At 71.2% G+C, this 47,755-nt stretch carries 47 protein-coding genes; 24 read left to right on the forward strand and 23 right to left on the reverse strand.

The features are described 5' to 3' along the window. Positions 1 to 23: 23 nt before the first annotated feature. The 6 genes from ACFWGZ_RS10960 to ACFWGZ_RS10985 all read right to left on the reverse strand — a co-directional run bounded on the left by ACFWGZ_RS10960 (position 24) and on the right by ACFWGZ_RS10985 (position 6,218). Complete coding sequence (locus tag ACFWGZ_RS10960; protein ID WP_382451303.1) at positions 24 to 560, reverse strand: cysteine dioxygenase; 537 nt, start codon at positions 558 to 560, stop codon at positions 24 to 26. Positions 561 to 582: 22 nt separating this feature from the next. After that, the gene (locus ACFWGZ_RS10965) at positions 583 to 1,578 is read right to left on the reverse strand and encodes a YeiH family protein (RefSeq protein ID WP_382451304.1); all 996 of its coding nucleotides are present in this window, start codon (positions 1,576 to 1,578) and stop codon (positions 583 to 585) included. Positions 1,579 to 1,647: 69 nt separating this feature from the next. Continuing rightward, positions 1,648 to 2,553: a LysR family transcriptional regulator gene (locus ACFWGZ_RS10970; RefSeq protein ID WP_382451305.1), complete on the reverse strand. Its 906-nt coding sequence runs from the start codon at positions 2,551 to 2,553 to the stop codon at positions 1,648 to 1,650. A 16-nt stretch (positions 2,554 to 2,569) separates the two neighbouring features. Then, positions 2,570 to 3,211 (reverse strand): hypothetical protein, encoded by a 642-nt coding sequence (locus ACFWGZ_RS10975; protein ID WP_382451306.1) that lies wholly within the window; start codon positions 3,209 to 3,211, stop codon positions 2,570 to 2,572. A 67-nt stretch (positions 3,212 to 3,278) separates the two neighbouring features. Further along, positions 3,279 to 5,003 carry a S8 family serine peptidase gene (locus tag ACFWGZ_RS10980; RefSeq protein ID WP_382451307.1) on the reverse strand — a complete coding sequence of 575 codons (1,725 nt, stop codon included), beginning with the start codon at positions 5,001 to 5,003 and terminating at the stop codon, positions 3,279 to 3,281. Between the two features lie 147 nt (positions 5,004 to 5,150). Then, on the reverse strand, positions 5,151 to 6,218 hold the full coding sequence (locus tag ACFWGZ_RS10985; protein WP_382451308.1) for an alpha/beta hydrolase: 1,068 nt from the start codon (positions 6,216 to 6,218) through the stop codon (positions 5,151 to 5,153). A 194-nt stretch (positions 6,219 to 6,412) separates the two neighbouring features. Here ACFWGZ_RS10985 and ACFWGZ_RS10990 point away from each other — a divergent pair, with 194 nt between their 5' ends. After that, positions 6,413 to 11,614, forward strand: a complete 5,202-nt coding sequence (locus tag ACFWGZ_RS10990; protein ID WP_382451309.1) for an AAA domain-containing protein — start codon at positions 6,413 to 6,415, stop codon at positions 11,612 to 11,614. A gap of 6 nt (positions 11,615 to 11,620) precedes the next feature. Here ACFWGZ_RS10990 and ACFWGZ_RS10995 read toward each other — a convergent pair whose 3' ends face one another. Then, positions 11,621 to 12,925, reverse strand: a complete 1,305-nt coding sequence (locus ACFWGZ_RS10995; protein WP_382451310.1) for a cytochrome P450 — start codon at positions 12,923 to 12,925, stop codon at positions 11,621 to 11,623. A 97-nt stretch (positions 12,926 to 13,022) separates the two neighbouring features. Between ACFWGZ_RS10995 and ACFWGZ_RS11000 the strand changes: the two genes are divergently transcribed. After that, complete coding sequence (locus tag ACFWGZ_RS11000) at positions 13,023 to 14,165, forward strand: HEAT repeat domain-containing protein (RefSeq protein ID WP_382451311.1); 1,143 nt, start codon at positions 13,023 to 13,025, stop codon at positions 14,163 to 14,165. Positions 14,166 to 14,213: 48 nt separating this feature from the next. On the opposite strand, the gene ACFWGZ_RS11005 is transcribed toward ACFWGZ_RS11000, so the two are convergent. Further along, entirely contained in the window at positions 14,214 to 14,810 is a 597-nt protein-coding gene (locus ACFWGZ_RS11005) for a phosphoribosylanthranilate isomerase (protein WP_382451312.1), read from the reverse strand. 101 nt (positions 14,811 to 14,911) lie between these two features. On the opposite strand from ACFWGZ_RS11005, the gene ACFWGZ_RS11010 reads away from it, so the two are divergent. Beyond that, positions 14,912 to 15,724 (forward strand): hypothetical protein, encoded by an 813-nt coding sequence (locus ACFWGZ_RS11010; protein WP_382451313.1) that lies wholly within the window; start codon positions 14,912 to 14,914, stop codon positions 15,722 to 15,724. 78 nt (positions 15,725 to 15,802) lie between these two features. Further along, positions 15,803 to 16,654: a hypothetical protein gene (locus tag ACFWGZ_RS11015; protein ID WP_382451314.1), complete on the forward strand. Its 852-nt coding sequence runs from the start codon at positions 15,803 to 15,805 to the stop codon at positions 16,652 to 16,654. Here ACFWGZ_RS11015 and ACFWGZ_RS11020 read toward each other — a convergent pair whose 3' ends face one another. Further along, positions 16,655 to 17,479 (reverse strand): class II glutamine amidotransferase, encoded by an 825-nt coding sequence (locus ACFWGZ_RS11020; protein WP_382451315.1) that lies wholly within the window; start codon positions 17,477 to 17,479, stop codon positions 16,655 to 16,657. 96 nt (positions 17,480 to 17,575) lie between these two features. Between ACFWGZ_RS11020 and ACFWGZ_RS11025 the strand changes: the two genes are divergently transcribed. Beyond that, complete coding sequence (locus ACFWGZ_RS11025; protein WP_382451316.1) at positions 17,576 to 18,340, forward strand: hypothetical protein; 765 nt, start codon at positions 17,576 to 17,578, stop codon at positions 18,338 to 18,340. A 288-nt stretch (positions 18,341 to 18,628) separates the two neighbouring features. Here ACFWGZ_RS11025 and ACFWGZ_RS11030 read toward each other — a convergent pair whose 3' ends face one another. Then, positions 18,629 to 19,153 (reverse strand): heme-binding protein, encoded by a 525-nt coding sequence (locus tag ACFWGZ_RS11030; protein WP_382451317.1) that lies wholly within the window; start codon positions 19,151 to 19,153, stop codon positions 18,629 to 18,631. 75 nt (positions 19,154 to 19,228) lie between these two features. Here ACFWGZ_RS11030 and ACFWGZ_RS11035 point away from each other — a divergent pair, with 75 nt between their 5' ends. Together ACFWGZ_RS11035 and ACFWGZ_RS11040 are read left to right on the forward strand one after the other, a co-directional pair. Then, positions 19,229 to 20,191, forward strand: a complete 963-nt coding sequence (locus ACFWGZ_RS11035) for a sensor histidine kinase (protein ID WP_382451318.1) — start codon at positions 19,229 to 19,231, stop codon at positions 20,189 to 20,191. Then, positions 20,188 to 20,793: a response regulator gene (locus tag ACFWGZ_RS11040; protein WP_382451319.1), complete on the forward strand. Its 606-nt coding sequence runs from the start codon at positions 20,188 to 20,190 to the stop codon at positions 20,791 to 20,793. The genes ACFWGZ_RS11035 and ACFWGZ_RS11040 overlap by 4 nt, the downstream gene beginning before the upstream one ends. On the opposite strand, the gene ACFWGZ_RS11045 is transcribed toward ACFWGZ_RS11040, so the two are convergent. Together ACFWGZ_RS11045 and ACFWGZ_RS11050 are read right to left on the reverse strand one after the other, a co-directional pair. Next, on the reverse strand, positions 20,790 to 21,353 hold the full coding sequence (locus ACFWGZ_RS11045; RefSeq protein WP_382451320.1) for an ester cyclase: 564 nt from the start codon (positions 21,351 to 21,353) through the stop codon (positions 20,790 to 20,792). The two genes, ACFWGZ_RS11040 and ACFWGZ_RS11045, sit on opposite strands and share 4 nt — an antisense overlap. 9 nt (positions 21,354 to 21,362) lie before the next feature. After that, positions 21,363 to 22,433, reverse strand: a complete 1,071-nt coding sequence (locus ACFWGZ_RS11050) for a hypothetical protein (protein WP_382451321.1) — start codon at positions 22,431 to 22,433, stop codon at positions 21,363 to 21,365. A gap of 78 nt (positions 22,434 to 22,511) precedes the next feature. On the opposite strand from ACFWGZ_RS11050, the gene ACFWGZ_RS11055 reads away from it, so the two are divergent. From ACFWGZ_RS11055 to ACFWGZ_RS11075, 5 genes are all read left to right on the forward strand, one after another. Beyond that, a complete protein-coding gene (locus tag ACFWGZ_RS11055; protein ID WP_382451322.1) occupies positions 22,512 to 23,171 on the forward strand; it encodes a TetR/AcrR family transcriptional regulator in 660 nt (219 codons plus the stop codon). Between the two features lie 25 nt (positions 23,172 to 23,196). Continuing rightward, the gene (locus ACFWGZ_RS11060; RefSeq protein WP_382451323.1) at positions 23,197 to 24,027 is read left to right on the forward strand and encodes a phosphatase PAP2 family protein; all 831 of its coding nucleotides are present in this window, start codon (positions 23,197 to 23,199) and stop codon (positions 24,025 to 24,027) included. Between the two features lie 78 nt (positions 24,028 to 24,105). Then, entirely contained in the window at positions 24,106 to 24,987 is an 882-nt protein-coding gene (gene bla / locus ACFWGZ_RS11065; protein WP_382451324.1) for a class A beta-lactamase, read from the forward strand. Between the two features lie 119 nt (positions 24,988 to 25,106). After that, positions 25,107 to 26,801, forward strand: coding sequence for a cellulase family glycosylhydrolase (locus ACFWGZ_RS11070; protein WP_382451325.1), 1,695 nt, complete (start codon positions 25,107 to 25,109; stop codon positions 26,799 to 26,801). 1 nt (position 26,802) lies between these two features. After that, a complete protein-coding gene (locus tag ACFWGZ_RS11075) occupies positions 26,803 to 27,669 on the forward strand; it encodes an NAD-dependent protein deacetylase (protein WP_382451326.1) in 867 nt (288 codons plus the stop codon). Here the strand turns inward: ACFWGZ_RS11075 and ACFWGZ_RS11080 are convergent. After that, positions 27,658 to 28,014, reverse strand: coding sequence for an RNA-binding S4 domain-containing protein (locus ACFWGZ_RS11080; RefSeq protein ID WP_382451327.1), 357 nt, complete (start codon positions 28,012 to 28,014; stop codon positions 27,658 to 27,660). The two genes, ACFWGZ_RS11075 and ACFWGZ_RS11080, sit on opposite strands and share 12 nt — an antisense overlap. A 39-nt stretch (positions 28,015 to 28,053) precedes the next feature. Then, the gene (locus ACFWGZ_RS11085) at positions 28,054 to 28,629 is read right to left on the reverse strand and encodes a TetR/AcrR family transcriptional regulator (RefSeq protein ID WP_382451328.1); all 576 of its coding nucleotides are present in this window, start codon (positions 28,627 to 28,629) and stop codon (positions 28,054 to 28,056) included. 81 nt (positions 28,630 to 28,710) lie between these two features. On the opposite strand from ACFWGZ_RS11085, the gene ACFWGZ_RS11090 reads away from it, so the two are divergent. After that, on the forward strand, positions 28,711 to 29,673 hold the full coding sequence (locus tag ACFWGZ_RS11090) for an NADP-dependent oxidoreductase (RefSeq protein ID WP_382451329.1): 963 nt from the start codon (positions 28,711 to 28,713) through the stop codon (positions 29,671 to 29,673). Here the strand turns inward: ACFWGZ_RS11090 and ACFWGZ_RS11095 are convergent. Continuing rightward, the gene (locus ACFWGZ_RS11095; protein ID WP_382451330.1) at positions 29,663 to 29,995 is read right to left on the reverse strand and encodes an STAS domain-containing protein; all 333 of its coding nucleotides are present in this window, start codon (positions 29,993 to 29,995) and stop codon (positions 29,663 to 29,665) included. The genes ACFWGZ_RS11090 and ACFWGZ_RS11095 overlap by 11 nt on opposite strands. A gap of 291 nt (positions 29,996 to 30,286) precedes the next feature. On the opposite strand from ACFWGZ_RS11095, the gene ACFWGZ_RS11100 reads away from it, so the two are divergent. From ACFWGZ_RS11100 to ACFWGZ_RS11110, 3 genes are all read left to right on the forward strand, one after another. After that, positions 30,287 to 31,945, forward strand: a complete 1,659-nt coding sequence (locus tag ACFWGZ_RS11100; RefSeq protein ID WP_382451331.1) for a heme peroxidase family protein — start codon at positions 30,287 to 30,289, stop codon at positions 31,943 to 31,945. A gap of 58 nt (positions 31,946 to 32,003) precedes the next feature. After that, positions 32,004 to 32,465 (forward strand): hypothetical protein, encoded by a 462-nt coding sequence (locus tag ACFWGZ_RS11105; protein ID WP_382451332.1) that lies wholly within the window; start codon positions 32,004 to 32,006, stop codon positions 32,463 to 32,465. Between the two features lie 191 nt (positions 32,466 to 32,656). Next, the gene (locus ACFWGZ_RS11110; protein ID WP_382451333.1) at positions 32,657 to 34,057 is read left to right on the forward strand and encodes a serine hydrolase; all 1,401 of its coding nucleotides are present in this window, start codon (positions 32,657 to 32,659) and stop codon (positions 34,055 to 34,057) included. 22 nt (positions 34,058 to 34,079) lie between these two features. Here ACFWGZ_RS11110 and ACFWGZ_RS11115 read toward each other — a convergent pair whose 3' ends face one another. The 4 genes from ACFWGZ_RS11115 to ACFWGZ_RS11130 all read right to left on the reverse strand — a co-directional run bounded on the left by ACFWGZ_RS11115 (position 34,080) and on the right by ACFWGZ_RS11130 (position 35,707). Then, the gene (locus ACFWGZ_RS11115) at positions 34,080 to 34,670 is read right to left on the reverse strand and encodes a nitrile hydratase subunit alpha (RefSeq protein WP_382451334.1); all 591 of its coding nucleotides are present in this window, start codon (positions 34,668 to 34,670) and stop codon (positions 34,080 to 34,082) included. After that, the gene (locus ACFWGZ_RS11120) at positions 34,663 to 34,929 is read right to left on the reverse strand and encodes an SH3-like domain-containing protein (protein ID WP_382451335.1); all 267 of its coding nucleotides are present in this window, start codon (positions 34,927 to 34,929) and stop codon (positions 34,663 to 34,665) included. The genes ACFWGZ_RS11115 and ACFWGZ_RS11120 overlap by 8 nt, the downstream gene beginning before the upstream one ends. Continuing rightward, positions 34,922 to 35,173: a hypothetical protein gene (locus ACFWGZ_RS11125; protein WP_382451336.1), complete on the reverse strand. Its 252-nt coding sequence runs from the start codon at positions 35,171 to 35,173 to the stop codon at positions 34,922 to 34,924. Before ACFWGZ_RS11125 ends, ACFWGZ_RS11120 begins: the two co-directional genes overlap by 8 nt. Before the next feature lie 129 nt (positions 35,174 to 35,302). Then, the gene (locus tag ACFWGZ_RS11130; protein ID WP_382451337.1) at positions 35,303 to 35,707 is read right to left on the reverse strand and encodes a helix-turn-helix domain-containing protein; all 405 of its coding nucleotides are present in this window, start codon (positions 35,705 to 35,707) and stop codon (positions 35,303 to 35,305) included. Positions 35,708 to 35,754: 47 nt separating this feature from the next. Here ACFWGZ_RS11130 and ACFWGZ_RS11135 point away from each other — a divergent pair, with 47 nt between their 5' ends. Both ACFWGZ_RS11135 and ACFWGZ_RS11140 read left to right on the forward strand, forming a co-directional pair. Continuing rightward, the gene (locus ACFWGZ_RS11135) at positions 35,755 to 36,915 is read left to right on the forward strand and encodes an MFS transporter (RefSeq protein WP_382451338.1); all 1,161 of its coding nucleotides are present in this window, start codon (positions 35,755 to 35,757) and stop codon (positions 36,913 to 36,915) included. A gap of 178 nt (positions 36,916 to 37,093) precedes the next feature. Continuing rightward, positions 37,094 to 37,576 (forward strand): hypothetical protein, encoded by a 483-nt coding sequence (locus tag ACFWGZ_RS11140; RefSeq protein ID WP_382451339.1) that lies wholly within the window; start codon positions 37,094 to 37,096, stop codon positions 37,574 to 37,576. Here ACFWGZ_RS11140 and ACFWGZ_RS11145 read toward each other — a convergent pair. Together ACFWGZ_RS11145 and ACFWGZ_RS11150 are read right to left on the reverse strand one after the other, a co-directional pair. Next, positions 37,573 to 37,953 carry an SAM-dependent methyltransferase gene (locus tag ACFWGZ_RS11145; protein WP_382451340.1) on the reverse strand — a complete coding sequence of 127 codons (381 nt, stop codon included), beginning with the start codon at positions 37,951 to 37,953 and terminating at the stop codon, positions 37,573 to 37,575. The genes ACFWGZ_RS11140 and ACFWGZ_RS11145 overlap by 4 nt on opposite strands. A 55-nt stretch (positions 37,954 to 38,008) precedes the next feature. Further along, positions 38,009 to 38,416, reverse strand: a complete 408-nt coding sequence (locus ACFWGZ_RS11150) for a VOC family protein (protein WP_382451341.1) — start codon at positions 38,414 to 38,416, stop codon at positions 38,009 to 38,011. Positions 38,417 to 38,675: 259 nt separating this feature from the next. On the opposite strand from ACFWGZ_RS11150, the gene ACFWGZ_RS11155 reads away from it, so the two are divergent. Continuing rightward, on the forward strand, positions 38,676 to 39,119 hold the full coding sequence (locus ACFWGZ_RS11155) for a DoxX family membrane protein (protein WP_382451342.1): 444 nt from the start codon (positions 38,676 to 38,678) through the stop codon (positions 39,117 to 39,119). A 76-nt stretch (positions 39,120 to 39,195) separates the two neighbouring features. Here ACFWGZ_RS11155 and ACFWGZ_RS11160 read toward each other — a convergent pair whose 3' ends face one another. Together ACFWGZ_RS11160 and ACFWGZ_RS11165 are read right to left on the reverse strand one after the other, a co-directional pair. Next, positions 39,196 to 39,573: a PH domain-containing protein gene (locus ACFWGZ_RS11160; RefSeq protein WP_382451343.1), complete on the reverse strand. Its 378-nt coding sequence runs from the start codon at positions 39,571 to 39,573 to the stop codon at positions 39,196 to 39,198. Further along, positions 39,552 to 40,124: a DUF6886 family protein gene (locus ACFWGZ_RS11165; RefSeq protein WP_382451344.1), complete on the reverse strand. Its 573-nt coding sequence runs from the start codon at positions 40,122 to 40,124 to the stop codon at positions 39,552 to 39,554. The genes ACFWGZ_RS11160 and ACFWGZ_RS11165 overlap by 22 nt, the downstream gene beginning before the upstream one ends. A gap of 18 nt (positions 40,125 to 40,142) precedes the next feature. Between ACFWGZ_RS11165 and ACFWGZ_RS11170 the strand changes: the two genes are divergently transcribed. The 5 genes from ACFWGZ_RS11170 (at position 40,143) to ACFWGZ_RS11190 (ending at position 47,713) form a co-directional block, all read left to right on the forward strand. Then, entirely contained in the window at positions 40,143 to 41,165 is a 1,023-nt protein-coding gene (locus ACFWGZ_RS11170; RefSeq protein ID WP_382451345.1) for a hypothetical protein, read from the forward strand. 672 nt (positions 41,166 to 41,837) lie between these two features. After that, a complete protein-coding gene (locus ACFWGZ_RS11175) occupies positions 41,838 to 42,815 on the forward strand; it encodes an ABC transporter permease (protein WP_382451346.1) in 978 nt (325 codons plus the stop codon). 16 nt (positions 42,816 to 42,831) lie between these two features. Beyond that, complete coding sequence (locus tag ACFWGZ_RS11180; protein WP_382451347.1) at positions 42,832 to 43,809, forward strand: ABC transporter permease; 978 nt, start codon at positions 42,832 to 42,834, stop codon at positions 43,807 to 43,809. Further along, entirely contained in the window at positions 43,809 to 45,938 is a 2,130-nt protein-coding gene (locus ACFWGZ_RS11185) for a dipeptide ABC transporter ATP-binding protein (RefSeq protein WP_382451348.1), read from the forward strand. The genes ACFWGZ_RS11180 and ACFWGZ_RS11185 overlap by 1 nt, the downstream gene beginning before the upstream one ends. A gap of 80 nt (positions 45,939 to 46,018) precedes the next feature. After that, positions 46,019 to 47,713: an ABC transporter substrate-binding protein gene (locus tag ACFWGZ_RS11190; protein ID WP_382451349.1), complete on the forward strand. Its 1,695-nt coding sequence runs from the start codon at positions 46,019 to 46,021 to the stop codon at positions 47,711 to 47,713. Positions 47,714 to 47,755 lie beyond the last annotated feature (42 nt).

The raw sequence follows: 47,755 nt of genomic DNA on the forward strand, positions 1-47,755 counted from the left end.
GGGCGGGACGGTCCCACCGCCGCCTAGAACCGGCTGCCGACGGGCTGGTCGTAGCGCCGCCGGATGCTGGTGCCCAGCACGCCGATGTCCGCGCCGTAGACGTGGATCGAGATCGCGACCGACGTGGAGTTGTTGCACACCTTGTGGATGTCGCCCGGCGGCACGAGGTGGGCCGCCACGCCCTCCGGGGTCTTGGTGACGCGCAACGGGATCAGCCGGTCGCCCTGCAACCGGTAGGTGGTCTCCTCTTCCTCGCCGACGTACGTGCCGACGACGCACCACGACACGTGGTCGTGGATGCAGGTCTCCTGCCCCGGCAACCAGACCAGTCCGACGACGGAGAAGCTGCCGTCGGGTTCGACGTGCAGCACGTGCTGGCGGTAGGAGTCCGGGTCGGGCTCCCGCTGCGCCGCGCTGAGCAGGAACGGGTCGGTGAGGTGCCCGGCGAGCGTCCGCGACACCCGTGCGGCGACGGCCTCGTCGTCACCGCCGCGCGCGATCGCGGCCCGGAGTGAGCCCACCAGAAGCGTGGCCGTGGGGGAGAGCAGGCTGTGCGTCATGAGCGGGGTCCTCCTTCGAGGGTCAGCTGATCAGCACCGTTCCCGTCAGCACGAGGACGGCGATCAGCACCGTGGAGAGCAGGCCCAGCAGCAGCACCGCCGGGCCGGAGCGGAGCAGGGAACGCAGGCGCACGGCCGTGCCGAGCGCGAACATGCCCGCCGCGAGCAGCACGTTGTCCACGAACGTCGCCGTCGTCAGCACGACGTCGGGCAGCAGGCCCGTCGCGCGCACCGCCGCCATCGCGAGGAAGCCGATGACGAACAACGGCACGAGAGGCGGGCGTTGGCCCGTGGCCGGGTACTTGAGCCGTTCGGCGAAGCTCACCGCGGCGAGCATCGGCGCGAGCAGCACCACTCGGGTCAGCTTCACCGCCACGGCGATGGCCAGCGCACCGGAGACCGGCCCGGCGGCGGCCACGACCTGCGCGACCTCGTGCACGCTGCCGCCCGCCCACACCCCGTACCGGGTGGGGGAGAGACTGGTCAGCGAGTACAGCGCGGGCAGGCTGAACATCGCGATCGTGCCGAAGAGCGTGACCAGCCCGAGCGCCTTGGCCACGTCCTCCTCGTCCTGCTCGCGCACGCTGTTCATCGCGGCGACCGCCGAGGCGCCGCAGATCGAGAACCCGGTGGCGATCAGCAACGACAGGCCCTCGCCGACACCGAGCAGCCGCCCGAGCCACCGCGTCACGACGAACGTGACGACCACGGCCACGACGGCGAGCGCCAGGACCTCGTAGCCGAGCTTGAGGACGTCCTGGACCACCAGCTTCAGCCCGAGCAGCACCACGCCGAGCCGCAGCAGCCGGCGTCCGGCGAGCCTGATGCCGGGCGCCGTCGACTTCGGCAGCGTCACCACGTTGGCCACGACGGCGCCGAGCAGCACCGCGACCGTCAACGCGCTGATCGACGGTTGCAGCAGCGAGACGACCACCGCGACCGCGACACCGCAGGCGACCAGGGCGAGTCCGGGCAGCACCGAGTCGGTCGTGCGCGGAGTGGCCCTGGTGATCCCCATGACCGCAACGGTGGGGGTTGGGGCCTATGCGCAGTAGATGGTGGTTTCTTGGGGTCGTATAAGGCGCGCTTATGCCTTCGTGGCCGAGGCGGAGATGAGCGCGTCCACGGTGGCCCGCATGATCGGCAGTTTGATCAGGTCGGGCCACGTGTAGAGGGCCGTGAGCCGTTCCGCCGCCGACTCCACCTCGACCGCCGTCAAGCCCGGGTGCTGCAGGAACGACAACAGCAGGCGGGGGACGAGCGCCACCCCGAGCCCCGCCGTGACGAGGCTCTGGATCGCCAGGTTGTCGTCGGTGGAGCAGGTGATGTCGGGCACGAACCCGGCCGCCGCGCACGCCTGGTGCACGGCCCGCTGGCACCGGACACAACCGGCGATCCAGCGTTCCTGCGCGGCGTCCTCGAGCGAGACGCGACCGCGGCCCGCGAGCCGGTGCCCGACCGGCACGAGCAACGCGAGCGGTTCGCGCAGCAACGGCACCCGCAGCATCCCGTTGACCGCGGGGTCGTCCTGCGGTTCGTCCTGGTAGCTGAAGCTGATCACCAGGTCGACCTCGCCACCCCGGAGCAGGGAGAACGACTCCGGCGGCTCCTGCTCGACCAGTTCCAGGCGCAGAGTGGGCCGTTCCTCGGCCAGGATCGCGGCCGCCGCGGGCACGAGCGCGACGTTGGCGCTGGGGAACGCGCAGATGCGGATGGTGCCGATGTCGTGCGTGGCGATGGCGCTGACCTGCTGGTGGGTCGCGGCCAGCTGGTCGAGCAGGGCCGACCCCCGGTCCGCGAGGATGCGGCCGGCCTCGGTGAGGTGCAGGCCACGGCCCGTGCGCACGAACAACGGCCCGCCCACCTGCCGTTCCAACGCGCGCATCTGCTGGCTCACGGCCGGCTGGCTGCAGTGCAACGCCCGCGCGGCCGCGCTGAACGAACCGGTCCTGGCGACCGTCGCGAAGACCTCGAGCTGCCGGGTGTCGAACATGCCAGCACTGTAGGTGTCATCGACCGGTGACGAGCGAGTCGAGCGTGGAGGACCCGTGCTCGCCGCAGTGCCGGCGCGAGGCGTCGAGCGTGATCGGCTTCTCCGCCTCCGCGGGTCTGCCCACCTGCCCGAAGAGCCTGCGCAGCAGCTCGACCTGCTCGTCGCCACCCGCTCGCAGGAAGTCGCTGCAGCTCGACCGGACGGTCAGCCGGTCGTGCTGCGGCATGAGGTCCATCGGCCCGGACACGAAGAGCAGCGCCACGACGATGGCGAGCCCGAACGCGATGACGGCGCCGCCCGAGGAGCTCTTCTTCGGCGCGAGCCACGTCTGCGCCTGCTCGATGAACGGCTCGGCCGGGGTGAGGTCGGTGTCGATCCAGAACTCGACGCTGTCGCCGCCGGTCACGTCGAACTGGACGTGCCCGGCGGCGAGCATGATGCGCATGATCGCGGTGCGCTCGTAGGAGCCCGTCCAGAACGGTTCGGGCCGCACGAGCACGAGCCGGTCGGGAAGCAGGAACACGACGTCGCGCTCGCCCCTCGCGAGGCGCGCGGTCTGGCCCGGCTGGACGACGGCACCCGCCAGCCGGGCCAGGACGAGGTCGTGCTCGTGCTCGTCGAGGGCCTGTCCGGCCATCGACCACAGGTCGGGTTCCACGTCACTGCTATCGCTGCTGGTGGGGACCTGAGTTAGCCGTGCCGGACGACTTTCGTCCGAATGCCGGTCAGAAAGTCAGCTTCCACGAGTCGACGAAGCCGGTGTCCTGCCGCGCCACGTCCTGGACCCGCAGGTTCCAGGTCCCGTTCGCGACCTCGCTGGAGGCATTGACGGTGTAGCTCGCGATCACGTTGTCGGCCGAGTCGCTGCCGCTCGAGCCCTTCAGCCGGTAGACGCTGCCGTCCGGGGCGACGAGGTCGACGACCAGGTCACCGCGGTAGGTGTGCGGGATGGCGACGTCGACCTTGAGCGTCGCCGGGGCGTTGCCGGTGATGCCCGAGACGGTGATCGGGCTGGTCACGGCCGCGCCGGCGTCCGGGATGGTGACGTCGGCGGTGTTCTCGAACGTGGTGCCGCCGGGAGGCTGCGTGCCGGTGTCGACGGCGGCGAACGCGTCGACGCGGCCCTCGCCGAAGAAGTTGTTCTTGGCCGTGGTGCCGCTGCACCGGCTGTCGGTGCAGCTCAGGTCGTCGGCCTGGACGCCGAGCAGCTGGCGCAGCTGGGCCGGGGTGGCGCCGGGGTTGGCCGACTTGAGCAGCGCCGCCACGCCCGCGACGTGCGGGGAGGCCATCGACGTGCCGGACTTCGACCCGTAGCGGCCGCCGGGGACCGTCGAGTAGACGCTGTCGCCCGGCGCCGCGACGTGGACCTTGTCGGTGCCGTAGTTGGAGAACGACGACTTGCCGTTCGTCGAGGTGATCGACGCGACGCTGACCACGCCGGAGACCTCGGTCGGCACGCTCAGGCATGAGTTGGTGATGTTCCGCTGCACCGGCGTGGAGTCGTTGGGGCTGGAGGTGTCGCGGGTCTTGGCGGCGAGGTTGTAGTTCTCGTTGCCCGCCGCGGCGACGTTGAGCACGCCCTTGCCCTCGGCGTAGGCCACGGCGCGCTTCACACCTTCGAGGATCGCGTCCTGGTCGGCGTTGTCCGGGCAGTTGAACAACCAGGGGTCGGTGTAATAGCTGTTGTTGGTCACCTCGAAGCCGCGGTCGCCGGAGAAGACCATGGCGCAGATGGTGTTCTCGGGGAAGAACAGGCCGGACGGCTTCTCCGCGATGCGCACCGAGGCGATCTTCACGCCGGGAGCGACACCGACCACGCCCCGCCCGTTCTTGGCCGCCGCGATGGTGCCGGCGACGTGCGTGCCGTGCGTGTCCGTGTCCCGCCACGAACCCGTGCGCGTGTCGAGCTTGCCGTAGGCGCACGAAGCCGAGTTGGCGGCGTCGAAGTTGTCCTTGAGGTCGTCGTGCAGGTCGTCGACCCCGGTGTCGAGCACACCGACCGTGACGTTCGGCGACCCCTGGTTGACCGCCCACGCCCGGTCGGCGCCGATCTGCGTCATGTCCGTGCGCACCGGCTCGCTCGTCGCCGGCGTCGCCTGCGAGGGAGCGCCCGGGATGGCCGGGTTGGCCGCGTCGGCGGGAACGTCGCTGGTGCGCGTGGCACCGACCTTCTGCACCCCGCCGACCGCACGCATGTTCGCCGCGAAGTCCGTGGCACCCGAGTGCGCGACGACGACACCGATCGCGTCGTAGGTGCTCCACACCGTGCCGCTGTTGTTCGTGATCGCCTGCGTGACCCCGGCCGTGGCACCCGGTGCCGTGATGACCAGGTAGGCGCGCGTGCCCGCGAGAGGCGCCGCGGCGGCGGGGGACGCCGCCGTCAGGACGCTGGCGCCCACGACCGCGGCGATGGCCGCGGTGCGCAGGCGAGAACGTGAACGCAGAAACACCTTGTTCCTCCAACACTCCCTAGCGGGCGATGCCCGTGCGTGGCGCGCGGGTGCAGGGGCCCGTTGCAAGCATTAGAGGAGGCCGAGGGGCATTCGGGACGCGTTGTCCCAGAAATGCCCCGTTCGGCTCACGTCGAATGTCGCACGTCAGGGGTGTCGTAGCGCTACGAAGTGGTTCATGTCCGCCTGCACGCACGCCTCCTCGGCGTGCTTGCCCGTGCAGCCCGGCGCCCACCCGCTGCCGTCGCCGTAGTCGGCGAGGTGGAACGGGATGCCGTGCGCGGTGAGGTTGGCGGCGGTGACCAGCGTCGTCTCCCGGGCCCGGTTCTCCACCACGGCCTGGACCGGGTTGACGGTGAGGTTGCCGCCGTTGCCGGTGTAGAGCGCGATCGTCATGCCCCGCAGCGACGCGACGTGGTGGGCGGGGCTCTGCGCGTTCCAGACGCCGTCGAACGGCCAGACGGGCGGCCCGAAGACCGCGTCGGCGCCCACGGCCGGCGTGCCGCTGGCCGGGTTGACCAGCGTGGTCGTGATCGCCGCCCGGATCTCGGAGTTGCGCAGGTCGAGACCCCCGGAGAAGCTGCCGAGGGCGCTGAACAGATCGGGCCGGTGCTCGGCGTAGTGGAAGGCACCGAATCCCCCCATCGAGTGACCGACGATCGCGCGGTGGTCCCTGTCCGCGATCGTGGCGAGGTTCGCGTCGACGAACGGGATCACCTGGTCGAGGTGGAAGGTCTCCCAGTTCTGCGGCCCGGCCGCGCCGGGGTTGACCCAGTTCGAGTACCAGCCGCGGCCGCTGCCGTTGGGCTGCACGGTGATCAGGTCCACGCCCTCCGTCGCCCGCTCGACGACGCGCTGGTTCCACGGCGAGTCCGGCCGGTCGGGATGACCGTGGAGGTAGTACTGCACCGGATAGCGCGCGCTCGGGTCGTAGTTGCGCGGAAGGGTGACGACGATCTTGTGCTTGCCGGGTTCCTGGCCCGGCAGGAGCGTCGGGGCCGGGACCTGGTCCGTGGCGACGCTGAAGACGAACGTGCGGTGGGTGTCGTCGACCCAGCGGGGCTGGTCGGTGACGGTAAGGCCGTGGGCGTCGGTCAGTCGTGGCACCGGTGTTTCGGCGGCGCGCACGTACGGGCTCGACAGGACCAGGGCGATGGCCAGGGTGGTCAGCAGGATGGTTCCGCGCTGGGTGGCGGTGCGGAAGCGAGTGGACATGGGCTTGAGCGTGGGGGCGGGGTGCGGGGGTGCCCAGGCCAGGGGACCGGCCATCGGTGGCCGGTCCCCGCGAGCTGCTCGAACGGGTGATTCGTGGCCACCACGGCATAACGGTGTGGTTTCGGCCGTATCGCCGGCGGACCGGTCGTCGATGTGCATCGTGATCAGTTCGGCGGGGCGGAAGGGGAGACACCGTGGCGAACCACGGCACTGCGGCGGAGCAGCGGGGAACAGCCGTTGATCGGGCGGTCCGGCTGTTCCAGTTCCTCGCACGGAGCCAGCAGCTCAAGGCCAACCCGCCGCGCACGACCGACCGGTACGAGTCCGTGCTCTGGCTCGGGCAGCTCCCCGAGCACCCCGCGATCCGCTCGGCGCACGCCGAGCAGGCACCGGAGCCCGGTGCCGCGCTGCTGACGGTCGAACGGGTGGCGCACCAGGACGCTCCGGAGCCCGGTGCGGACCTGCGTCCCTGGCTCGACGGGGAGTGGGACGTCCCCGGCACCGCGCCGGGACTGCGGGAGTCGCTCGGCGAAGGGCCGCAGCGCGTCGCGCTCGCCGACGAGCCCGGGATCACCGCCGCCCACGACGAGTGGCGGGCGGCCTGGTCGGCGTGGGCCGAGCGGGAACTGGCAGACCAGCCGGCGCGTGAGGTGTACGGCGCGCTGTTCGAGGCCTACGTCACCGCGGCGGGCCACACCGAGGAGCTCGAGCTCGTCGTGGGTGCCGGCTGCCTGTCCTGGGCCCAGCCGGGCCACCACGTGGTGAAGAGGCACCTCGTCACCGTGCCGGCGGTGATCCACTTCGACGACGCGAGCGGGAAGCTCACCCTGCAGCAGTCCGAGGCGGCGGAAGGGCTCGGCGTCGAACTGGACATGATCGATCCTGGCCAGGTCGCCAACCCCCCGCACGTGGTGCAGATCCGCAACGAGGCGCGGGAGATCGACACCTGCGTCCTGAACCGCGAGGTCGTGGGCGACGTGCTGCGACGGCTCGTGCACGCGCTCGACGGCGACTCCGCCTACCTCGACGAGGACGAGCCGCAGAAGCCGGGCGGCCACGCGGTCGCGGCGTTCGCACCCGCGGTCGTGCTGCGCAGGCGTTCGCGGCAGGGCATCGTCGACATCCTCGACTCGGTCGCCGCGCAGATCACCGACTCGGGAGTCGTCCCGGACGGACTGCTGCCGCTCGTCGACCCCGACCACCGGCCTGCCTCGGAGCGCTCTCCCGAACCGGGAGCGGTGGTCGAGCTGGACACCGACCCGTTCCTGCCGCTCCCGGTCAACGACCGCCAGCTGCGCGTGCTCACCCAGGTCGACGCGAAGGCCCAGACCCTCGTCCAGGGCCCTCCCGGCACCGGCAAGACCCACACCGTCGCCGCGCTGCTGTCCCACCTGCTCGCCCAGGGCAAGCGGGTCCTCGTCACGGCCCACACCGACCGCGCGCTCAAGGAGGTCCGGGCGAAGCTGCCGGAGTCCATCGCGCCGCTGGCCGTCTCCGTCGTCGGTTCCTCGCGGTCGGACATGGCGGACCTCAAGGTGGCGGTCGAGCGGATCAGCCACGTCTCGAGCGAGTACGACGCCGTCGCCGCGCAGAACACCGTCGAGGAGCACGTCGCGGCGATCGACGAGCTCCGGCGGCTCCGGGCGGGGCTGCACCGCCGCCTCCTCGACGCCCGCGGCGAGGAGGTGACCGCGCACGACGTCATCGGGTACCGCGGCACGCTCGCCGCCATCGCGCAGCGCGTCGAGACCGAGCACGAGACGTTCGGCTGGGTGGCCGATCTCGTCGCGGCCGACGGCGTCGGCCCGTCCCCGGTCGCGGCGGCGGACATCGCCGCCTGGCATCACAGCCTGGTCGACGACGCGCTCCTCGCCGACGAGGCGGAAGCTCGCCTGAGGTTGCTCCCGCTCGCAGACGTGCCGAGCCCGGAGGCGTTCTTCGCGCTGGTGACCGCGGAACGCGAGGCCATCGCGGCGGAGCAGGGCCACGGCGCCCTGACCCGGCACACCGCGTTCGGTGCGGTGCGCGGCCTGGACGAGTCGACGCGGGGCCTGCTCCGCCAGCGGCTCAACGGGTTCGCGCGGGAGGCGGAGGAACTGTCCCGCCGGCGTGAGGAGTGGATGAACGACGCGCTGTCCGACGTCCTCGCCGGCCGTGCGAACCACTGGCGGTCCCGCGGCGACCAGATCGCGCGGCTCATCGCAGCGGCCACTCCTCTCGTGGACCGGCTGGGACCGCTCACCGACGTGCGGGTCGGTCAGGCCGAGATGGGCGCGCTGGTCGCGTTGGCCGGCGCCTTGCGCGCACACCTGGGCGACGGCGGCAAGCTCAAGACGAACCCCGACGGCTCGCCCAAGACGGGCGCGTTCGCCCCGAAGGTCGTGAAGCAGGCGCAGTCCCTCTTCCAGGCCGTCCGGGTCAACGGCGTCGCTCCCACCGCGTCGGACCAGCTCGACGTCTTCCTGATGTGGGCCGAGGCGACAAGGGTGCTGGACGCGCTGGACAGGGCGTGGCCGGACTCGGTGCGGATCCCGGCGGAGGACACGCTGAGCGAACGCTGCCAGTGGCACGTGACGGAGCTCGAACAGCTGCGCCGCGTGCTGCGGCTGGGCGAAGCTCTCGAAGCGGAGGAACGCGGTCTGGCGGGACTCGGCCTTCCCCGTCCGAACTGGACCGACCTCGAAGCCGTCCAGACCTACGCCAGGCTCGTCGACGCGGCGGCGGCATCGGACGCCCGGACGGCGGCCGCCGTGCCGCTGCTCGAGGTCTCGCGCGTCATCGGGACGGTCGCGGAATGGGCGGACGCCGCGCCGTGCGTGCGGGACCTCGCGCAGGCGACCGAGAACCGCGACGCGGAGTCGTACGCGGCCGCGCACCACCGGCTGGCCCGGCTGACCGAGGTCGCGCTGACCGTCGGCCGTCGCGACGAGATCGCCGCGGCGCTGGCGCGCACGGTACCGGGACTGCTCGAAGCCGTGTCGGCACAGCCCCGCGACCCCGCCTGGACGGGCAGGCTGGCCCGCTGGGACGACGCGTGGGCCTGGGCCGTGGCGCGCACCTGGGTCCTCGGCCGCGGTACCGAGGACGTCAACGCCCTGCAGGCCGAGGTGCTGCGGGTGGAGGGCGAGGTGCGGCGCAGGGTCGAGCTGCTCGCCGCCGAACGCGCGTGGGGGCACGCCGTGTCGCCGGAGCGGCTGTCCGGCAGGGCGCGCGCCGACCTGCACCAGTACGCCCAGCTGGTGCGGTTGCTGGGCAAGGGCACCGGTGTCTACGCGAACCAGCGCAGGGCCGACATCAGGGCGGCGATGGACCGGTGCCGCCCCGCGGTGCCGGTGTGGATCATGCCCGTCTACCGGATCGCCGAGCAGTTCCGCATCCAGCCCGACATGTTCGACGTCGTGGTGGTGGACGAGGCCTCGCAGGCCGGCCTGGAAGCGACGTTCCTGCAGTACCTCGCCCCCAAGATCGTGGTCATCGGCGACGACAAGCAGGTGTCGCCGTCCGCGGTCGGGACCGACCAGCAGCAGCTGCGCGACCTCGCCGACCAGTACCTGTGGGACGACCCGCACCGGGCGTCGTGGCAGGAGCCCAAGCGCAGCCTGTTCGACGAGGCGAAGAAGCGCTTCGAGGGCATGATCACGCTCGTCGAGCACCGGCGGTGCGTGCCGGAGATCATCGGTTTCTCGAACCGGATCGCCTACGAGCCCGACGGCGTCCGCCTCGTCCCGGTGCGCCAGTACGGCGCGGACCGCCTCGAGCCGATCAAGCCGGTGTTCGTCGAGAGCGGCTACGAGCGAGGGGTGACCGACAAGGTCAACCCGGCCGAGGCCGACGCGATCGTCGACCAGATCGAGAAGTGCATCGCCGACCAGCGCTACGACGGCCTCACCTTCGGTGTCGTGTCGCTGCTCGGGCGCGCCCAGGCGAAGCGGATCGAGAAGCTCCTGCTGGACCGCATCCCGTCGGAGGAGTGGAAGGCGCGCGACCTGCGGTGCGGCGACTCGGCCGACTTCCAGGGCTCCGAGCGCGACGTGATGTTCCTGTCCATGGTGAAGGCGCCGGAACCCGGCAAGCGCATCATGTCGCTCACCCAGGACCAGTACATCCAGCGGTTCAACGTCGCGGCGTCGCGCGCCAAGGACCAGATGTGGGTCTTCCACTCGCTGCGGCTGTCCGACCTCGGCAACACCGACGACATGCGGTTCCAGCTGCTGGACTACTGCTACGCCACCGCGAAGCCGAAGGACGCCGCGGACGGCGCCCTGCACACGGCCGTGCCGGAGGACCGGCGGGTAGCGCCGTTCGACTCGCTCTTCGAGCAGCGGGTCTTCAACCGCCTCGTCGACCGCGGCTACAGCGTCGTTCCGCAGTTCCCCACCGAGGGCTACCGCCTCGACCTGGTGGTCGTGGGCGCCAAGGCGCGGCTTGCTGTGGAGTGCGACGGCGACGCGTGGCACGGCCCGGACGCCTACGAGCGCGACCTCGCCCGGCAGCGCGATCTCGAGCGTTGCGGCTGGCGGTTCTTCCGCATCCGGGAGTCCGAGTTCTACGCCGACCGCCCCGCGGTCATGGCGCGGCTGTGGGACGCGTTGCACGAGTTGGACATCCACCCGTCGGGCTGGACGCGCGACGAGGAGGACGAGCCGGTCGTCGTGCCGGCCCCACCGGTTGCCGAGGTGGTGCCCGAGGTTCTGCCCGAGCTGGTGGTCGCCGAGCCGGTCGTCGCCGAGTTCGTGGTCGCCGAGCCTGTGGTTGCCGAGCCCGCCGTCGCCGAGTTCGTCGAGCCGGAGCCGGTGGTCGCCGAGCCGATCGCACCCGCGGCCGCCGTCCTGGCACCGGTCGCGGTGGCTGACCCCGTCGTCGAGGCCCGCCCGCCGGGCTCGGGTCCGCTGCTCGCGGAGTACGAGCAGTTCACCGGGTCCGCTGTCCCGGTCCGGGACGCCGGCCGGCAGGACGTGATCAGCGGTCTGCTGCGCATCGTGGCAGCGGAGGGTCCGGTTCTGGGCAGCCGTCTGCACACCGTGTACGTGCGGTCCTCCGGTGCCACCCTGGTCACCAAGCTCGTCGCCGGTGAGCTGAACAAGGCGATCTCCGCCGCGGTGCGCAAGGGTGAGCTCGTCGAGGACAACCCGCTCGGCGAGAGCGGCATCAAGCCGCGCACCTACCGGCTGCCGGACCAGCCCGAGGTGCGCGTGCGCCACCTGGGACCCCGCGCGCTCGACGACGTGCCACCTGCCGAGCTGGCGGCGTTGTTCGCGCACGTGGGTGGTCGCGGTGACGAGGCTTCGCAGCGAGCCGTGCTCGAGCTGCTCGGCCTGAAGCGCCTCACCGACAACGTGAAGAGCCGGTTCGCCGCGATCCAGCCCCTCCTGCGGCAGGAGGAGGACCAGCGGTAGACGGCCTCAACCGCCCAGCGCCGCCGGCAGGCTCTCGAAGCCGCGCAGGATGCGGGTCGGGCGGCGGCGCGCGCCCGGCAGCGGGCGGAGGGCCGGGAAGCGGTCGAAGAGCGTGCGCAGGCCGATCTCGCCCTCCATGCGGGCCAGTTGCGCGCCGAGGCAGTAGTGGCGGCCCGCGCCGAACGAGACGTGGTCGCGGGCGTTGGGGCGGGTGACGTCGAAGGCGCCGGGGTGCTCGAAGACCGACGGGTCGCGGTTGGCGCCCGCGAGCACGGTGGTCACGAGGTGGCCGCGGCGGATCGGGACGCCGGCCACCGTCGTGTCGCGGGCGCACAGGCGGCCGGTCAGCAGGACCGGCGGGTCGTGGCGCAGGACCTCGTCGACGGCGTTGCCCCACAGGTCCGGTTGTACGCGCAGGGTTTCGAGCTGCTCCGGGTTCCCGGCGAGCAGGGAGATGCCGTTGCCGAGGAGGTTGACGGTGGTCTCGAAGCCGGCGGCCAGCACCAGGCCCGCGGTGGCCTTCAGCTCGCGTTCGGTGAGGCCCTCGCCGTCCTCGCGGGCGGTGATCAGGTGGCTGAGCAGGTTGTCGCCGGGGTTGCGGCGCACCGTGTCCAGGTGGTGGCTCAGCCAGGCGTCGAACGTGGTCAGCGTCGTCTCGACGCTGCGGAACACGCGCCAGGAGAGGCCCAGGTCGAGGCTGGGCGCCGCGCCGCCGCCCAGGGCCAGGACCGTCGCGCGTTCCTCTTGCGGCACACCGAGGATCTCGCTGATCACGGTGACCGGGAGCAGGCCGCAGTAGGCCTCGGCCAGGTCGACCGGGCTCGCCGGGTCGAGGGCGTCGAGCAGGTCGTCGGCGATCTGCTGGGTGCGGGCGCGGAGCCGTTCGACGGCCTTGGCGGTGAAGACCCTGGTGACGAGCTTGCGGTAGCGGGTGTGCGCGGGCGGTTCCACGGCCAGCAGGGACGGCGGGCGGACCGGGTGCATCACGTCCGTGTCGGACCAGGCGGCGAGCCTGCCGAGGATGCCGGCGCCGAAGCGCGGGCGGGCCGTCACGAAGGCGTCGTCGGACAAGATCGCCTTCACGACCTCGTGGCGGGTCGTGGTGTGACCGACCCGGGTGGCGGCGAGCGGGCCGCGGGAGCGGATCTCGTCGAACAGGCCGGTCAGGTCGGCGCCGGTGGACGCCTCGACGGTGATGCGGCCCTGCAGGTCGCCGCGCCGTGCCGCCAGGCGCAGCACCGTGCGCGGCAGCGCGTGGCCGATGCCCCACCGCACCGCGGGTTTGACGTGCTGGTCCGCCAGGCTCGTCACGGTTCGCAGCGTGGCCGGTGGGCCGCTCCGCGTCAAGGTCTGGGCCGTTCGGCGGAACCGATCGTCCACTCAGGACCAGGCGATAGGGTGCGCCGCCATGGAGATCCGGGCGCTGCTCGACCGCGTGGACGACGACCGCTTCCGGCGCGAGGCCGAAAACTTCGCCGCAGGACAGGGGATCACGGCGTTCGAGCAGATCGTCGACCTGATGGCGACCGCGGAGGACGGCGAGGTCGTGCGGCAGGCGTGCCGGGTGTTCTCGTTGCTGAAGGCCGGGGACGAGGTCTACGCCGAGGCACTGGGACATCCGCACGAGACGGTCCGGCGCGAGGCCGCGAGCACGTTCCGCGGCGAGCACGCGCTCGTGCACGCCCGCGCGTTGCTGCCCCTGCTGGCGGACGAGAACTTCCAGGTGCGACAGGAAGCGCTGTGGGCGTTCGGCACGATGGGGCCGGACGTGCTGCCGTTGCTGCAGGAAACGCGGCGCACGGCCCGAGGCGCGGTGCGCAGGGGCGCGCTGGCCGGGATCGCCGAGGTCGCGGGCCCGGACGCGTTCTCGCCGCAGGACCGCGGGGTCGTCGAGCGGTTCATCCGCGCCAAGATCGCGGACGAGCGCCGCGACGACGAGGAGATGCACCTCTGCGGTGGCTGGTACGCGTTGCGGACGAACGACCAGGCGGCCGTGCTCGCCGCCTGCGAGGTGCAGGACCCGGTGCCGGTGACCCACGTCCTCGGCGCCCACGCCTGGAACAACGACCACCACGCGTGGGCGAAGGACGACGAGCACGTCGAGTGCGCCAGGGTCTACGTCACCGGCGCGTGGGACGGCTGGACGCTCGTGTTCGGCGAGCCGTTCGCACACGGGACGCGTTCGGTGCCGGAGGTCTGCGCGATGCTGAGCGCGGTGTTCGGCGAGGCGCACCACTACGGCATGAGCTGTGGCGACGGCTGGACGGCGTGGTGCGTGGCGCGGAAGGGCGAGGTCGTCCGCTACTACGACGCGTTCGAGGCCGATGACCAGTTCGGCGAGCTCGCCGTCGAGGACGGCTGGGGCCTGCCGCACGACTGGAGCGAGGAGAACGACGACCTCGAGGACATCTGGGCCACCGACGTCGCGAAGGAGCTGTCGGTCGACCCCACGTGCTTCGAGGGCGTCGTCGAGGGCCACGGCGTGCTCGCGCTGACGCAGTGCGGCCGGATCCACGGTTCCCCCAAGGGTTTCCTGCAGATCGTCACCTGATCACGCCGGGCACCTCGGGGCTTGCCCACCTGCGGAACGAACCGCGTTCTAGGCGCGGGCGGCCGCGACGAACTCGCGCATGCGGCCGTGGTCCTTCACGCCGCGGCTCGACTCGATGCCGCTCGACACGTCCACGCCCCACGGCCGCGCGATGCCGATCGCCCCGGCCACCGTCCCGGGGTCCAGGCCACCGGCCAGCACCCACCTGCCCGACGGGCGGTTCTCGTCGAGCCGGCTGATGTCCCACTGCTCGCCCGAGCCGGCGACGGGGGAGTCGATCAGCAGCAGCTCCTCGCCGAACGCGCCGGTGCGCACGTCGGTGGACGGCCCGAGCGCGGTGGCCCTGACCAGCTGGAACGGCAGGCCTGCCAGCTCGTCGAAGGCTTCCTTCGGATAGTCGCCGTGCAGCTGCAACGCGCGCACGCCGGTCTTCAGGGCCAGCTCACCGGCTTCGGTGGCGCTGATGCCGCGCACGACGGCGACGGTCAGCACGTGGTCCGGCACGGCGGCGACGAGAGCGCCGGCCAGATCGGCGTCGATCTGGCGGGGGCTGGTGGTGAGCACGAAACCGACGGCATCGGCCCCGGTCTCGACCGCTACGGCGACATCGGACTCGGTGCGCAGACCGCACAGCTTCACGAACACGCCGCCCAGTTTAAGGGCCGTGCGTTCGCTCTGCGTCCACCGGAACGATCTTCGCGCCGCCCGCGTCGAACCGCCCGACGCCGCCGGAGGAGGGACTTCCCTTGCACGACGAGCAGTGGCCGCAGTCGGTCGCCGGGTGGGAACTGGTCCGCGACGGCCGCCACGAGACCTACCGCAAGCGCCTGGCCAACGGCATCACGGTCGACGCGCGGTGGGACGGGGAGTCCGGCGAGGTGGAGGCCCGGGCGGATCCGGCCGGCGTCGGGCGCACGCTCGCGAGCAGCCGCAGGGAGTTCCGCGACAAGGAGGCGTTCTTCACCGCCGCGCGGCTCGTCGTCGACATGGCCGCGAACCTGCCGTCGTTCCGGATGGGCGCCGTGACCCACGCCGAGCACGTGCTGACCGGTGAGGTGGCGGGCACCGTCGACGCGATGCCGGGGTCGGGCGGCGTGCCGGAGGCCGAGCTGCGGTTCACGCTCACCGACGGGCGTTCGGTCACGCTCGTCCTCACCGAGGAGCAGGCGGACGACCTCACGTCCAGCATCTACTCGATCAGCAAGCACGTCTGGTCGGAATACCACGAAGATGACACCGCCGAGGACGACGTCGGCGAGGACGAGCGCGAGCCCGTCCCGGACGCCGCCGAGGTGCCGGACGTCAGCGAGGTCGACGCCGGTCCGGACACCCCGCACGAGCTGATGGTGGTGCTGGAACAGAGGTTCGGCGTCACGCGCGACTTCCTGATGGCCCACGTCGACTGGTCGGCCGTCCTCGTCGTCGGCGAGCCCGCCGTCAGCGCGCTGCTCGACCGCGCGGACGAGCTGGCGGACGCGATCGCGCCCGCCTGGTTCCCCGGTGCGGTGGAGAGGCCCGGCGAGGTCTGGGTGGTGCTGCACCGGGCTTTCGCGGGCTAACACCGCACCGGTCCGCGACGATCACCGGGCATGCCTTTTTGGTGGCACTTCAGGTGGTTCCTGCGCAGATGGACGTTCATGGTGCTCCTGACGGTGGCCATCCTGCTGCCGTTGGTCGGAGACCTGGGTGATCTCGGCGAGTCGACGATGGCGTTCATCGGCGGGATGTGGACCCTGCTGTTCGTCATCGGTGTGGCCCAGGCGTGGTCGGCCAAACGGGCGCACGTGCCGCCGCAGCGCACCGAGGAGGCGGCAGACGTGCTGCGGCGCCTGAAGAACGACGAGTACTGCGTGCTGCTGCGGCCGTTCGACCACGAGGGCAAGACGCTCATGCCCCGCAAGCGCTGGACGGGCGTGGTCGCGCGGGTGCAGACGCTCGAGCAGACGATGGCGAAGGCGGTCACGGCGACGTTCGGCATCCCGACCTACGCGATCGTCGACCAGCGCATCAAGTCCGCGCCACCGGGACCCACCTACCTGAGGGCCGCGCACGACGAGTGGCAGAGCGTCGCGCTGAAGCTGCTCGGCGGCGCCAAGGTCATCATGGTGCTGCTGCCGGAGGGACCGGACGACCCGGAGATCCGCGAGGGGTTCGCCTGGGAGGTCGAGCAGATCGCGGACTGGGGCCTGCAGGCGCGGGTGCTGATGGTGCTGCCGCCGCAGCGCAAGGGCTACGGCGTCGTGCACGAGCAGGCGTGCCAGGTGCTCGCGACGCTCGAGGGCCAGCCGAACCCGCTGGTCGTCGACCACTACCAGCAGGTGATGCCGCGCTCGACCGTGCTCGTCAAGGTGTGGCAGGGCGACGGCCTGCTGACGGCGCTGATCCGCCAGCCCGTGTTCTACCACCTGAAGTCGCGGTGGGCGCGGGCCTCGGAGACCACCTACAGCAAGGGCGTCGCCGAGCTCGCCAGGGCGAGCCCGTGGCCGTGATCAGGGCTTGAACGGCAGCAGTTCCTCCTCCACCCCCGTCCTGACCACCACGCACGTCGACTCCGGCACCTCCTGCCACGCCCCGACCAGGTCGCCCAGCGGCTCGGACACGATGAGCCGCGAGTCGTCGGTGAGGTTGTGCAGCGCCGGGTTGTCCGGGTACTGGCGGCGCAGCGTCGACACGTCGGTGCTGTGGAAGAGCGAGCGCGACCTGCCGCGGCTCGAGTAGCGGAACGCCCAGGTGGTCGAGCCGTCCGAGACCGCGACGGTCATCTGCACCGGGTACTCGACGCCCGCGCGCCGGCCCACGTCCTCGACGAACTCGACCATCCGCGCCACCGCGGCGGGCGGGTCCTGCTCCAGGCCGAAGCTGATGGCCAGGTAGAACATGACCTCGGAGTCCGTCGAGCCCTCGAGCAGCGGGAACAGCTCGGGGTCGATCGCCAGCACCAGCTCGCGCCGGACCAGCGGGAACCGGGTGATCAGGCCGTTGTGCATCCACAGCCACGTGCCGTGCCGGAACGGGTGGCAGTTCGACCGCTGCACCGCGCCGCCGGTGGACGCCCTGACGTGCGCGAAGACCCGGTCGACGGTGATCTGCGCGGACAGTTCACGCAGGTTGCGGTCGTTCCACGCCGGTTCGGTGCTCAGGAACAGGCCGGGCGTGGCCGCATTGCCGTACCAGCCGATGCCGAACCCGTCGCCGTTCACCGCCGTCGCGCCGAGACGGGCGTGCTTGGACTGCATGACGAGCGAGTTCTCCGGCGCGTAGAGCAGCTCCTCCAGCAGGACCGGCGAACCGGAATACGCGAGCCACCGGCACATGACGACCTCCTCGAACCCAGTGCTACAGGGGAACACGTAGCAGACGCCGGATGCGAGGTTTGCGGCGACGCGCCCATCTCGGGCAGCATGGCCCAGGTGACGGTCCCTCCCGGCTTACGGCCCCCGCCCGGTGAGCGGCGCGGGAACTTCGAGACGATCGAGGTGCAGGCCCCGGCCGGCCGGCCCCCGGCGGCCCCCGCCCCGGCAGCTCACGCCCGGTCCGACCGCGCCTCGTCCGACCGCGCTTCGTCCGACCGCGCTTCGTCCGGTCATGCCCGGTCCGGCCAGGCCTCGCTCGACCAGGCCCGGTCCGGTCACGCGCGGTCTGACCGCGCTCCGTCCGACCGTGCCCCGTCTGATCACGCCAGGGCCGACCACGCCAGGGCCGACCACGCCCGGCCTGATCGCGTTTCGTCTGGTCATGCCCGGTCTGAGGACGCCTGGTCCGACCGTGCCGGGTCCGGTCGCGCCAGGTCTGACGACACCCGGTCCGACCGCGCCTCGTCCGGGCACGTCCTGTCCGGCTACGTCGCGTCCGGCCACACCCCGGCCGGGCACGCCCCGGTGTCGCGGTCGGCCGCCGAGCCGGTCGAGGCCGCGGCGGAGGAGCGCTCGGACATGGCCGTCATCGGCCCGATCGCGGCCCTCGTGCTCGCGCTGACGGTCTGCACGCTGATCCTCGACCACCCGGCCGCCCGTGCCGTCGCCGCGGGGCTCGCCACGCTCGGACTGGTGGTGGCCGTGGCGCTGATGCTGATGGCCAAGAAGCCGAAGCCCGGCCGCCACGTGGCGCGGCACTCCGTCGACCCCGAGGCGACCGACCGGATCCCGCCGGGCTGGAACACGGTCGACCGCCGCTGACCGCCGCTGCGAGCTTCGCCGCCCACCAGGGCTGCCGAGCCGTGCTGCCGAGCTGCGCCGCCCATCAGGGGTGTCGGCTCGAGATCGTCGACCTGCGCCGCCCGCCAGGGGTGTCGCCCCGAGATCGTCGACCTGCGCAACCCACCAGGGGGCGTTGTCCCGAGGTCGTCGACCGGAGGCCACCTACCGGAGGCCGTCGACCTGGGGCTGCCGATCGGTGCGGCTGACCGCGGTGGCCGCCCACTCGTGCCGCTGACCCGTGAGCGCGCGGTGCCGGCCGGCACCGGCTCACCTCAGGGTCGCCAGGCCCGCCTTCGCGTACTTCTCGTCCAGGTCGCCGCTGGGCGCCCCGCCCACGCCGATGCCCGCCACCGAGGTGCCGTCGACCGCCACCGGCACGCCGCCGCCCAGGAACAGGGTGCCCGGGATGTCCCGCAGCGTCGCGCCCTGGCCCGTGACGCGGCCGGCGAGCTCCGAGGTCGGGGCGTTGAACGACACGGCGGTGAAGGCCTTGCGGCGGGCCGACTCCTCGGTCTGCGGGCCCGCGCCGTCGCCCGCCAGCAGCACCACCAGGTCGCCGCTGCGGTCGACCACGGCGACCGTGACGCGCTGGTTCTCCTTCTCCGCCGCGTCGAGCGTGGCCTGGGCCGCCTTGAGGGCGGCGTCGACGGTCAGCACCTTCTCGGTGCGGGTGGGGGTGCGCTGGTCGGCCGCGGCGTAGCCACCGCCGACGCTCAGCACGACCAGGGTGGCGATTGCGATCTTCTTGAGGTCCATGGTCACCAGACTGCGCCGGGCAGGGGGCTTTGCCATGGTGGTGATGGTGGAACCGGGGTTCAACCCATCGGTTGACCCGCGGGGCCCCGGGGTTCGCCTAGTGTCGCCGTCGTGTGGCTGAACAGGGCGATGCATGCGGGTTTCTACGTGCTGCTGACGGCGTCGGCGGCGCGGTACCTCGCGTACCACGGCGTCGATCTCGTCGTGCTCGGTCTCGCGCTCGCGCTGGGGCTCGTCTACCCCGCCGGGGTGCGGTGGACGCGGGCGTTGCCGGCCGGGCTCGGCGTCTGGCTGGTGCTGGTGTGGCTCGCGCCGAGCTTCGGGTGGTGCGCGATCCCCCTGTTCTTCCAATGCCTGCGCCAGCTGCGGCCGCGGGTCGCGCTGCCGATCGCGGCCGTGCTGACGGCGGCGGTGGTGCTGGCGCAGGTCCGGCTGGCGGCCGCGTTCGACTGGTCGCTGGTGCTCGGCCCGGTGGGGGTGGCGGTGCTGACGGCGGCGGTGTTCTTCGACCGCGCGCGGCTGTTGCGCGAGGCCGGGGTGCTGGAGGAACGCCAGCGCCTCGCGCGCGAGATCCACGACACGCTGGCCCAGGGCTTCTCGAGCATCAACCTGCTGCTCTCGCTCGGCGAGACGGCGAAGGCGGCCGAGGTCGCCAGGGACAACCTCGGCGAGGCGCGGCGGTTCGTGCGCGAGCTGGCGCCGATCCACGGCACGCTCGTCCAGGCTTTGCACCGGCTGGTGCCGCACGTGGAGATCGACGGCGACCCGTACGCGCTCAGCGTGCAGACCGAGGTGGCGCTGCTGCGGGTCGCGCAGGGGGCCGTGGCCAACGTCATCGAGCACTCCGGGGCCGGGCGGGTGGCGATCACGCTGTCCTACCTGGGCGACGCGGTCGCGATGGACGTCGTCGACGACGGCAGGGGGTTCGACCCGGCGGAGGTGAGTCCGGCGGAGGGCCGCGGCTACGGGCTGGCGTCCATCCACGGGCGCATCACCGAGCTGGGCGGCACCGTGTCCGTGGAGAGCGCGCCGGGGGAGGGAACCGCCGTGGCAGTGACGGTGCCGACGCCGTGAGGGTGCTGGTGGTGGACGACCACCCGGTGGTCCGGTTCGGACTCGTCGGGTTGCTCTCGCGCGACTTCGAGGTGATCGAGGCCGCGACGGGCGAGGAGTCGCTGACGAAGGCGTCCGGGGTGCAGGTCGTGCTGATGGACCTGCAGCTGGGCAAGGGGATCGACGGGGTGGAGGCCACCCGGCGGATCCGCGCGCTGGAGAACGGGCCGCACGTCGTGATCCTGACGACCTACGACTCCGACGCCGACATCGTGCGGGCCGTCGAGGCGGGCGCGATCGGCTACCTGCTCAAGGACTGCGACCCGGAGGACCTGTTCGAGGCGGTGCACACGGCCTCGACCGGCCAGACCGTGCTCTCGCCCGACATCGCGCAACGGCTGCTGGGCCAGGTCCGCGACCCGGCCCCGAAGGTCAGCAAGCGCGAGATCCAGATCCTCGAGTGCCTCGCCAGGGGCCTCGCCAACAAGGACATCGGCAACGAGCTGTTCATCAGCCAGTCCACGGTGAAGACGCATCTCGTGCGGATCTTCATGAAGCTGGGGGTGGAGACCCGCACGGCGGCCGTGAAGGCCGCCGTGGAACGCAAGCTGATCCGTCTCTAATCGTCGAGGGAAGGCGGCGTCGTGCGGGTCAGGCGCTCGTCCGGCTTGCCGCCGGACATCGCGAGCATGCCGCGCAGCACCTGCAGCAGCTTGGCGATCCCGCCCGGCTTCCTGCGGTTGATCCCGCCGATCACCTGCTTCAGCACGGAGAGCTGGTCGAAGTAGATCCGCTCGGTGACGAGGTTCTCGTTCTCGTCGAAGATGAAGTAGGCGTTCATCCGCGTGCGGTGGGTGCCGCCGGTCGCCGGGATCTTGCCCAGCGGGCCGAGGTGCGTGCCGATCAGCCAGAACTCGACGATCACCGCGTCCACGCTGTGCCGGAACGAGATCAGCTCGTGGTGCTGGTCGGGGAACGCCACGCGGGTGTCGGTGTAGTACTGCCGCACCGCGGCGTCACCGTCGTGGACGACCATCTGCGCGATGACTTCGTAGTGCGGGTGCGGGAACGTCGACAGCGTCGCGTCCCAGTCGTGCGCCACCTCGTCGGCGAAGTGGTCCAGCACGAGCTTTTCCCGCGCCCGCAGGACTTCCTCGGACGGCAGGACGAAACGGGATGACATCTGCACTCCTCAGTGGACGATGCGGCCGTGGGTGAACGTCGGCGTGGTGCCGGGGTTCGTCCAGGCGCCGGTGAGCTCGCTGGAGGGGAAGAACTGCAGGAACCGCGGGTCGGCCTGGCTGCGGTCGGCGAGCGTCTTCTCCAGCACGATCGAGTTGTACTGGTCGGCGGTGGTCTCGACGGTGTTCGCGTTGAGCACCACCTCCTGCTGCCAGCGCCGCGACCAGGAGGCGAGACCGGGCAGCTTCGAGTGTTCGGGCGTCAGCGCCTCGGCGGCGATCACGTTCTCGCTGCTCACCCAGATGCCGGTGGACGTGTTGACCACCAGGCTCTGGTTGCCGAACACGTGGCCGGGCGTCTTGACGACGGCGACGCCGGGGCCGAGCAGCACCGAGCCGTCGATCGGCAGGAACGCCTCCGCCGGCACGTCCGCGTAGGTCGCCGGCTGGTACCAGGGCTTCTGCAACGGGTGCAGCTCGGCCATCGCGGCCAGCTCGTCGCGCTGCACGACCACCTTGGCGTTCGGGAACAACGCCGCCGTGCTCGACGTGCCGATCCAGCGCCGCAGGTCCTGGGTGTGCAGGTGGTCGAACATCAGGTAGTCGACCTGCTCGGGCGCGATCCCGAGGCGTTCCAGGTGGCCGGGCACGGTGCCGTGGACCTTGACCACGCGTCGTTCGACGACGTCGGGCGTGCGGCTGGAGAGGTCCTCGAAGTACGGCGTGTACCGGCCGTGCTCGTGGTCGCTCGGCTCGAACAGCAGCACGCGCTCGCGGCCGTCCTCCTGCCACCGGATCACCAGCATCCGGTTGGTGATCGACAGGAACGGCGCGATCGCCCGCGACGCCCGGAACAGGCCGAACCGGGTCGGGTAGGGCAGCGTCACCAGGTCGCGCGTGACGATGCCGGCGGGAGTTCCGGTCGTGGCGAACTCCCGGCGGAACGCCTCACCGCGCTCGCGGGCGATCCGCAGTCGCACGCCCGGTCCGCCCTCGGCCGTGAAGATGCCGTCCAGCGTGTCGATCTCGGTCCCGATCGTCGGCAGGTCCGCCGCATCGGTGGTTCCCCACGGGAACTGCATCACTCCTCCAATATACCCACGCTGTGGGTTAATGACCTTAAACCCACGGTGTGGGCATTCGCAAGGCACAATGGCGGCATGACCGAGACCCGGCGCGGCCGTCCGCGCACCCCGCTGCTGTCCCGCGAGTCGATCGTCGCGGCGACGCTCCGGGTGATCGACGCCGAGGGCGTGGCGGGGGTCGGCATGCGGTCCGTGGCCCGCGACCTCGGGGTGGACGCGAAGAGCCTCTACAACCACGTCGACGGCAAGGACGGCCTGCTCAACGCCGTCGCGGAGCAGTTGCTGGGTGGTCTGGAACTGCCCGCGCCGACCGGGGACGCGCGCCGCGACCTGCACGCCATCGCGCACGCCTTCCGCGACCGCGCGCTGGCGCACCCCGCCGCCGCTCCGCTGGTGCTGACCCGCCAGCTGGCGTCGCTTCCGGGGCTGGCGCCGGTCGACGCCGTGCTGGCGGTGCTGCTGGCCGCCGGGGCGGCGCCGGACCAGGCCGTGCACCTGCTGCGGATGCTCCTCGCGACGCTGATCGGCACGCTGCTGCGCGAGGTGTCCGCGGCGCCGGCATTCGGTGACGACGACGGGGCGCGGCGCGAGGTGCTGGAGCGGTCCGGGCTGCCCGCGGTGGTGGCGACGGCGGCCCACCTGGCGCAGTACGACCGCGACGCCGAGTTCGAGTGCGCCGTGGACCTCGCGGTCACGGCGGTGCTGGCGCGAATCGATCTTCGATCGGCGCGTTAGGCCGAACGGCGGCAGACTGCGAGAGGTGAACTTTCGACGGTGGCCCGCGGTCGCGGCGGCGGGGTTCGCCTTCGCCGCGGTCGTGTACGTGCTCGCGGTGCTCACGAGGGCCGGTCAGACCATCGAGAACGCGGCGTTGCGCGGCGCCGACCAGGACGACGTGTCCGGAACGGACGCCGCCTGGAACGCGCTCGGCCAGATCACGGTGTACTCGCTGGCCGCCGCGGTGCTGCTGGTGGCCCTCGTCGGCGTGCTGCGGAAGCGGTGGGACCTCACGGTCGCGGCGGTCGGCGTCGTCGTCGCGGGCCAGCTCGTCGTGCAGGCGCTCAAACGGTTCGTCCTGCCGCGGCCGGCACTCGTCGAGATCACCGGCGACTACGCGCACAACAGCCTCCCGAGTGGACACACGACGATCGCGATGACCGTGCTGTTCGCGGCCGTCATCGTGGTGCCGTGGAAGTGGCGCGGGGTGCTGCTGTTCTTCGTGCTGCCGTGGGCGACGGCGATCGGCCAGTACACGCTCACCGCGAAGTGGCACCGGCTCAGCGACACCCTCGCCGCCGACGGCATCGCGCTCGCGGTCGCCGCGCTCGCTTCCTGGTGGCTGCAGAGGAGAGGAGCACTGCGGCCCTACGACGGACCGCGGCGCGCCGGCCGGGTGGTCCTGGTGGTGTTCTGGTCGCTCGCCGCGGTGGCGCTGCTCGCGCTGGGCCTGGTCCTGTGGGTGTTCCCGCTGGCGCGGGAGGGGCTGGACGCCGACGAGTGGGTGATCTACCTGGGTGCGGGCTCGCTGGCGTCGGCGGGATCCCTGTTCGCCGCACTGGCTTTCCTGGCGTGCTGGCGCAGAGTCCACTGAGGCGTCTCATTTCGGCAACCAGATGATCTCCCGCGCGTCCTGGAATGTGGAGAGGTTTCCGAAGAAGGGGACAAGACGTTGAGTTTCAACCGACGTGCGGTGCTCGCTCTGGGTGCTGGAGCGGCACTGGCCGTGGCCGTGCCCGCCACGGCGCAGGCCTCGCCCATCACCGGCAGGCTGCGTGAGCTCGAACGGCAGCACAACGCGCGCCTCGGCGTGTTCGCGACCGACACCGGAACCGGCCGCACGGTGCTGCACCGGGCGGACGAGCTCTTCCCGATGTGCTCCACGTTCAAGACCATCGCGGCGGCCGCGGTGTTGCGCCGGGACACCGACGGGTCGTTGCTGCGCAAGGTGATCACCTACACGCAGGCCGACGTCGACCGGTCGGGCTACGGCCCGGTCACCGGCAAGCCGGAGAACCTCGCGAACGGCATGACCGTCTCGGCCCTGTGCGAGGCGACCATCACCTACAGCGACAACTGCGCGGCCAACCTGCTGCTCGCCGAGCTCGGCGGCCCCACGGCGATCACCCGGTTCAGCCGGTCGATCGGCGACCCGGTGACGCGCCTCGACCGCTGGGAGCCGGAGCTGAACTCGGCGGAGCCGGGCCGCACGACCGACACGACGTCGCCGCGCGCCATCGGCCAGAGCTACGCCCGTCTCACGCTGGGCCACGCGCTGGACCGCGCCGACGCCACGCAGCTGACGACCTGGTTGCTGGCCAACACGACCGGCGGCAAGCGCATCCGCGCGGGACTGCCGGCGGCGTGGGGCTGGGGCGACAAGACCGGCACCGGCGAGTACGGCACGACCAACGACGTCGGCATCGCGTTCCCGCCGGACCGCGCGCCGATCGTGATCGCGGTGCTGTCGACCCGCGAGGGCGAGCCCGAAGGCGCGGCCGACGAGGTGCTGCTGGCCAAGACGGCGGAGCTGGTCGCGGCGACGTTCAGCTGACGTGACAGGGCGACCCGTCCGAACGGGTCGCCCTGGTGCGTGCGCTCGGCCCTAGCTGGAACGGGCCGGTGCCGTTATGGTCGACGTGAATCTCGTTCACGTTCCCAGAGGCGGCGGCGATGCGGCGAGCGGTTCTCCTGGCGGTCCTGTTCCTCTTCTCGCTGGTGGTCACCCCTGCGAGGGCGGACTTCGACGGCACCGAGCTGCGGGTCTCGGGCGGGGTGTTCCGCGACGAGCACGGCCGCGAGGTGGTGTTGCGCGGCTTCAACGTCTCCGGCACGGCGAAGCTGGCCGAGAACCGCGGCCTGCCGTTCGCGACCGTCGCCGACGCGCGGAAGTCGGCGCAGGCCATGCAGCAGCTGACCGGCGCGAACGCCGTGCGGTTCCTGCTGACGTGGGCCTGGATCGAACCGCGGCGCGGCCAGATCGACCACGCCTACCTCGACGGCGTCACGGCGCAGCTGCGCGCGTTCACCGCTCTGGGCATCCGCGTGTACCTCGACTTCCACCAGGACCTGTACTCGCGGCACCTGTTCAACTCCGACAGCTGGTACACCGGCGACGGCGCTCCCGCGTGGGCGGCGAGCGGCTATCCCAGGGAGTCGTGCGGGATCTGCGTCCACTGGGGCCAGAACATGAAGAACAACAACGCCGTCACCGCCGCCACCTACGACTTCTGGCACAACCGCGGCGGGGTGCAGGACTCGTTCGTCTCCGCGGCGGGCGAAGCGCTCGCGCACGTCAGGGAAGCGTTGCCCGCCACCGAGTTCAAGCTCGTCGTCGGCGTAGACCCGCTCAACGAGCCGTATGCGGGCAAGTACGACAGCGGTCAGACCTCGCAGATGTGGGAGCGCGACCTCCTGATGCCGTTCTACCAGCGGTTCCGGGCGAAGATGGACGAGGCGGGCTGGGCGGCGAAACCCGCGTTCGTCGAGCCGTTGGTCTTCTGGAACCAGAACGTGGACTTCTTCGCCGAACCCGGTGGCCTCGCACTGGTGCCGTCGCTGGGGGAGCGGTTCGTGTTCAACGCGCACTTCTACGACGGCAAGGCGCAGTCCGGCGTCCTCATGCCGGGCAAGGCGGGCGACGGCCAGTACGCGCAGGCGTTCGGCACCATCCGCGAGCGGGCGAGGGCGCTCGGCACCACGGCGATCGTCTCCGAGTTCGGGCACCCGGTCTCCGGCTTCACCTCCGACAAGAACGCGTCCGTGCTCAAGGCGATCTACCAGGGTCTCGACTCGGCGGCGCCGGGTGCGCGCTGGTGGGCGTCGCCGCGCGGCACGGTCGTCTCGGGCAGCCAATGGCACTGGGACACCAATTACGGCCGCCACCGCGAGCTGATGAACGACAACCCGAACAAGGTCAAGACCGAGGGCGACGCCATGAACGACGAGCATTTCTCGGCGGTGAAACTCGACGCGTCCGGAAATGCCGTGCTGAACGTCGAACGCGCGCTCGTCGACCGCGTCTACCCGCAGGCCGTCGCGGGCACCACGCTCGCGTTCACCTACGAGGACCGCGCGCACCAGACCTGGCAGCAGGTCCCGCTGCCGAACGTCCGCGCGCTCGTCGGGTCCGCGCCGTTCGCCGTGCTCGTGTGGGACTCCACCGGTGGCGCCGCGCCGACCGAGGTGCACCTGCCGGAGTCGCTGCGGTCGCCGCTGGTGGTCAGCTCGGTCCCGTCGTCGGTGCAGGGCGGCAAGTTGCTGCTGCACGGCGGCGCCGGACGGCAGTTCGCGCTGGTCACGGCCCCGTCGAACGGCAACGCCGCGGCAGCGGAGGCCGAGCTGCGCCAGTGGTACGTAAGCTGGTGAAGTGCGAACAAGGCCCACTCTGACCTGGTCGAACCCAGGCCCGTCGCTGCCGCGCACCACTTCCCTCGCCGACGTCGTGCCGATCGTCGCGCAGGGCGGGGTGCTGGTGCTCAGCGGCGCCGGCCTCTCCACCGAGTCCGGCATCCCCGACTACCGCGGCGAGGGCGGGTCGCTGCGCAAGCACACCCCGATGACCTACGAGGAGTTCACGACCAGCGAGGCCGGCCGGCAGCGCTACTGGGCGCGCAGCCACGTCGGCTGGCGCACGATCGCCCGTGCCCACCCCAACGCGGGGCACCACGCCGTCGCGCGGCTCTCACCCCGGCTCGCCGGGGTCATCACGCAGAACGTCGACGGCCTGCACCAGGCGGCGGGCTCGGCGGACGTGGTGGAGCTGCACGGCGGCCTCGACCGGGTGGTCTGCCTGGACTGCCGGGTGCTTTCGCCGCGCCTCGACCTGGACCACCGGCTGCGCGAGGCGAACCCGGACTTCGCGGCTACCACCGACGAGATCAACCCCGACGGCGACGTGTTCCTGCCGGAGGACCAGGTGCGCGGCTTCACCGTCGTGCCGTGCGAGCAGTGCGGTGGTGTGCTGAAGCCGGACGTCGTCTTCTTCGGTGAGAACGTGCCGCGGCCACGCGTCGAGGAGTGTTATTCGCTCGTCGACAACGCACGGGCGTTGCTGGTCCTCGGGTCGTCGTTGACGGTCATGTCCGGGCTGCGGTTCGTGCGCCGGGCCGCGGCGGCGGGTCTGCCGGTCGTGATCATCAACCGCGGCGAGACGCGGGGCGACCCGCACGCGTCGCTGCGGGTCGACCTGCCGCTCGGGAAATCGCTGACGGAGCTCGCCGACCTAGTTCTGTGAGCGGAACTGGTCCAGCACCCGCCGCTCCCGCTTGGTCGGGCGGCCCGCGCCGCGGTCGCGCCGAGCGATCGGGATGTCCGGCGGGGGCGGAGGAGTGCGGTCGATGAAGCACGTGGCCGCGTCCGCCGCGCCGACCCGCTTCTGGATCACCCGCACGACCTCGACGATCTTCGTCTTGTCGCCGACGCGGGCGCGGACCCGGTCGCCGGGCACGACGGTGGTGGAGGGCTTCGCGGGCTTGTCGTTGATGCGCACGTGGCCACCCCGGCACGCCTGGGCGGCGTCCGGGCGGGTCTTCGTCAGCCGGACCGCCCACAGCCAGCGGTCGATGCGCGTGGACTCCACCCGGCCATCATGGCACCTCGCGGATCTTGGAGCGCATCGTCAGGCCGGCGGGGGGTGAGGCAGCGGGTGCGCGCCCTCCGGCCGCAGGCCGTCGAACAGGATCGCCAGGTAGCGCTCCCACAGGTCCGGTGGCGCGCCCGGCAGGTTCTTGACGACGTCGTTGGGCACGCACATCAGCAGCATCAAGTCGGTGCCCGTGACATCGGGCCGTAGCGCGCCCTCGGCTCGTGCGCGGTCGACGAGTGCGGTGATGGCCCGCGTCATGTGCTCCTGCGCCACGGCCACCTCGGGGCCGAGCGCGCCGGACAGGAACGACAGGTCGAGCTGCTGGCGCTGGCGGGCCGCGTACCGCAGGAACTCGAGCACCGCGGCGCCCGCGTCCCGGGCGCCGAGCAGGTCCCCGGCCAGCGCCGTCAGCCTGGCGACGCGGTCCAGCACGATGGCGGCGACCAGGTCGTCCTTGGTGGGGAAGTGGCGGAACACCGTGCCCTTGCCGAGGCCGGCGCGGCGCGCGATCGCCGAGATCGGTGCGTCCACGCCCTGCCGGGCGAACTCCTCGATCGCCGCGGCGAGCAGCAGCTCGCGGTTGCGGACGGCGTCGGCACGCAGGGACACCCCGGCAGCCTAACAAGTTGACCGCGCGGTCCGTTTCGGGCAGGCTAAAGTGACCAGCCGGTCCGTTTATGGGGGAGTGCGATGAGAGCTGTCGTGGTCAAGAGCTACGGCCCGCCGGAGGACTACGTGGTGGCGGACGTTCCCGTGCCGCGTCCGGGGCCGGGGCAGGTCCAGGTCCGCATCGCCGCCGCGTCGATCAACCCGGCCGACGTCGTCCTGCCGGGCGGGGCGTACCACGACGTCACGCCGCTCGAGTTCCCGCACGTGCCCGGCAACGACTTCGCCGGCACGGTGACGGAGACCGGTCCCGGCGTGACGGCGTTCCGGGTGGGCGACGAGGTCTTCGGCCAGGCCGTGCCGCGGGTGCTGCGCCCGCTGGCGGGCAGGACCAGGCCGTCGCTGAGCACGGGGTCGCTGGCCGAGTACGCGGTGTTCGAGGCGGACACGCCGCTGCTGACCCACCGCCCGCCCGGTCTCTCCGCCGAGGACGCGGCCGCGCTGGCCACGACCGGCCTGACCGCGCGGGCGCTCCTCGTGACGGCACGGCCGGAGCCGGGGAACACCGCGCTGGTGGTGGGCGCGACGGGCGGGGTCGGCACGGCGCTCGTCCCGCTGCTCGCGGCCGCAGGCGTGCACGTCGTCGCCACGTCCACCACCGCCGACGACTCACTGCTGCGCGCGCTCGGCGCCGCGGAGACCATCGGGTACGAGGACGCCTACCCGCGGGGCGTCGACAAGGCGTTCAACCTCGTGCTGCCGGGCGATCGGCTCGACGCGGTCGCCGGGGCGGTCCGTCCCGGCGGCGGTCTGCTCACGATCACCTACCCGCCGCCTGGACTGGACGCGCTCCGCGACGACGTCGACGTGCGGTTCGTGCTGGACCTCGACGGGGAGCTGGGAGGTATGCGCGAGGTGGCGGAACTGGCGGCCGGGGGCGCGCTGCCCGCGACGATCGGCCGCCGCTACACCCTCGACGAGGGGCCGCGGGCGTGCGCCGACTTCCTGCGGCGGCACACCACGGGCAAGCTCGTCGTCATGGTGTGACCGTGTCCACCGCGGACTTCAGGCCGAGCATCCTGGCGAGGCCGGACAGTTCGAGCACCTTCGTCACCTGGGCCGACGCCGCGGAGAGCCGCAGCCCGCCCGCCGTGGCGGAGGCGCGGGCGTGGCCGCGCACGAGAGCGCTCACACCGCTCGAGTCGCAGAACGTGACCCCGGACAGGTCGAGCACGACGTAGCGGTGGCCGTTGTCGAGGAGCCGGTCGAGTCGGGCGAGCAGGCGTTCGGAGCCGGAGCCGGCGAGTTCACCCGAGACGGTGACGAGCGTGGAGGCAGGTGACGTGTGGGTCACCGTGACTTCGAGCATTTCGAGGTTTTACCCAGTCCACGCGGGCGTGAAACCACCCGGCCGCCGTCGCTCGTCCGGGGAGCTCCGGCGACGGCGCGTGAATTCAAGATCTGCATTCGAAGATCGCCCTCGCTCGATTCGCCGGAATATTCCCGATGGTTTCGTATCCGCTGGGTGACGACGTTTTGGTTGTGGCCAAAAGCTTCGACGGTATTTTCGTCCGTCTGGAGACTGGCGGTGGGGCAGGTGCTTGTTGGGGAGAACAACCACCTGGGAAGAGAAAAAACGGGGGGACACATGAAAAGGCACGTGCGCGACAGTTTCTTCGTCGTGGGCGAAGGTGTGCTGGAATTCGACGACAGGGGCGAGGCCGTCACGCGGCGCCCCTCCACCGCGGAGGAGCTGCGCAGGTTCCGGTTCTCGCGGCTGGGGCCGAAGGGCCCGCGCACGGACGAGGAGACGCGGACGGCGCTCGCGACCGCGATCACCGCGGCCGGCGCGCAGCCCGACGCACCGGGTGTCCCCGCGGGGTTCACCTACCTCGGCCAGTTCGTCGACCACGACCTCACGATGGACCGCACCGACACGCAGCTCGGCCAGGACGTCAACCTCGACGAGCTGCTGCAGGGCCGCTCGCCGGCGCTGGACCTCGACTCGGTGTACGGCCGCGGCCCGCGCGACAAGGACGACCAGGCCTTCTACGCCGAGGACGGCGTGAAGCTGAAGACCGGCACCACGACACCGGTGCCGTTCCCGGACGAGGGCACCAACGTCCCGTTCGAGGGCTTCGACCTGCCGCGCCGCGGCGGGACGGCGGGCACGGCGGCGGACCGCAGGCTGCCGCTGATCCCGGACGCCCGCAACGACGAGAACCTCGTGGTGGCGCAGACGCACCTCGCGTTCATCCGCTTCCACAACCGCGTGGTCGACGAGCTCGCCCTCACCGGCCTCACGGGCGAGCGGCTCTTCCGGGCCGCCAGGGAGCTCGTGGTGCGGCACTACCAGTGGCTGCTCAGGACCGACTTCCTGCCGCGCGTCGTCGACCCGGCGATCGTGGAGGACGTCTTCACCCACGGCCGCCGGTTCTTCGAGGTGCCGGGCAGGCACCACGGCCGCGACAACGCGCCGACCATGCCGATCGAGTTCTCGGTGGCCTCGTACCGCTTCGGGCACAGCCAGGTCCGCGGCGCGTACCAGTGGAACCGCGTGTTCAACTCGGCGGGACCGGGCGGCATCGCGTCGCTGTTCGCGCTGTTCACGTTCACCGGCGTGGCGGGCAACTTCGACCCGGGCTCGCAGACGCCGGACGACCTCGACGACGTCGACCGCGGCCCGATCTTCACGTTGCCCAGCAACTGGATCGCGGACTTCCGGCGGCTCTACGACTTCACCGAGGCGGGCCGCGAGGACCTGGTGGCCCCGGCGGAGTCCGGCGGCGGCAACGTCACCAAGCGGATCGACACGCTGCTCGTCGACCCGCTGACGCAGCTCCCGGCCGGCACGTTCGGCGGGCGCGGCACGACGTTCCGCGAGATCGAGCGCAACCTCGCGTTCCGCAACCTCACCAGGGCCTCGATGATGGAGCTCGCGACCGGCCAGCAGCTCGCGGAGGTCTTCGGCGCCGAGCCGCTCACGGCCGAGCAGATCCTGACCGGCGACGGCGGTGCCGTGGTCGAGGGCCTGACCGGGGAGCAGCGGGACCAGCTCGTGACCGCGACCCCGCTGTGGTTCTACGTGCTGCGCGAGGCCGAGGTCGGTGGCGGGCGGCTGGGCCCGGTCGGCGGGCGGATCACCGCCGAGGTCTTCCACCGCGCGATGGAGGGCAGCCGGATCTCGATCGTGCGCTCGCCGTACTGGCGGCCCACGCTCGGGCCGGACTCCAGCACGTTCCGCATGGTCGACCTGCTGCTGTTCGCGTTCGAGGGCAAGGCCGACCTGCTGAACCCGCTGGGCGACCCGCCGGCCTGATCTTCCCCGCACCCGATGTCTGACCGTGTGGTGGCAGTCAGACAGGAGAGGGAGATCGATGACGCGTCCAGAAACGACACGCCGCGCAAGTGCGGGGCACCGCCTCACCCGGTTCGCGGGTGAGGCGGGAATCCCGTTGCTGCGCATCGGCCTGGGGGTCGTGTACCTCTGGTTCGGCGTGCTGAAGCTCTTCCCCGGCGCCAGTCCTGCCCAGGACCTCGTGGAACGCACGGTGTCCGCGCTGACGTTCGGGATCGTCCACGGGGACCTCGCGAGGCTCGGCGCCGCGATCACCGAGATCGGGATCGCACTGGTGCTGCTGAGCTTCCGCGCACCGGGGCTGTGCGCGGTGCTGCTGATCGGTCACGCCGTCCTGGTGTCGACACCGCTGGTGTTGTTCGCCGGGGAGATGTGGTCCGCTCCGCTGCGGGCGTCCTTCGAAGCCCAGTACATCCTGAAGAACCTGGTGACCGTCGCCGCCGCGGTGGTCATCGCCTCGTCGCGCCGGGGGGTGCGATGACCGGGAGCCGTCCGATCGCGGGGATCGGGCGGCTCCCGCGCGTGCGCGTCCCGATTCGTGCGACCGGGAACCCGCTGGTGGCAAGGCGATCGCGGACGACCGGGCAACCGCCGGCGCGTCCGCCGCGTCGTTCCTCCTTGTAAGGGAAGATCGAAGTCCACACGGGCCATCACACTCTCTGGGGACAGTGGATGAACTTCAAGCGGTTCACCGCCATGTGCGCGGTGCTCTCGATCACCGGTGCGGCCTGGGCGCCGTCGGCGAACGCGGGGGAGCAGCACCACCCGCTGGCCGAGCGGCTGCGCGCGGCGATCGCCGAGCAGAACTTCAAGGACGTCACCGACCTGACGCCGCCGGAGCCGGGCGCCGCGCGCTCGGCGGGACAGCGGGAGAAGTACGACCCGAGCCCGGCGGAGCTCGCGACCAAGGCCAGGACACTGGCGGTCCAGGCCGGCAAGCCGTTGCACCAGACGCCGAACATGGACGCGGCGATCATCGAGCTCGACGCGGCCGGGCGCCCGGCCGCGGTCGCGAACGTCCTGCTCAGCCCGCAGTACCCGACCGGCGTGGTCGTGCCGGTCAAGCACCGCAGCCTCGCCACCGACGAGGTGCGCTACCGCTGGTGGGACGACACCGAGTGGGACGTCAACGGCGGCAGGGGCACGCGCGACGTGCTGGCGGGCCGGGAGAACGCGCCGATCGACTTCTCCTCGCCGTACCCGGCGTCGGTGTTCAAGCTGATGGTGGGCTTCGGCGTGCTGCGCCTCGCCGACCAGGGCAAGGTCGACCTGGACGCGGACTACGTCTACGACCCGAACCCCGTGCGCGAGGCGTGCGGCGGGAAGTCGACGAAGAAGGTCCGCCAGCTCTTCGACGAGATGATCACGAAGTCGCAGAACGAGTCCACCTGCGCGCTGATCAAGATGATCCACGACCTGAACTCGTGGGACGCCGTGAACGCGAGCTTCGCCGACCTCGGCATGCCGACGCTGATGGTCACCGGGACCATCCCCGGCAACGGTGGCCGCTGGATCGGCTCGAACATGAGCGGTCTCGACACGGCGAAGCTCCTGCTGCTGGTCAACGGCGGCACGGGCGTGCTGTGGACGACGGACGCGGGCAAGCAGGTCACGCGTGACGAGCTGACGGCGTCGTCGCGGCAGTTCTTCCTGGACACCCTCGGCGGCCAGGGCCACAACGAGATGCTGTCCACACCGAACTGGTGCGGCCGCGACTACCCGGTGCAGGGCATCCCGCAGCAGGTGCCGGCGCGCTGGATCCAGGCCGACGGCACGGTGAAGGTCGGTGACGCCGTCTACGACCGCGACGTGCGGCCGTGCAACGAGGCCGCCGAGGTGACCTTCGCGCACAAGACCGGCTGGGTCGACACGACCGGCTCCGACGCGGGCATCGTGAAGTCGTTCCGGGGCAAGGACAACCGCAACTACGTGGTGGTCGTGTTCTGCAACCTCGGCACGGACTACGTCGACGCCGACCGCCCGGCCGACCCGCCCGGCGTGTTCCCGGTGCTCTACACGCAGAAGTACGCGAAGCTCGGCAAGGCGATCGACACCATCATGAAGAACCTCTAGCAGGACCCGGCACCGCGGTCGGTCACACGGCCGCGGTGCCGATCAGCCCGTTGCGCGTCACCAGCCCCGCCAGCGCGTCCTCGTCCAGCCCGCCGGTGCCCTCTGGTCGGCGCGGCAGCACCATGTACCGCGACTCGGCGTTGGCGTCCCACACCTCGATCCTGGTCGACTCCGGCAGGGTGAGGCCGAACTGCGCCAGCACCTCGCGCGGGTGGCTCACCACCTTCGAGCGGTAGGACGGGCTCTTGTACCAGGTGGGGGACGGCCCGAGCAGCGCCAGCGGGTAGCAGCTGCACAGCGTGCACACGACGACGTTGTGCACGTCCGCGGTGTTCTCGACGACGTGCAGCACCTGTGGTTGCAGCCCGCCGCCCATCGACAGGCCGATCTCGGGCAGCGCGTCGTTCGCGTCCGCGAGCAGCCGGGTGCGGAAGCCGGGGTCGGTCCAGGCCCGTGCCACGACCCGGAACCCGTTGGCGGGCTTGGCGTTGGCTGTGAAGGCCTCCAGCACCTGGTCCAGCTCGCGCGGGTCGAGCAGGCCCTTGCTCTCCAGCAGCGCTTCCAGCTCGCGCACCCGCGCGGCGATCGGGGAGTCGTCGTGGTCGTCACTCATCGCCGAGGTAGTCCTCCCAGAGGGACAGCGTCACGTGGTGGTCGCCGTGGCCGAACAGTTCGCGTGCGGGGAACCGCACCAGGTACACCTGCTGCTCGCGCCGGATCCCCTGCGCGTTCAGGTCCGCCAGCGGGTGGACGCCGTCGCTGCCGACGACCGTGCCGACCCGGCCGCGCGCGTAGTGCGGCAGCCGCGTGTGGTGGTCCGGGTCCACTGTGGACGTCCGCACCCGGTCGCCCGTGCGGTAGCGCTCAGACAACGCCCTTCTCCTCCAGGAGCGTCCGGATGGCGCGGAACCAGTTCTCGTAGTACGACGACTCGTGCGACATCGTCCGTTCGACGGCGTCGCGGAACTCGTCGAGGTTGTAGACCTTCTGCCCGATCAACGCGCGGTTCATCGCCATGACGTGCGCCTCCCAGTCGGCGTGAAACGGCGGCTCGTCGAGCTCCTCCAGCACGGGCCCGAAGCCGTCCAGTCCGCCGACGTCGTTGGTCCTCGGCATGTCACCTCCTGCGCTCGAGGAGATTCTGCGCCGCCTCGCGCTAGTTCGGGAAGTGGAACTCGGGACCCGCCGCCGGTCGGGAACGCCACGGCGCGCACGAAAGTCGGCCCTCGGTTCCCGGGAGTCGTGTCAGCCGAGCGGGTGCCGGGCGACGAGCACCATCGCGTCGAGCAGCCGCCACCAGTCCCGCTCACCCGCGTCCACGACCTGCCCGACGGCGGCCAGCGCGGCGATCACGGCCTCGGGCTCCTTCCCGAGCAGCACGACCGCCTGCCGGAACCGGTCGGTGCGCCGCAGCTTCACGAGCGACGGCGGCAATGCGGGCGGTGCCGGGTCCGGTTCGCCGAACGAGACGCGCAGGTCCGTGCCGAGCGCGGTGGCCAGGCGGGACAACGCGCCGGTCGTCGGGTTCCCGCGGCCGTTCTCGAGGTTCGCGATGTACGGCACGGAGAGGCCCGCGTCGGCGGCGACCGAGGCCACGGTGCGGCCGCTGGCCTGGCGCAGTGCGCGGATGGCCGGTCCCAGGGAGTCCACAGGACTATCTTGACAGAACACTGATCCGCTGTCTCTATTTTGTGGGTATGAGTGCCTGGGGGGTTCGGGACTTCCGGTTGCTGTGGGGCGGGCGGGCGGTCGGCCAGCTCGGGTCCTGGTTGCTGGTGGTGGCGGTGCCGGCGCACGTCCACGCGCTGACCGGGTCGGTGTTCGCCACGGGGCTGGCGCTCGCGGCGGAGTACCTGCCCGCGCTGGTGCTGGGGCCGGTGGCGGGGGTGCTGGTCGACCGGTGGGACCGGCGGCGGGTGATGGTCGCGGCGGACCTGGTCCGGGCCGCGGCCGTCGCGCTGATGCTGCTGGGGACGCCCGCGGCGATCTACGCGGCCGTGGTGGCGGAGAGCGTCGGGGCGGTGCTGTTCCGGCCCGCCGCGCAGGCCCACGTGCCGGCCGTGGTGGGGACGGGACCGGCGCTCGCGAGCGCGAACTCGTGGAACGCCGCGACCGACGGGGTGGTGGGGCTCGTCGGGCCTCCGCTCGGGGGAGTGCTCCTCGCGTGGGCCGGGTTCGAGGCGCTGGTGGCGCTCGACGTCGTCAGCTACCTGGTGTCGGCGGTCGCGATCGCGGCGACCCGCCGGCGTGCCGCGGTGGTGGGGGAGCGGTCGGGGTTCCTGGCCGGGGTCGAAGCCCTGCGGGCGCTGCCGGTGGCGCGGGTGCTGCTGCCGCTGAGCGCGGTGTTCCTCGCGGCCAACGCGGCGTTGAGCGCGCTGCTCGTGCCGTTCGGGGTGCGCCACCTCGGCGGGACCGCGCAGATCGGGATCGTGCTGTCGGCGCTGGGGCTCGGGTTCCTCGGCGGCGCGGTGCTCGCGCGGTGGCTCGACGGCGTGCAGCCGCGCACGACGCTCGCCGCGGCGCAGCTCTGCACGGCGGCCGGGTTCGCCGGGTTGTTCAGCGCGCGGGAGCTCTGGGCCGCCGTGGTCGCGGCCGTGGTGATCGGCGTGTTCGGGTCGGTCACGGTGGTGACGCCGAAGACCGTGGTGCAGCGGCAGGCACCGGGCCCCCTGCTCGGCCGGATCAGCGCGCTGTTCCTCGTGGCCGAGGCGGCGGCGACGCTCGTCGGGGCGGTCGGTGGTCCACTGCTCGCGGAGGCCGTGTCGCTGCACTTCGCGGCCATGACCGCGGCCGCCGTCGCCGCCGCGGGGGCGCTGGTCGGCGCGGTGACCGTGCCGCTCCGGCCGGCACCACGCTGAAGCACTTGCTCGACGGCTCCCTCACCGACGGCTTGCTCGTCCAGCCGCATCGCGGCGTCATGCGGCTGCACAATCACGTGCGGTCGTTCGAGGGCGCCGCCGGGAACACGGGCCGAGGGCAGTGCGGGGCTGGGGACCGAACGGGGTAACGCGGTGGCGGCGGAGTCGATGTAGGGGTGTGCGCCTCACCCTCCTCGCCGCCGCCGCGTTCCTGCTCCTCGCCTGCACCTCCACGCCGCAGGCGGCACCGTCGCAGGCGCCTGCCCCGCAGACCACGGTGGACCAGCCCGCCGGCACCGGCCCGACCTGCGCCAACGCCAACTCGTCGGTGGTGGGCAAGGCGCTCGGGCTGCGGTTGCAGGGGCAGCGGGAGACCGTCGACAAGGCCGTCACCACGTGCACGTACGTCGGCTCCGGCATGCCCGTCGAGGTGCGGTTCACGACGAACGCCACCGCCGCGGCGTTCGCGAAGGCCAGGCCGGAGGGCGCCAAGCCGATCGAGGGCTTCCAGGACGAGGCCTGGGAGACGGCGGCCGGCGGGTCGGAGACCACCCAGCACACGGTGGCCGCGCGCAAGGGGAAGACGCAGGTCGAGGTCAAGTCGCCCGCGGGCGTCGAGCCGTCGAAGAAGCTGATCGCGGACCTGCTGAGCAGGATCTAGACGGGCACGTCGAAGAACGACAGCACGCGCCCGCCCGGTGCGAGCCACGGCCGCACCAGCGCGCGGGCGCGGCCGGGATCGCGGTGGAACAGTCCCACCCGGACGGCGAAGACCAGGTCGAACCGGCGGTCGCCGAGGTTCACGTCCTCGAGCGAGGCGATCAGGAACTCCGCCTTGCCCGACACCACGTACGGGGCGTTGCGGCGGGTCGCGGCCTCGACCATCTTGACCGAGCGGTCGATCGCGGTGAGCGTCCCGGTGGACAGCAGCCCGCACACCATCGTGGCCGCGACGCCCTGGCCGCAGCCGATCTCCAGCACGCGGTCGCCGGGGCGTACCGCGAGCTGGCCGACCACATCCCGCAGCCGCTCGCTCACGGTCCACATGATGCGTCACGGCGGCGGGCGGGGCCACCGGCCGCGGGCGCGGACGTCAGCCCAGTCCGCCCAGGTTGACCATCCAGTTCACGCCGAACCTGTCGGTGAGGTCGCCGTACTCGTCGCCCCACATCTGCTTCTCCAGCGGGGTGCCGACCTGGCCGCCCTCCGCGAGCTTCGCGAAGTACTCGCGCAGCACCTCGTCGTCGCCCGAGAGCGAGACGGTGATGCGCGAACCCGACTTGCCCTCCATGCCGGGCGGCGTGTCGGAGGCCATGAGCGTGTAGCCGGCGTCGGTCTCGAGCTGGGCGTGCATGATCTGGTCGGCCTGCGGCGCGTCCTGCATGCCGAACTCCCCGAACGTGCTCATCTTCAGCTCTCCGCCGAAGACCGACTGGTAGAACTCCATCGCCTGGCGGGCCTGGCCGTCGAAGCTGATGTACGGGTTGAGGCGAGTGGCCACCGGAATCCCTCCTCGGGGGAAGACGGATCCGCATACTCGCAAACCCCCGGCACACCGACAACTCGAAGTCGTCCCGTGACAAGCCCGTTCGAGTGGTGAGCGCCCGGAGGACGGCCGTTCTTCGATCTGCTGCACCGTCCCCCGGCCTGACCTGCGCGAACAAGATTCTCGAAGATTTTCCGGGTCGTCGTGTCGATCCGGGCGGGTGCCCGTTCGACGCATCAGTGGAAGGACACGACAGCCCAGGAGGAACCCGATCATGACCGCGACCGCCACCACCGCCACCACGTCCCCCGTCGCCCGCAAGTCCGCGATCGCCCGGTACGCCACGCTCGCGACCCGCGTGCTGACCGGCCTGCTGTTCACCGTGACCGGCCTGAACGGGTTCCTGAACTTCATGCCCGCACCCGATCCGAGCACGATGGCGCCCGCCGGGGTGGCGTTCACCGCCGCCCTCTACGCCACCGGGTACATGCTGCAGCTCGTGGCGGGCGTCCAGGTGGTCGCCGGTGTGCTGCTGGTGATCGGCCGGTTCGTGCCGCTGGCACTGGCGCTGCTCGCGCCGATGGTGGTGAACATCTTCCTGATCCACGTGTTCCTGGAGCCGTCGGGCCTCGGGATCGCGATCCTCGTGGTGCTGGCCGAGATCGGCCTCGCGTGGGCGTACCGCGACCGGTTCCGCCCGATGCTGCAGGCCCGCTAGGCCCGCCAGCGAAGTCCCCCGCGGGCCACCGGCCGGCGGGGGACTCGTCGTTGCGGGACAGGGGTTTCCGGCCGGGCTACCGGGCGACGAACGTGGCCAGCAGCGCCTGCACCTCGTAGACGTCGACGCCCTTGCCGAACTGCTTGGAGATCGGCACGTCGCTGCTGGAGATCCAGATCTTCAGCTCCGCGTCCAGGTCGAAGTGCCCGGCGGTCTCGACCGAGAACTGCGTGATGGCCTTGTAGGGGATCGAGTGGTACTCGACCTTCTTGCCCGTCATGCCCTGCTTGTCGACCAGGATGAGCCGCCGGTCGGTGAACACGAACGAGTCGCGCAGCAGCTGGTAGGCCGCGTGGACCGGTTCCCCCTGCGCCAGCAGGCGGCCGAACTCCTGCGCGGCGGCCCTCGGGTCGAGCTTCGACGCGTTCCCCATCATTCCGCTGAGAAGTCCCATACCTCCACGTTTACCAGGCTTTCCGCCGGCCGCGGGAGGGCGTTGCGGAGCCGGATGCCGCTCCAGCCCAGCGAACTGCTCGTCACGTGGTCCCAGAACGGCCACAGCGACGGCAGCGCGCGCAGCGAGATCCCCGCCTCCTCGTGCAGCTCGAACAGGTCGCCGACGCGTTCGGCCGGCCCCAGCGGCACCACCGGTTCCTCCGCCACCACCGCGCTGTCGCCGAACGGCCGGAACGCGGCCGCGTCCAACCGGTACGCGTAGAGCTCCACCGCGCGCATGCGCTCCAGCCACCCGAACTCCACGGCGTGCACCCGCACGCCGCAGCCGGGCCCGATGATCCGGTCGCGGTCCCCGGCCGTGCTGCCCGGTGTCGTCCAGGCCAGCACCCGCGGGCACTGCCGGGGGAACCAGTAGTCGGGGGAACGGGCCGCGTCCACCGCCCACACGTACTCCCCGGGCTGCCGCGCGGTCGCCGCCCGGTGCGGGACGAACCGCGTGATCGACGGGTCCTCGGAGAAGTGCAACACCTGACCTGGTTCGGGGCGCATGAGGTCATACTGGCCCGCATGCGGAGGCTGACGCTCGCGGTTCTGCTGGTCCTCACCGGCTGCTCGTCGGGTGGCGCGGACAACGCCGCCGGCTTCACCCCGGTCGGCCTCACGGCGACGCCGGAGGCACTGGCGAGCCACGGCGACATGCTGGTCATCGGCACGCGGCCGTCGGATCACCCGGAACTCCTCACGCGGACCAAGGACGGCGCGCTGAGCAACGCGCGGCTCACCCCGGCGACGCCGTACGGCAAGGAAGCGCACTGGTACGGGATCACCTCCGACGGCACGACGATCACCGGTGTCGGCGGTGAACGCGGTGGCGCGCACGGCAACGTGCGGTGGAGCGCCTGGACCGGCGACACCCGGCAGATCGCCGAGAAGCCGCAGGCCTTCAGCACGTTCGGCGGGTACGGCGCGGGCGAGCTGATCGGGCCGGTGCGCACGAAGCGGGGGCCGCTGGTCATCGGCACCTGGCAGAGCGACAAGGCCGGGCTCGACATCGCCGTGTGGACCTACGCCGCCGACACGTGGAGTCGCCAGCCGTCCGGGGGCACGGTGCTCGAGAGCTCCCAGGAACTGCTGCGGTTCCCGCTCGCCGTCGCGCCGGACGGGGACGGGGCGATCGTCGTCGGCTGGCAGATCGCCAAGGGCGCCGTGAGCGCCGCGGTCTGGCGGTTCGACGGCGCGGCCTGGACCACCGCGACGCTGCCGGACGGCGACGCCGCGCTGGCCGCCCGCTGCTGGGACGGCACGTGCCACGTCGTGGGGCGCAGCAAGGGCAAGCTCGCCTGGTGGTCGGGTCCCGACTGGAAGAAGCTCGCCACGCCGGACATCCCCGTCGGGGACAACCAGGCCCTCGCCGCACCCGTGCCCGTCAACGGCGTGCCGACGCTCTTCGTCGACCACGGCGGGGTGAAGCTCGTGTCCGAAAAGGACGAACGACCGGCCGACGGGCCCAGCGGTGACGTGGTCGCGGCGGAAGCGGTCGGCGGGCAGGTGTTCGTGATCGCGGGCGGCCGGCTCTGGCGGCTCGGTTAGGCCGGAGTCCGCCGTGAACCGGTTCACGGCAACCCGGTCGAACACCGCTTTCCGGAGCTGCGGTCTTTCTCACAAGGGGACCGAACGCCCGCTTCACATTCGGACGGGCTTCCGGTTCCGCGACTTCGGCCGCCTGGTTCGCATCCCTCATCGGCTGTGACGTGGTTCACGGCGTTCGGGTGGCCCGCGGACGTGGTACAACTCCGCCTCCCGACCCAGCGCCCGGTCGGCGGAGTGGGGCAGCGGCCGGTGCGCCGGCCGGACGTCCTGGCTGCTCCGCGTCGATGCAGTAACCGCGGCGACATGAATCGCTTCGCAGCGTGATGTCCGGATTCTGATCACATTGCGCTGCTTGTCCCACGACTTCCGGTCATTGCATTCGCCCGGATGCGGCATGCGCATCCGCGTCCCGACAGAACTCCGCGGTGAATACAGCGATCCGGACGCACAATGGTCACGCTTGGACACACAATTGCCGAGAGTCAACTGTTGATGTGACTGTTCGGCCCGCCAATCGCCCACACATGGGTGACTATGGCCCGGTCAGTGGGCCCCCGCGCAATGGTGGGGGTGGGCAGCGGTCCGCCGGATCGGCGGTTAATCTCTTGCAAACTCGTCCACTGCAATCCAGTGCGCCGACGTCGCAACCACCGGGGAGAGGACTGAACACGGGTGGCCGGATTTCTGTTGCGGCGGTTGGTCAACTACGTGGTGCTCGCCCTCGTGGCGACGTTCCTCGCGTTCACGTTGGCCTCCGCCACCTTTGACCCGATCGGGGTGTTGCAGCAACGCAACCCGCCGCCGCCCGCGGCGTCGATCGAGGCGAAGAAACGAGACCTCCACCTCGACCAGCCGATCCCGCAGCGGTTCGTCACGTGGATGGGCGGGGTGGTGCAGGGCGACTTCGGCCGCACGATCACCGACCGCCCCATCACCGACGAGCTCGGCCGGCGCATCGGCGTGAGTCTGAGGCTGTTCCTGCTCGGCATCACGATCGGCATCCTGTTCGGCGTGCTGCTCGGCGTGGTGAGCGCGATCAGGCAGTACAAGTTCAGCGACTACTTCGCGACGCTGTTCAGCTTCGTGTTGCTGTCCACCCCGGTGTTCGTGCTGGGCACGCTGCTCAAGATGGGCGCGCAGGGCGTCAACGACGCGATCGGCTCGAACGTGCTGATCTTCGTGGGCGAGACGACCCCCGGCTTCCAGGGCAACTGGTTCGAGCACCTCGGCGACCGGCTGCAGCACCTCATCGTGCCGACGCTCGCGATCGCCCTCGGCCAGATCGCCTACTACAGCCGCTACCAGCGCTCGTCGATGCTCGACGTGCTCGGCAGCGACTTCCTGCGCACCGCCCAGGCGAAGGGCCTGACGCGCCGCAAGGCGCTGTTCAAGCACGGCCTGCGCACCGCGCTCATCCCGATGGCGACCCTGTTCGCGTTCGGGTTCGGCCTGCTCGTCGTCGGTGGCACGTTCACCGAGCGGATCTTCGGCTGGTTCGGCATGGGTGACTGGCTCGTCACCGGCATCTCGGCGCAGGACACGAACATCACCGCCACGGTGACGCTCTTCGTCGCGGTGTGCGTGCTGTTCTCCGGCTGGCTCGCCGACGTGCTGTACGCCGCGCTCGACCCCCGAATCCGCGTGAACTAGGCAAGGTGACGACGACGTGACCGTGATCCTCAACGAGGGCGACTCCGCGGGAACCACCGGCGCCGCCTCCGGCAGCCCCGTCGACGCGGCGCCCGAACCGGGCAAGGCGATGACGCGCGGCAGGCTCGTGCTGATCCGCTTCGCGCGGAACAAGCTGGCGCTGGTCGGCCTGGTGATCATCATCGGGATGTACCTGATGGCGTTCGTGGGCCCGCTGCTGTCGAAGTGGAGCTACGACACCCAGGACTACACCGCGTTCCTGGAGCCGCCGTACTCCGAGCACATCTTCGGCACCGACAAGATCGGTACCGACATGTTCGCGCTGACGATGCGCGGACTGCAGAAGTCGCTGATCATCGGCCTGCTCGTGGCGCTGATCTCGACGACCGTCGCGGCGATCGTCGGCGCGGCCGCCGGGTACTTCCTCGGCGTCGCCGACAAGGCGCTCATGTGGGTCGTCGACCTGCTGCTGGTGCTGCCGTCGTTCCTGATCATCGCGATCCTGAGCCCGTGGTTCCGCGGCAAGTCGTGGTTCCTGCTGGTGCTGATGCTCGCCGCGTTCCAGTGGATGATCACCGCCCGCATCGTGCGCGGCATGACGCTGACGCTGAAGGAGCGCGAGTTCGTCAAGGCGGCCAAGTTCATGGGCCAGCCGGCGCGCAAGATCATCGCCAAGCACATCGTGCCGAACATGGCCTCGCTGCTCATCATCGACGCGACCATCAACGTCGGTTCCGCGGTGCTCGCCGAGACGGGCCTGAGCTACTTCGGCTTCGGCGTCCAGTCGCCCGACGTCTCGCTCGGCACGCTGATCGGCGGCAACGCCGAGTCCGCGACGACCTTCCCGTGGCTCTTCCTGTTCCCGGCGGGCTTCCTCGTCGTGTTCGTGCTGGCGGTGAACTGGGTCGGCGACGGCCTGCGTGACGCGCTCGACCCCACCTCCACGCGCGTGCGCCGCAAGGAGAAGAAGGACACCAAGGAGAAGGCCGCCTGATGACCACCTCGGAGCTCCAGTTCGACACGCCGTCCGACCGTGTCGTCGAGGGACCGGTTCTGCAGGTCGAAGACCTCCACGTGTCCTTCCCCAGCGAGGCGGGCCGCGTGCGGGCCGTGCGCGGCCTGAGCTACTCCGTCTCGCCCGGCGAGGTCCTCGGCATCGTGGGCGAGTCCGGCTCGGGCAAGTCCGTGTCCTCGCTCGCCGTCATGGGCCTGCTGCCGTCCTCGGCGCGCATCACCGGGTCCATCAAGTTCCAGGGCCGCGAGCTGATCGGCCAGAGCGACACCGACCTGTCGAAGATCCGCGGCCGCCGCATCTCGATGGTGTTCCAGGACCCGCTGTCCGCGCTGACGCCGGTCTACACCGTCGGCGACCAGATCGCCGAGGCGATCCTGGTGCACAAGCGGGGCGCGGTGTCGAAGTCCGCCGCGGCCAAGCGCGCGGTGGAGCTGCTCGACCTCGTCGGCATCCCGAACGCGGCCGAGCGCGCCAAGGCGTTCCCGCACGAGTTCTCCGGCGGCATGCGGCAGCGCGCGGTGATCGCGATGGCGATCGCCAACGACCCGGACCTGATCATCGCCGACGAGCCGACCACCGCGCTCGACGTGACGGTGCAGGCCCAGGTGCTGCAGCTGCTCGAGACCGCGCAGGAGGTCACCGGCGCGGGCATCGTGATCATCACCCACGACCTCGGCGTCGTCGCCGGGTTCGCGGACCGGCTGATGGTCATGTACGCGGGCCGCGCCGTCGAGACCGGCCAGGTCGACGACATCTATCAGCAGCCGCGCATGCCCTACACGCTCGGCCTGCTCGGCTCGATCCCGCGCCTGGACGTCAGCGAGAAGCAGGCGCTGGTGCCGATCAAGGGCCAGCCGCCGTCGCTCACGGACCTGCCGCCCGGCTGCCCGTTCGCGCCGCGCTGCCCGATGGTCGTCGACGCGTGCCACACCGCCGAGCCGCCGCTCGTCGACGTGGACGGCTCGGTCGAGCACCGCGCCGCGTGCATCCGCACCAACGAGATCGCCGCGACCGACGCCGAGGGCGCCGAGGCCGCGGTCGAGATCTTCGGCGCCGAGGTGGCCGACGAGCCCGAGGTCGCGAAGATCCCGCGCGAGCAGCGCGAGGTCGTGCTGGGGCTCGACCAGCTCGTCAAGGAGTACGCGGTCAACAAGGGCGTGGTGTTCAAGCGCCGCGTCGGCACCGTGCACGCGGTCGACGGCATCACGTTCGACATCCGCGAGGGCGAGACCCTCGGCCTCGTCGGCGAGTCGGGCTGCGGCAAGACCACCACGCTGATGGAGATCCTCAACCTCCAGAAGCCCATGGGCGGCGAGATCTCCGTGCTCGGCACGAAGTCGTCCGAAGTGGACGCCAAGCGCCGCTTCGCGATCCGCCGCGACATGTCCGTGGTGTTCCAGGACCCGATGGCCTCGCTCGACCCGCGCCTGACGATCCACGACTGCATCGCCGAGCCGATGCAGGTGCACGGCTTCTCGAAGGACGAGATCAACCGGCGCGTGCCGGAGCTGATGCGGCTCGTCGGCCTGCGTCCCGAGCAGCTCTCGCGCTACCCCGGCGAGTTCTCCGGCGGTCAGCGCCAGCGCATCGGCATCGCGCGGGCGCTCGCCCTCGAACCGAAGCTCGTCGTGCTCGACGAGCCCGTGTCGGCCCTGGACGTGTCCATCCAGGCGGGTGTCATCAACCTGCTGGAGGAGCTCAAGTCCAAGCTGGGCCTGGCCTACCTGTTCGTGGCGCACGACCTGTCGGTGGTGCGGCACATCGCGGACCGGGTGGCCGTCATGTACCTCGGGAAGATCATCGAGATCGGCGAGGTGGACTCGGTGTTCGAGGCGCCGCGCCACCCGTACACGCAGGCCCTGCTGTCGGCGATCCCGATCCCCGACCCCGTGAAGGAGCGCCAGCGGGAGAGGATCATCCTCACCGGCGACCTGCCGAGCCCGGCGAACCCGCCGTCCGGCTGCCGGTTCCGCACGCGCTGCTTCCTGCACGCGCAGCTGCCGCCCGAGAAGCAGCGCACGTGCATCGAGGTGGAACCACCGCGCGAGGTCCAGGCCCCCGACCACGAGGCCGCCTGCCACTTCGCCCAAGTCCGTCAGGTCCTCTGATGCATCCGTCGCCTCAGAAGACCTGCGAAGGAACAGTGTTCCCGGCAACTGGTGTCCGGGCACGAGGGAGGTTCACGACAGTGAGTCGACGTACCACGGTGGGAGTGTCCGCGCTGGCCGCGGTCGTCCTCACGCTTACCGCGTGTGGGGGGCCCAGCAACAACAACGGCAACTCCGGCCTGAAGGGCGCGGACAACACGATCGGCCAGGCGGACATCAACCCGCAGGACGCGTCGAAGGTCAAGGACGGCGGCGAGTTCCGCTGGCCGGTCGACCAGTTGCCGGACAACTGGAACTACAACCAGCTCGACGGCACCAACGCCGACGGCCGCCGCATGATCGACACGGTGATGCCGAACCTGTTCAAGCAGAAGCCGGACGCCACGTTCGAGGTCAACAAGGACTACCTCGACGACGCGAAGCTCGCTTCCAGCGACCCGCAGGTCCTCGAGTTCAAGATCAACTCGAAGGCGAAGTGGTCGGACGGCACCGCGCTGTCCTGGCAGGACTTCGAGTCGATGTGGAAGTCGCTGAGCGGCACCGACAAGGCCTTCGAGGTCGCCGGCACCACCGGCTACGAGGACATCGAGAAGGTCGAGAAGGGCGCGACCGACCAGGACGTCAAGGTCACCTTCAAGAAGAAGTTCGCCGAGTGGAAGGGCATCTTCTCGCCCCTCTACCCGAAGGCCATGTCCTCCTCGGCCGAGGAGTTCAACAAGGGCTGGGCGGACGCCCCGAAGATCACCGCGGGTCCGTTCAAGATCGGCACGATCGACCGCACCGGCAAGCTCGTGACCGTCGTGCAGGACCCCGCGTGGTGGGGTGAGAAGCCGAAGCTCGAGAAGATCACGTTCCGCCAGGTCGACCGCACCGCGCTCGCGGACGCGCTCGCCAACGGCCAGATCGACTTCTTCGACATCGGCTCGAGCGTCGACAACTTCACGCGCGCCAAGTCCATGCAGGGCGTGACGATCCGCCAGGCGATCACGCCGGACTACTCGCACATCACCTTCAACGGTGCGGACTCCTCGATCCTCAAGGACCCGAAGCTCCGCGTCGCGCTGACCAGGGGCATCGACACCAAGGTCATCACGAAGGCCCTGCTCGGCCAGATGCTGAAGGGTGACGCGCAGGTCACCGGCAACCACTTCTTCCTGCTGGGCTCCGCGGGCTACAAGGACAACTCGTCCGTCGCCTCGTTCGACAAGGAAGCCGCGAAGAAGCAGCTCGACGACCTGGGCTGGAAGCTCGAGGGCGAGACGCGCAAGAAGGACGGCAAGGAGCTGGCCGTCCGGTACGTCATCCCGACGCCGAACCCCATCTCCGACCAGATCGCGAAGCTCGTGCAGTCGCAGCTCAAGGAGATCGGCGCCAAGATCGACATCAACGCCGTCCCCTCGACCGACTTCTTCAAGCAGTACGTCAACGTCGGCAACTTCGACATGACGAGCTTCCGCTGGCTGGCCTCGGCCACGCCGGTCTCGGACAGCAAGGGCATCTACTACCTCGACCCGGCCAGCACCAACCAGAACTACGGCCGCATCGGGTCCGAAGAGGTCAACAAGCTGCTCGACCAGGCCGTCGGCGAGCTCGACGACACCAAGCGCCTGGAGCTGGCCAACGAGGCCGACAAGAAGATCTGGGAGCTGGGCCACCAGCTGCCGCTGTACCAGCTGCCCGGCGCGGTCGCGGTGAAGAGCAACGTCGCCAACTTCGGCGCCGTCGCGTACGCGAACCGTCCGTACGACTACATCCACATGGGCTTCACCGGGTGACCGTGGTCAGCTGACGAACGGCCCGGCGGGGGTCTCCCCGCC

This window comes from Lentzea sp. NPDC060358 (assembly GCF_042725365.1).
Lineage (GTDB): Bacteria > Actinomycetota > Actinomycetes > Mycobacteriales > Pseudonocardiaceae > Lentzea.

Coding starts and splice junctions, on each gene's coding strand:
- ACFWGZ_RS10960 (WP_382451303.1), bottom strand. CDS start 560: ATGACGCACAGCCTGCTCTCCCCCACGGCCACGCTTCTGGTGGGCTCA.
- ACFWGZ_RS10965 (WP_382451304.1), bottom strand. CDS start 1,578: ATGGGGATCACCAGGGCCACTCCGCGCACGACCGACTCGGTGCTGCCC.
- ACFWGZ_RS10970 (WP_382451305.1), bottom strand. CDS start 2,553: ATGTTCGACACCCGGCAGCTCGAGGTCTTCGCGACGGTCGCCAGGACC.
- ACFWGZ_RS10985 (WP_382451308.1), bottom strand. CDS start 6,218: ATGTCCACTCGCTTCCGCACCGCCACCCAGCGCGGAACCATCCTGCTG.
- ACFWGZ_RS11000 (WP_382451311.1), top strand. CDS start 13,023: ATGGAGATCCGGGCGCTGCTCGACCGCGTGGACGACGACCGCTTCCGG.
- ACFWGZ_RS11015 (WP_382451314.1), top strand. CDS start 15,803: ATGGTGCTCCTGACGGTGGCCATCCTGCTGCCGTTGGTCGGAGACCTG.
- ACFWGZ_RS11020 (WP_382451315.1), bottom strand. CDS start 17,479: ATGTGCCGGTGGCTCGCGTATTCCGGTTCGCCGGTCCTGCTGGAGGAG.
- ACFWGZ_RS11030 (WP_382451317.1), bottom strand. CDS start 19,153: ATGGCAAAGCCCCCTGCCCGGCGCAGTCTGGTGACCATGGACCTCAAG.
- ACFWGZ_RS11045 (WP_382451320.1), bottom strand. CDS start 21,353: ATGTCATCCCGTTTCGTCCTGCCGTCCGAGGAAGTCCTGCGGGCGCGG.
- ACFWGZ_RS11050 (WP_382451321.1), bottom strand. CDS start 22,433: ATGCAGTTCCCGTGGGGAACCACCGATGCGGCGGACCTGCCGACGATC.
- ACFWGZ_RS11055 (WP_382451322.1), top strand. CDS start 22,512: ATGACCGAGACCCGGCGCGGCCGTCCGCGCACCCCGCTGCTGTCCCGC.
- ACFWGZ_RS11070 (WP_382451325.1), top strand. CDS start 25,107: ATGCGGCGAGCGGTTCTCCTGGCGGTCCTGTTCCTCTTCTCGCTGGTG.
- ACFWGZ_RS11090 (WP_382451329.1), top strand. CDS start 28,711: ATGAGAGCTGTCGTGGTCAAGAGCTACGGCCCGCCGGAGGACTACGTG.
- ACFWGZ_RS11095 (WP_382451330.1), bottom strand. CDS start 29,995: ATGCTCGAAGTCACGGTGACCCACACGTCACCTGCCTCCACGCTCGTC.
- ACFWGZ_RS11105 (WP_382451332.1), top strand. CDS start 32,004: ATGACGCGTCCAGAAACGACACGCCGCGCAAGTGCGGGGCACCGCCTC.
- ACFWGZ_RS11110 (WP_382451333.1), top strand. CDS start 32,657: ATGAACTTCAAGCGGTTCACCGCCATGTGCGCGGTGCTCTCGATCACC.
- ACFWGZ_RS11115 (WP_382451334.1), bottom strand. CDS start 34,670: ATGAGTGACGACCACGACGACTCCCCGATCGCCGCGCGGGTGCGCGAG.
- ACFWGZ_RS11125 (WP_382451336.1), bottom strand. CDS start 35,173: ATGCCGAGGACCAACGACGTCGGCGGACTGGACGGCTTCGGGCCCGTG.
- ACFWGZ_RS11135 (WP_382451338.1), top strand. CDS start 35,755: ATGAGTGCCTGGGGGGTTCGGGACTTCCGGTTGCTGTGGGGCGGGCGG.
- ACFWGZ_RS11155 (WP_382451342.1), top strand. CDS start 38,676: ATGACCGCGACCGCCACCACCGCCACCACGTCCCCCGTCGCCCGCAAG.
- ACFWGZ_RS11160 (WP_382451343.1), bottom strand. CDS start 39,573: ATGGGACTTCTCAGCGGAATGATGGGGAACGCGTCGAAGCTCGACCCG.
- ACFWGZ_RS11165 (WP_382451344.1), bottom strand. CDS start 40,124: ATGCGCCCCGAACCAGGTCAGGTGTTGCACTTCTCCGAGGACCCGTCG.
- ACFWGZ_RS11170 (WP_382451345.1), top strand. CDS start 40,143: ATGCGGAGGCTGACGCTCGCGGTTCTGCTGGTCCTCACCGGCTGCTCG.
- ACFWGZ_RS11185 (WP_382451348.1), top strand. CDS start 43,809: ATGACCACCTCGGAGCTCCAGTTCGACACGCCGTCCGACCGTGTCGTC.